The 57,671-nt window shown below is 37.2% G+C and carries 53 protein-coding genes and 3 pseudogenes (2 of these 56 cut by a window edge); 52 read left to right on the forward strand and 4 right to left on the reverse strand.

The genetic code is table 11. The features are described 5' to 3' along the window. Nucleotides 1-39, forward strand: the 3' end of a protein-coding gene (locus tag OCV53_RS03890) for a phosphoribosylformylglycinamidine synthase (RefSeq protein ID WP_055196639.1). It extends 3,717 nt beyond the left edge of the window; 39 of the gene's 3,756 nt are visible here — the last part of the coding sequence; the start codon falls outside the window, past its left edge; the stop codon is at nucleotides 37-39. 122 nt (nucleotides 40-161) lie between these two features. Here OCV53_RS03890 and OCV53_RS03895 read toward each other — a convergent pair whose 3' ends face one another. Next, entirely contained in the window at nucleotides 162-1,445 is a 1,284-nt protein-coding gene (locus OCV53_RS03895; RefSeq protein WP_022374238.1) for an HlyC/CorC family transporter, read from the reverse strand. A gap of 147 nt (nucleotides 1,446-1,592) precedes the next feature. Here OCV53_RS03895 and OCV53_RS03900 point away from each other — a divergent pair, with 147 nt between their 5' ends. From OCV53_RS03900 to OCV53_RS03965, 14 genes are all read left to right on the forward strand, one after another. After that, complete coding sequence (locus OCV53_RS03900; RefSeq protein WP_022374237.1) at nucleotides 1,593-2,072, forward strand: methylated-DNA--[protein]-cysteine S-methyltransferase; 480 nt, start codon at nucleotides 1,593-1,595, stop codon at nucleotides 2,070-2,072. A gap of 233 nt (nucleotides 2,073-2,305) precedes the next feature. Continuing rightward, nucleotides 2,306-2,866 (forward strand): manganese efflux pump MntP, encoded by a 561-nt coding sequence (locus OCV53_RS03905; RefSeq protein WP_055196640.1) that lies wholly within the window; start codon nucleotides 2,306-2,308, stop codon nucleotides 2,864-2,866. A 160-nt stretch (nucleotides 2,867-3,026) separates the two neighbouring features. Next, nucleotides 3,027-5,216 carry an anaerobic ribonucleoside-triphosphate reductase gene (nrdD, locus tag OCV53_RS03910; protein ID WP_022374235.1) on the forward strand — a complete coding sequence of 730 codons (2,190 nt, stop codon included), beginning with the start codon at nucleotides 3,027-3,029 and terminating at the stop codon, nucleotides 5,214-5,216. A gap of 23 nt (nucleotides 5,217-5,239) precedes the next feature. Further along, nucleotides 5,240-5,728: an anaerobic ribonucleoside-triphosphate reductase activating protein gene (nrdG, locus tag OCV53_RS03915; protein ID WP_022374234.1), complete on the forward strand. Its 489-nt coding sequence runs from the start codon at nucleotides 5,240-5,242 to the stop codon at nucleotides 5,726-5,728. Nucleotides 5,729-5,879: 151 nt separating this feature from the next. Next, entirely contained in the window at nucleotides 5,880-6,257 is a 378-nt protein-coding gene (locus tag OCV53_RS03920; RefSeq protein WP_022374233.1) for a GntR family transcriptional regulator, read from the forward strand. A gap of 14 nt (nucleotides 6,258-6,271) precedes the next feature. Further along, nucleotides 6,272-8,734: an ATP-dependent Clp protease ATP-binding subunit gene (locus tag OCV53_RS03925; RefSeq protein WP_022374232.1), complete on the forward strand. Its 2,463-nt coding sequence runs from the start codon at nucleotides 6,272-6,274 to the stop codon at nucleotides 8,732-8,734. A gap of 60 nt (nucleotides 8,735-8,794) precedes the next feature. Next, on the forward strand, nucleotides 8,795-9,208 hold the full coding sequence (locus OCV53_RS03930) for a hypothetical protein (protein WP_022374231.1): 414 nt from the start codon (nucleotides 8,795-8,797) through the stop codon (nucleotides 9,206-9,208). A 17-nt stretch (nucleotides 9,209-9,225) separates the two neighbouring features. Further along, nucleotides 9,226-10,581, forward strand: a complete 1,356-nt coding sequence (gene radA / locus OCV53_RS03935; protein ID WP_022374230.1) for a DNA repair protein RadA — start codon at nucleotides 9,226-9,228, stop codon at nucleotides 10,579-10,581. Between the two features lie 55 nt (nucleotides 10,582-10,636). Next, nucleotides 10,637-12,307 carry a glutamine--tRNA ligase/YqeY domain fusion protein gene (locus OCV53_RS03940; protein WP_055196641.1) on the forward strand — a complete coding sequence of 557 codons (1,671 nt, stop codon included), beginning with the start codon at nucleotides 10,637-10,639 and terminating at the stop codon, nucleotides 12,305-12,307. Nucleotides 12,308-12,373: 66 nt separating this feature from the next. Further along, nucleotides 12,374-12,781 carry a PTS sugar transporter subunit IIA gene (locus tag OCV53_RS03945; RefSeq protein ID WP_055196642.1) on the forward strand — a complete coding sequence of 136 codons (408 nt, stop codon included), beginning with the start codon at nucleotides 12,374-12,376 and terminating at the stop codon, nucleotides 12,779-12,781. After that, a complete protein-coding gene (locus OCV53_RS03950; protein WP_022374227.1) occupies nucleotides 12,778-13,263 on the forward strand; it encodes a PTS sugar transporter subunit IIB in 486 nt (161 codons plus the stop codon). Before OCV53_RS03945 ends, OCV53_RS03950 begins: the two co-directional genes overlap by 4 nt. Nucleotides 13,264-13,433: 170 nt before the next feature. After that, a complete protein-coding gene (locus tag OCV53_RS03955; protein ID WP_022374226.1) occupies nucleotides 13,434-13,706 on the forward strand; it encodes a co-chaperone GroES in 273 nt (90 codons plus the stop codon). A gap of 54 nt (nucleotides 13,707-13,760) precedes the next feature. Beyond that, nucleotides 13,761-15,386 (forward strand): chaperonin GroEL, encoded by a 1,626-nt coding sequence (gene groL, locus OCV53_RS03960; RefSeq protein ID WP_055196643.1) that lies wholly within the window; start codon nucleotides 13,761-13,763, stop codon nucleotides 15,384-15,386. Nucleotides 15,387-15,722: 336 nt separating this feature from the next. Next, the gene (locus OCV53_RS03965) at nucleotides 15,723-16,877 is read left to right on the forward strand and encodes an iron-containing alcohol dehydrogenase (protein WP_055196644.1); all 1,155 of its coding nucleotides are present in this window, start codon (nucleotides 15,723-15,725) and stop codon (nucleotides 16,875-16,877) included. Between the two features lie 68 nt (nucleotides 16,878-16,945). Here OCV53_RS03965 and OCV53_RS03970 read toward each other — a convergent pair whose 3' ends face one another. After that, nucleotides 16,946-17,632 (reverse strand): hypothetical protein, encoded by a 687-nt coding sequence (locus OCV53_RS03970; protein WP_055196645.1) that lies wholly within the window; start codon nucleotides 17,630-17,632, stop codon nucleotides 16,946-16,948. 120 nt (nucleotides 17,633-17,752) lie between these two features. Here OCV53_RS03970 and OCV53_RS03975 point away from each other — a divergent pair, with 120 nt between their 5' ends. The 33 genes and pseudogenes from OCV53_RS03975 to OCV53_RS12585 all read left to right on the forward strand — a co-directional run. Then, a complete protein-coding gene (locus OCV53_RS03975) occupies nucleotides 17,753-18,574 on the forward strand; it encodes a sulfide/dihydroorotate dehydrogenase-like FAD/NAD-binding protein (RefSeq protein ID WP_055196646.1) in 822 nt (273 codons plus the stop codon). Between the two features lie 3 nt (nucleotides 18,575-18,577). Further along, on the forward strand, nucleotides 18,578-19,969 hold the full coding sequence (gltA, locus tag OCV53_RS03980; protein ID WP_055196647.1) for an NADPH-dependent glutamate synthase: 1,392 nt from the start codon (nucleotides 18,578-18,580) through the stop codon (nucleotides 19,967-19,969). Between the two features lie 14 nt (nucleotides 19,970-19,983). Continuing rightward, a complete protein-coding gene (locus OCV53_RS03985; RefSeq protein WP_055196648.1) occupies nucleotides 19,984-20,352 on the forward strand; it encodes a PTS glucitol/sorbitol transporter subunit IIA in 369 nt (122 codons plus the stop codon). Between the two features lie 270 nt (nucleotides 20,353-20,622). Next, complete coding sequence (gene guaB, locus OCV53_RS03990; protein WP_022374867.1) at nucleotides 20,623-22,074, forward strand: IMP dehydrogenase; 1,452 nt, start codon at nucleotides 20,623-20,625, stop codon at nucleotides 22,072-22,074. A 214-nt stretch (nucleotides 22,075-22,288) separates the two neighbouring features. After that, nucleotides 22,289-25,966, forward strand: a complete 3,678-nt coding sequence (locus tag OCV53_RS03995) for an efflux RND transporter permease subunit (protein ID WP_055196649.1) — start codon at nucleotides 22,289-22,291, stop codon at nucleotides 25,964-25,966. A 160-nt stretch (nucleotides 25,967-26,126) separates the two neighbouring features. Continuing rightward, nucleotides 26,127-26,855, forward strand: a complete 729-nt coding sequence (locus OCV53_RS04000) for a phosphatase PAP2 family protein (RefSeq protein WP_055196650.1) — start codon at nucleotides 26,127-26,129, stop codon at nucleotides 26,853-26,855. Nucleotides 26,856-26,860: 5 nt separating this feature from the next. Continuing rightward, nucleotides 26,861-27,886, forward strand: a complete 1,026-nt coding sequence (locus OCV53_RS04005; protein WP_009204385.1) for a lysylphosphatidylglycerol synthase transmembrane domain-containing protein — start codon at nucleotides 26,861-26,863, stop codon at nucleotides 27,884-27,886. A 12-nt stretch (nucleotides 27,887-27,898) separates the two neighbouring features. Beyond that, a complete protein-coding gene (locus tag OCV53_RS04010; RefSeq protein ID WP_008391894.1) occupies nucleotides 27,899-28,510 on the forward strand; it encodes a CDP-alcohol phosphatidyltransferase family protein in 612 nt (203 codons plus the stop codon). A gap of 19 nt (nucleotides 28,511-28,529) precedes the next feature. Continuing rightward, complete coding sequence (locus OCV53_RS04015) at nucleotides 28,530-29,396, forward strand: phosphatidylserine decarboxylase (RefSeq protein ID WP_055196651.1); 867 nt, start codon at nucleotides 28,530-28,532, stop codon at nucleotides 29,394-29,396. Nucleotides 29,397-29,526: 130 nt separating this feature from the next. Further along, complete coding sequence (locus OCV53_RS04020) at nucleotides 29,527-30,933, forward strand: alanine/glycine:cation symporter family protein (protein WP_055196652.1); 1,407 nt, start codon at nucleotides 29,527-29,529, stop codon at nucleotides 30,931-30,933. 170 nt (nucleotides 30,934-31,103) lie between these two features. Further along, the gene (locus OCV53_RS04025) at nucleotides 31,104-31,814 is read left to right on the forward strand and encodes a C39 family peptidase (RefSeq protein ID WP_022375507.1); all 711 of its coding nucleotides are present in this window, start codon (nucleotides 31,104-31,106) and stop codon (nucleotides 31,812-31,814) included. 175 nt (nucleotides 31,815-31,989) lie between these two features. Then, nucleotides 31,990-32,835, forward strand: a complete 846-nt coding sequence (gene licT, locus OCV53_RS04030; protein ID WP_055196654.1) for a BglG family transcription antiterminator LicT — start codon at nucleotides 31,990-31,992, stop codon at nucleotides 32,833-32,835. A 141-nt stretch (nucleotides 32,836-32,976) separates the two neighbouring features. Further along, nucleotides 32,977-34,860 carry a beta-glucoside-specific PTS transporter subunit IIABC gene (locus tag OCV53_RS04035; protein WP_055196655.1) on the forward strand — a complete coding sequence of 628 codons (1,884 nt, stop codon included), beginning with the start codon at nucleotides 32,977-32,979 and terminating at the stop codon, nucleotides 34,858-34,860. 21 nt (nucleotides 34,861-34,881) lie between these two features. After that, complete coding sequence (locus OCV53_RS04040; RefSeq protein ID WP_055196656.1) at nucleotides 34,882-36,339, forward strand: glycoside hydrolase family 1 protein; 1,458 nt, start codon at nucleotides 34,882-34,884, stop codon at nucleotides 36,337-36,339. A gap of 370 nt (nucleotides 36,340-36,709) precedes the next feature. After that, nucleotides 36,710-39,334 (forward strand): pyruvate, phosphate dikinase, encoded by a 2,625-nt coding sequence (gene ppdK / locus OCV53_RS04045; protein WP_022375504.1) that lies wholly within the window; start codon nucleotides 36,710-36,712, stop codon nucleotides 39,332-39,334. Nucleotides 39,335-39,784: 450 nt separating this feature from the next. Further along, nucleotides 39,785-40,468, forward strand: coding sequence for a YjjG family noncanonical pyrimidine nucleotidase (locus OCV53_RS04050; protein WP_055196657.1), 684 nt, complete (start codon nucleotides 39,785-39,787; stop codon nucleotides 40,466-40,468). A gap of 36 nt (nucleotides 40,469-40,504) precedes the next feature. Continuing rightward, nucleotides 40,505-40,852, forward strand: coding sequence for a hypothetical protein (locus OCV53_RS04055; RefSeq protein ID WP_022375502.1), 348 nt, complete (start codon nucleotides 40,505-40,507; stop codon nucleotides 40,850-40,852). A 12-nt stretch (nucleotides 40,853-40,864) separates the two neighbouring features. Then, entirely contained in the window at nucleotides 40,865-42,262 is a 1,398-nt protein-coding gene (locus OCV53_RS04060; protein ID WP_055196658.1) for a phospholipase D-like domain-containing protein, read from the forward strand. Nucleotides 42,263-42,324: 62 nt separating this feature from the next. Then, the gene (locus OCV53_RS04065; RefSeq protein WP_022375500.1) at nucleotides 42,325-43,101 is read left to right on the forward strand and encodes a Cof-type HAD-IIB family hydrolase; all 777 of its coding nucleotides are present in this window, start codon (nucleotides 42,325-42,327) and stop codon (nucleotides 43,099-43,101) included. A gap of 121 nt (nucleotides 43,102-43,222) precedes the next feature. Next, nucleotides 43,223-43,925: pseudogene (locus OCV53_RS04070) on the forward strand (glycine betaine ABC transporter substrate-binding protein); the annotation flags it as partial. An 18-nt stretch (nucleotides 43,926-43,943) separates the two neighbouring features. Continuing rightward, the gene (locus OCV53_RS04075; RefSeq protein WP_055196660.1) at nucleotides 43,944-44,351 is read left to right on the forward strand and encodes an ATP-binding cassette domain-containing protein; all 408 of its coding nucleotides are present in this window, start codon (nucleotides 43,944-43,946) and stop codon (nucleotides 44,349-44,351) included. Nucleotides 44,352-44,574: 223 nt separating this feature from the next. Continuing rightward, nucleotides 44,575-45,117 (forward strand): glycosyl-4,4'-diaponeurosporenoate acyltransferase CrtO family protein, encoded by a 543-nt coding sequence (locus OCV53_RS04080; protein ID WP_242852109.1) that lies wholly within the window; start codon nucleotides 44,575-44,577, stop codon nucleotides 45,115-45,117. Nucleotides 45,118-45,145: 28 nt separating this feature from the next. Further along, on the forward strand, nucleotides 45,146-46,024 hold the full coding sequence (locus OCV53_RS04085) for a LysR family transcriptional regulator (protein WP_055196661.1): 879 nt from the start codon (nucleotides 45,146-45,148) through the stop codon (nucleotides 46,022-46,024). A gap of 130 nt (nucleotides 46,025-46,154) precedes the next feature. Next, nucleotides 46,155-46,625 (forward strand): flavodoxin, encoded by a 471-nt coding sequence (locus OCV53_RS04090; RefSeq protein WP_055196662.1) that lies wholly within the window; start codon nucleotides 46,155-46,157, stop codon nucleotides 46,623-46,625. Nucleotides 46,626-46,639: 14 nt separating this feature from the next. Beyond that, nucleotides 46,640-47,407 (forward strand): carboxymuconolactone decarboxylase family protein, encoded by a 768-nt coding sequence (locus tag OCV53_RS04095; protein WP_055196663.1) that lies wholly within the window; start codon nucleotides 46,640-46,642, stop codon nucleotides 47,405-47,407. 220 nt (nucleotides 47,408-47,627) lie between these two features. Next, a complete protein-coding gene (locus OCV53_RS04100) occupies nucleotides 47,628-48,581 on the forward strand; it encodes an L-lactate dehydrogenase (RefSeq protein WP_172674544.1) in 954 nt (317 codons plus the stop codon). A 124-nt stretch (nucleotides 48,582-48,705) separates the two neighbouring features. Next, the gene (locus OCV53_RS04105) at nucleotides 48,706-49,959 is read left to right on the forward strand and encodes an RNA-binding domain-containing protein (RefSeq protein ID WP_055196665.1); all 1,254 of its coding nucleotides are present in this window, start codon (nucleotides 48,706-48,708) and stop codon (nucleotides 49,957-49,959) included. Nucleotides 49,960-50,018: 59 nt separating this feature from the next. Then, entirely contained in the window at nucleotides 50,019-50,528 is a 510-nt protein-coding gene (locus OCV53_RS04110; protein WP_022374375.1) for a pyruvate kinase alpha/beta domain-containing protein, read from the forward strand. 29 nt (nucleotides 50,529-50,557) lie between these two features. Next, nucleotides 50,558-50,827 carry a hypothetical protein gene (locus OCV53_RS04115; protein WP_022374374.1) on the forward strand — a complete coding sequence of 90 codons (270 nt, stop codon included), beginning with the start codon at nucleotides 50,558-50,560 and terminating at the stop codon, nucleotides 50,825-50,827. A gap of 27 nt (nucleotides 50,828-50,854) precedes the next feature. Next, entirely contained in the window at nucleotides 50,855-52,195 is a 1,341-nt protein-coding gene (locus OCV53_RS04120; protein WP_022374373.1) for an MATE family efflux transporter, read from the forward strand. Further along, nucleotides 52,155-52,724, forward strand: a complete 570-nt coding sequence (locus tag OCV53_RS12520; protein WP_022374372.1) for a fibronectin type III domain-containing protein — start codon at nucleotides 52,155-52,157, stop codon at nucleotides 52,722-52,724. The genes OCV53_RS04120 and OCV53_RS12520 overlap by 41 nt, the downstream gene beginning before the upstream one ends. A gap of 31 nt (nucleotides 52,725-52,755) precedes the next feature. Next, nucleotides 52,756-53,376 (forward strand): 5' nucleotidase, NT5C type, encoded by a 621-nt coding sequence (locus OCV53_RS04130; RefSeq protein ID WP_022374371.1) that lies wholly within the window; start codon nucleotides 52,756-52,758, stop codon nucleotides 53,374-53,376. 24 nt (nucleotides 53,377-53,400) lie between these two features. Continuing rightward, nucleotides 53,401-53,457: pseudogene (locus OCV53_RS12585) on the forward strand (DUF6219 family protein); the annotation flags it as partial. A gap of 143 nt (nucleotides 53,458-53,600) precedes the next feature. On the opposite strand, the gene OCV53_RS04135 reads toward OCV53_RS12585, so the two are convergent. Together OCV53_RS04135 and OCV53_RS04140 are read right to left on the reverse strand one after the other, a co-directional pair. Beyond that, entirely contained in the window at nucleotides 53,601-53,768 is a 168-nt protein-coding gene (locus OCV53_RS04135; RefSeq protein WP_081019945.1) for a helix-turn-helix domain-containing protein, read from the reverse strand. Nucleotides 53,769-53,841: 73 nt separating this feature from the next. After that, nucleotides 53,842-54,600 carry a hypothetical protein gene (locus OCV53_RS04140; RefSeq protein WP_055196666.1) on the reverse strand — a complete coding sequence of 253 codons (759 nt, stop codon included), beginning with the start codon at nucleotides 54,598-54,600 and terminating at the stop codon, nucleotides 53,842-53,844. A gap of 570 nt (nucleotides 54,601-55,170) precedes the next feature. Here OCV53_RS04140 and OCV53_RS04145 point away from each other — a divergent pair. The 4 genes and pseudogenes from OCV53_RS04145 to OCV53_RS04160 form a co-directional block, all read left to right on the forward strand. Continuing rightward, nucleotides 55,171-55,464 (forward strand): annotated as a pseudogene (locus OCV53_RS04145) (transposase); the annotation flags it as partial. A 314-nt stretch (nucleotides 55,465-55,778) separates the two neighbouring features. Next, nucleotides 55,779-56,228 (forward strand): PBECR4 domain-containing protein, encoded by a 450-nt coding sequence (locus tag OCV53_RS04150; protein WP_055196668.1) that lies wholly within the window; start codon nucleotides 55,779-55,781, stop codon nucleotides 56,226-56,228. A gap of 120 nt (nucleotides 56,229-56,348) precedes the next feature. After that, on the forward strand, nucleotides 56,349-56,708 hold the full coding sequence (locus OCV53_RS04155) for an ArsR/SmtB family transcription factor (protein ID WP_015512809.1): 360 nt from the start codon (nucleotides 56,349-56,351) through the stop codon (nucleotides 56,706-56,708). Nucleotides 56,709-56,767: 59 nt separating this feature from the next. Next, nucleotides 56,768-57,671, forward strand: the beginning of a protein-coding gene (locus OCV53_RS04160) for a heavy metal translocating P-type ATPase (RefSeq protein WP_055196669.1). The gene runs 1,451 nt beyond the window's last position; 904 of the gene's 2,355 nt are visible here — the first part of the coding sequence; it begins with the start codon at nucleotides 56,768-56,770; its stop codon lies off the right edge, out of view.

Below are 57,671 nucleotides of genomic sequence, written 5' to 3' on the forward strand. Positions count from 1 at the left end.
CAAAAGATCTTCGAATCTGGAGTAGAATATTTCAAATAGAATATAAGATACGAAGAAATCCTGCATTCCAATGGAGTGCAGGATTTCTTATTTCATAGGAAATTTCGATGAAATCCCCTAAAAACAGCCAGCAAATATATATTTGCTGGCTGTTTATAAATCTAGTTTTGTGAGATATGATTAGAATTTTCTTTTGGAATGATATGGATGGTTTCCATACGGTTCTTATCAACGGATACAACTTTGAAAGTAAAGTGTTCATCTTCTGCAATTTCGCCCTCAGAAGGCAAATGATCAAGTAATTCGATAATATATCCACCGAGTGAATCATAATCCTCAGAATCAAGGTTTACGTGAAGCAGATCATCAAGATCATCAAGCTTCAATGAAGCAGATACCATATAGGATCCATCGGGTAATTCTTTAAATGTATCTTCTTCAGATTCATCGTATTCATCACGTAGTTCTCCGAATATTTCTTCTACAATATCTTCAAGTGTGATCAGTCCGGCAGTTACGCCATATTCATCTAAAACAATAGAGAAACTTACGGATTTCTCTCTCATCTGTGCAAGCAGACTTGAAACTTTCTGTGTTTCATAAGTAAAGAATGGTTTTCTTAATACATCCCTTAAATGGAAAATCTCGCCTCTGTGCTGGCTACGGTAGAAGTATACATCTTTGAAATAAACAATACCAACAACATGATCTTTACTTCCTTCATAAACAGGAAGTCTTGAGTAACCAGCTTCACGGAAGATTTCAAGGACTTCTTCATAAGAAGCATCGACGGATACAAAAGTTACATCAATACGAGGGATCATAATATCCTTAGCAAGGGATTCCTTAAAATCAAAAACATTATTTAACATATCTTTTTCAGCTTCTTCAATAACACCATCTTCATGACTGACATCAACGATCGTACGAAGTTCGCGTTCCGTCATAATACGTTTGGACTGTTTGGAATCAATATGGAAGATCATAAGAATTCCTGTGGAAAGCTTGTTGATAAGATAAACAATTGGTGTCAATAGCTTTGTGACAAGATAAATACTGGATGCATAGCTTAAAGCAATTTTTGTATTATTGATCGTTGCATAAGTCTTTGGAGTAATTTCACCAAAGATCAGAACAAGAATCGTGATCACGGCTGTTGCAATTCCGGCTCCCATACTTCCAAAGATACGAATTGCGATCGTAGTTGTTAAGGAAGTCAGGGAAATATTTACTAAGTTATTTCCAACCAGAATACTAGAAAGCATCTGACTAGGATTCTCGATTAGTTTTAAGACTAATGCAGCCTTTTTATTTCCATCCTCTGCCATAGCACGCATGCTGTGGGGATTTACCGTTGTTAATGCAGTTTCCGCCGATGAAAAATAAGCGGAAAGCGAAAGTAAAACTATAATTTCGACAATCTGTAATATTGTACTGGGGTCCAATTATTATTCCTCCTAAAAATTAATATAATAATCATCTGCTTTTTAATACAGTTCTTTTCATTGTACGCAACAAATGGCTTCATGTCAAGTTAGTGGTTGCCAACCATGGAAAAATATGGTATACCTATTTTTAGGAGGAATGGTCGTATGAAGTACTACTATGATTATCGTTTTCCAATCGGGAATCTGACGATTGAGGAAGACGGACATGGAATTTGTGGGATTTATTTTGGAATAAAGAAGTTAGAAGGCGAGAAGAAGAATACAGAGTTGATCAGAGAAGCAGCCCTTCAGCTGTCACAATATTTTGATGGACGCAGAAAGAAATTTGATCTGAAACTTTCTTATTATGGAACGGAATTTCAGATAAAGGTATGGAAGGCATTGCAAGAGATTCCATATGGAACAACCTGTACATACAAAGATATTGCAGAACGTGTAGGAATTCCAAAGGGATGCCGTGCTGTAGGTATGGCAAATAATAAAAATCCAATCGTGATCGTAGTTCCATGTCACAGAGTGATTGGAATGAATGGTTCTCTGACAGGATATGCAGGCGGACTTGATGTGAAAGAATATTTATTGGAACTTGAGAAACGTAATCAAAAAGTAAAGGAAAGATATTGACAAAGATTCTCAATTGAGATATGATACATAGGCATATTTTGCCGGAGGCACATCCGGTATTGATCTTATATATTTCCGTGAGGGAGTAGTTAGCAGAGAATCTGTGACAGTATCAACACAATGATGGACAACATCTGGTGCTGTCTTAATTAACGAGACTCATAGACGATAAGCCTTAATTTATGGCAGGTTTTTCGTCTGTGAGTCTTTTTTTCGATATGGAGGACAATTTTATGGATTTGCTTACAATATTAACACTGGCTGTTGGATTGTCGATGGATGCATTTGCTGTTTCAATCTGCAAAGGCCTGGCAATGCGAGAAAAAGTTTTGGGAAAAGGGGTCATTATTGGCTTATGGTTTGGAGGCTTTCAGGCATTGATGCCAATCATTGGATTTTTTCTTGGAACACAATTTAAAGATCAGATCACATCAATTGATCACTGGATTGCATTTATCCTTCTTGGACTGATTGGAATTAATATGGTGAAAGAATCATTGTCAGATGAAGAAGAGAATGCAGATGCATCCATTGAAATAAAAGAAATGTTTATGCTTGCAGTGGCAACAAGTATAGATGCACTTGCAGTAGGAATTACATTTGCGTTTTTAAATGTGCATATTGTATCCGCAGCATCTATGATCGGAGTCTGTACATTTTTGATTTCATTTGCAGGAGTAAAGATTGGAAATATTTTTGGAACAAAATATAAATCAAAGGCAGAGCTTGCAGGTGGCATAATACTGATACTTTTGGGATTTAAGATTCTTCTTGAACACCTTCATATTCTCTAAAATAAAAAAATACCCCTTTCTTTTTTTGTGAAAAGAGTGTAATATAATATAGGCAGTGGCACAACATATTGTGTCGGATGGTAAGAATATAACAAGATTTTGTGCCCAGAAAATGGAAACGCACAAAATCTTGTAATTTTATATAAAAGAGGGAGAAACTATGAATGGTGATGTAAAAACAAAGATTATCAAGCGGAATGGAGAAGAGGTAACCTTTGATATCGATAAGATCATCAATGCGATCACAAAGGCGAATGAAGAAGTGTCAAAGCTTCATCAGATGAACGAATATCAGATCATGGCAATTGCAGAAAAAGTTGCGGATCAGGTGAAAAGTTCTTCACACGCAGTGAATGTAGAAGACATTCAGAACATGGTTGAGACAGGAATCATGGAGATGAGAGGATACGAAGTTGCCCAGAAGTATGTAAGATATCGTTTTAAGAGAGAATTAAGAAGAAAATCTAATACAACTGATGATGGAATTCTTGCTCTTCTTGATAATATTAATGAGGAAGTGAATCAGGAAAATTCAAATAAGAATCCAGTGATCAATTCCACACAGAGAGATTACATGGCTGGAGAAGTCAGCAAGGATTTAAGTAAGAGAGTCCTTTTACCAAATGATATCATCCGTGCTCATGAAGAAGGAATCATTCATTTTCATGATTCTGATTATTTTGCACAGAGAGAACATAATTGTGATCTGATCAATTTAGAAGATATGCTTCAGAATGGAACTGTGATCAGCGAGACGCTGATTGAGAAACCGCATTCATTTTTTACAGCATGTAATGTAACAACACAGATCGTGGCACAGGTAGCAAGTAACCAATATGGGGGACAGTCATTTACACTGGCACATTTAGCACCATTTGTAGATATCAGCAGAAAGAAACTTCGTAATAATGTTGTCAAAGAACGTAAAGCAATTGGAGAATCTATGGATGATGAGATCATCGATAAGATTACGGAGATGCGTCTTTATGATGAGATCAAACAGGGAATTCAGACGATCCAGTATCAGTTAGTAACATTGATGACATGTAATGGTCAGGCACCATTTGTCACAGTCTTTATGTATCTTGATGAAGTGCCGGAAGGACAGACAAGAGATGATTTAGCACTCGTGATCGAAGAAGTTTTAAAACAGAGAATTCAAGGTGTTAAAAACGAGAAGGGAGTTTGGATCACACCAGCATTTCCAAAACTTATTTATGTACTTGATGATGATAATATCACGGAAGATTCCAAGTACTGGTATCTGACGAAATTAGCTGCACAATGTACAGCGAAACGTATGGTTCCAGATTATATATCTGCGAAAGTGATGAGAGAACTTAAGAACGGAGATGTATATCCTTGTATGGGATGCAGATCTTTCTTAACAGTTGAGGATTCTCAGAGAAATGCAGATGGAAGTCACAAGTTTTACGGAAGATTTAATCAGGGGGTTGTAACGATCAACTTAGTTGATGTGGCATGTAGTTCTGACGGAGACATGGACAAATTCTGGGAGATCTTAGAAGAAAGACTTGAACTTTGTCATAAAGCCTTAAGATGCCGTCACGAGAGATTAAAGGGAGCAGTATCTGATGTTGCACCGATCCTTTGGCAGCATGGGGCACTGGCAAGACTTAAAAAAGGTGAGAAGATCGATAAGTTATTATATGATGGATACTCCACAATTTCTCTTGGATATGCAGGACTTTATGAGATGTGTGTTCGTATGACAGGAAAATCTCATACATCCGATGAAGGAAAAGAATTTGCGCTAAAAGTTATGCAGAAGTTAAATGATAAATGTAACGAATGGAAGGAAGCAGAAAATATCAGCTATTCTGTATACGGAACACCAATGGAATCTACAACTTATAAGTTTGCGAAATGTTTACAGAAACGTTTTGGTATTATTCCAGGTGTCACAGATAAGAACTATATCACAAACAGTTATCATGTCCATGTAACAGAAGAAATCGATGCATTCAGCAAACTTGCATTCGAATCAGAATTCCAGAAATTATCTCCAGGTGGAGCAATTAGTTACATTGAAGTACCGAACATGCAGGATAATATCCCAGCTGTTTTATCTGTTATGAAATTCATTTATAATAACATTATGTATGCAGAGTTGAATACAAAGAGTGATTATTGCGAATGTTGTGGATATGACGGGGAAATTCAGATCAAGGAAGATGAATCTGGAAAGCTGATCTGGGAATGTCCAAACTGTGGAAACACAGATCAAGATCATATGTTTGTTGCAAGACGTACCTGCGGATATATCGGAACACAGTTCTGGAATCAGGGACGTACACAAGAGATTAAGGATCGAGTACTTCATTTATAAGAATTATTTACAGAGGAAATCATATGTACTACGGAGAGATTAAAAAATGTGATATAGCGAATGGACCAGGAGTCAGGGTAAGTTTATTTGTATCAGGCTGCAGAAACCATTGTCTGGGATGTTTTAATAAGGAAACATGGGATTTTTGTTATGGAAAGCCATTTACACCGGAAACAAAAGAGCATATCATAGAATTATTAAAACCAGATTATATCGAAGGATTTTCGCTTCTTGGAGGAGAACCATTTGAACCAGAGAACCAGAAAGAATTGGTTTTATTATTAAAAGAAATTAAAGAAATATATCCTGATAAGAATATCTGGTGTTATACAGGATATACTTATGAAAAGGATCTTATGCAGGGTGGAAAAGTACACACATCATTTACGGAAGAAATGTTATCTTATATTGATATACTGGTAGATGGACGATTTATTGAAGCCCAGAAAGATATCACATTAAAATTCCGAGGAAGTGCAAACCAGAGAATTCTAAATTTAAATGAAAGATAAGGCCATAAGAGATGCAGTGAAAAGATACTGCATCTTTTTCTTTTTATCATGATGCAATCTCTTGACAGACTGTGCTTTATATTATAGTCTATGTATAACAAAATATCATAGATAGATTGTAAAATTCGAAAGAAGAAAGAAGGGTTGCACAATGATACTGGAGATTGATTTCAATAGTGACGAGGCAATCTATGTACAGTTAAGAAATCAGATCATTATGGGAATCGCATGTGAAGAATTTACTGATGGAGAATCACTTCCATCTGTACGACAGCTTGCACAGGTACTTGGAGTGAATATGCACACGGTAAATAAAGCCTATGCGATTTTAAGAGAAGAAGGATACTTAAAATTAGACCGAAGAAAAGGTGCAGTCATAAGCGTTGAAACTCTGGAAAAGCAGCAGGAGCTGGCTAGTATTCAGGACAATCTAAGAATGCTGGTTGCTGAAGCAGTCTGTAAGGGAGTTACAGAAGATGAGATGAACCAGCTGGTTCATGACATGTACCAGAAATTAGACAGAAAGTAATAACAGGAGGAGTTATGAACCGATTACCATTTACAAAATATGCCTCCAAAGCATTGAATGAAGGAAGGGAGATTGCAGGATATCTTGGATTTAAGGATGTCAGCAGTATCTTTATCCTTCTTGGACTTTACGGAACAGATGGATCTCTTGCGAGCGAAGTTCTTAAGATGCATGGAGTGACAAGAGAATTAATAGAAGAGGCGGTCAAGGAGAAATCAAAGATGCCAAAAGACCGCAGAAGAACAGTGAAAGATACACCAAAGACAGAATATCTTTTAGAGATTGCAGGGGAACTTGCAATGAAATATGGATGCGATGCAATAGGCTCAGAACATATTCTTATGGCAATGATCAAAGACGGAGATAATGAGGCTTTTCGTCTGTTAGAAGATCACAAGATTTCTTGCGAGGGTATTTATACAGATATTTTAGTTACAGCAGGAATAGATTTTCGTTCTGCAAAGAATGAATACAATGATGCAATTTCTTATGGCGGAGAGGAAGAAAATCAAGAAGCAGGTATGCTGGAGCAATACAGTACAGATCTTACAGAGAAAGCAGCCGCAGGGAAGCTGGATCCGATGATTGGACGTGAAGGTGAGATGGAACGTCTGATGCAGGTCCTATGCAGAAGGACAAAGAACAATCCATGTCTGATCGGTGATCCGGGAGTTGGTAAAACAGCAATTGTAGAAGGTCTTGCACAAAGAATTGCAGACGGCAATATGCCAAGAATCCTTAAGAATAAGAGAATTTTATCCTTAGATCTTACAAAAGTGATCGCAGGAACCAAATTCCGTGGTGAATTTGAAGAACGTATGAAACGTATCGTTACAGAAGCAACACAGGATGATTCTGTCATTTTATTTATTGATGAGATTCATACGATCATTGGAGCTGGCGGTTCTGAAGGAGCTATGGATGCATCCAATATCTTAAAACCGGCATTGGCAAGAGGAGATTTCCAGCTGATCGGTGCGACAACAAGTGAAGAGTATACAAAGTATTTTGAGAAGGATGCAGCTTTAGTTCGAAGATTCCAGCCAGTCAGAGTGAAAGAGCCAACCGTAGAAGAGACAGTTACGATTTTAAAAGGAATCAAATACCGATTTGAGGATTATCATAGAATTTTGGTGCCGGAAGATGTAGTAGAAGCAATTGCAGGTTTATCTGATCGATATATCAGTGATCGTTTTCTGCCGGATAAAGCGATAGATCTTCTAGACGAAGCATGTGCAAGAAAACGAATGGAACAGGTCGGAAGTCATGCAAGTTTTAAAGAAGAACGCAAAGCGATTGCAGAAGTGATCGAGAAGATTGAGAAAGAACTTTCTAATGGCGATATTTTGGAAGCTAAGAATTTAAAAGCGCAGAAGAATAAGCTTGAGAAATCGTTAGAACGTAAGATGAAACGAACACAAAGGAAGGAAAATGAGATTCCACAATTAACAGTTGAAGATGCAGCAGAGGTTGTATCTTTATGGACACAGATCCCAGTAACGCAGCTCACGAAAGGTGATATGGAACGCTTGCGAAATCTTGAAAAAGAACTCCACAAATATGTGATCGGGCAGGATGAAGCAGTCAAAGCCGTTGCGAAAGCTGTGAAAAGAAGCAGAGTTGGACTTAAGAGTCCAAATCGTCCGATCGGATCATTCTTATTCCTGGGACCAACAGGTGTTGGTAAGACAGAGCTTTCAAAGACACTGGCAAGAGCTCTGTTTGGAAGGGAAGAAGATCTGATCCGTGTAGATATGTCTGAATATATGGAGAAGCACAGTGTATCAAAGATCATTGGATCACCTCCAGGATATGTAGGATTCGGAGAAGGTGGACAGTTAAGTGAGCAGATCAGAAGACATCCGTATTCTGTGATCTTATTTGATGAGATCGAGAAAGCACATCCAGACGTATTTAATATTCTGCTTCAGGTACTGGATGATGGACATATTACAGATTCCAATGGACGAAAAGTTGATTTTAAGAATACGGTGATCATCATGACTTCCAATGCAGGTGCAAATCGCATCATCGCACCAAAATATCTTGGATTCTCTGTTGATAACACAGATAAGGCAAAGAATCATGAACGTATGAAAAAAGGTGTGATGGAAGAAGTAAAACAGATCTTCCGTCCGGAATTTTTAAACAGAATTGACGAGACGATCGTTTTTGCAGTTCTTACCAAAGAAGAAGTGAAAAAGATCGCGAAGTTATTTATCGATGAGTTAAAAGTACGTCTCCTAAATGAACATCAGATTACATTAAAGATCACATCGAGTGCGATGGATCTGTTAGCAGATAAAGGATATGATGAGAATTACGGAGCAAGACCACTAAGAAGAGTGATCCAGAATGAGATCGAGGATGTACTGGCAGACAAGATCTTAGAAGGAACACTTTCAAACGGACAGACGATGACAATCGGCAAAAAAGATAAAAAACTTACTTTTTCAGTAAAGGAAACTAGTAAATAGAACCAAAATATATTATAATAAACGTACAACGACCGAAACATATATTAGGAGGAAAAAACAATGGCAGTGGTAACTGAATTATTCCGCAGCGAAGACAATGGAACACTAAGCTTTGGTGACTATACATTAGCACAGAAAGCTAAGAAAGGGGATATCCAGTTTGAAGGGGATATCTACAAGATCAAAACATTTAAGACAATGACGAAACTGGACAAGAACGGACAGCTGATCTTTGAATCTGTTCCAGGTTCTGCAGTACATAACTTTGTTGCAACAACAGATGGTGTTGCATTTGATATTGAATCTTCATCTGACGTTCAGGTTACACTAGAAGTGGAAGCTGGACAGGAATATAAAGTTTTTATTGATAATACAAATGTAGGAATGATGAAAGCAAACCTTGGAGGTAAATTAACTTTAAGTGTTGAATTAAGTGAAGGAACAGCTGCATCTGTTCGCGTAAAGAAACAATAGTAATGTAAGGAGTACCAATGGCGAAACAAAAAACAGTTTATTTTTGCAGCCAGTGTGGTCATGAGTCTTCCAAGTGGATGGGACAATGTCCTGCCTGCAAACAGTGGAATACTTTTACAGAAGAGAAAGTTACAGAAACGAAGAAGGGAGGGGCGAAGTCTTTAAAGACTTCTGCCTCTCCTATGAATATATCGGAGGTAACTATTGAGAATGAAGAAAGGATTCCGACAGGAATCGGAGAACTTGACCGAGTACTTGGCGGTGGGATCGTGAAAGGATCTTTATCATTGGTTGGCGGGGATCCTGGAATTGGTAAATCAACGCTGTTATTACAGGTATGCAGAAATCTTGCGAATAATAAACGCAAGGTTTTATATATTTCTGGGGAAGAATCAATGCATCAGATCAAGATGCGTGCTGAGAGAATTGGAACATTTGAAGAAGAAATGCTTCTTTTTTGTGAAACAGATCTTGATGCGATCACCAGTGCGATTCTAAAGACAAAGCCTGAATTTGCAGTGATCGACTCTATTCAGACGATGTACAGCGAAGATCTTTCTTCGGCAGCAGGAAGTGTTTCACAGGTAAGAGAAGTGACGGCTGCAATGATGAGAGTGGCAAAAGAGAATAATATTGCTGTTTTCATTGTTGGACATGTGACCAAAGAAGGGGTTGTTGCAGGACCTAGAACATTGGAACATATGGTGGATACGGTCCTTTATTTTGAAGGAGAGAGAGAAGCAGCCTATAGAATCTTGCGAGGCGTAAAGAACCGTTTTGGATCTACAAATGAGATAGGTGTATTTGAGATGTGCAACAATGGGTTAGTTGAAGTTGAGAATCCATCAAAGACAATGTTAAATGGAAGACCGCTTGATGCGTCAGGATCAGTTGTTGTCTGCTCTATGGAAGGAACCAGACCGATCCTTATTGAAATCCAGGCACTTGTATCACCAACAAGTTTCCAGATGCCGCGAAGAACAGCAGTGGGAATTGACTATAACAGGGTGAACCTTTTGATGGCTGTACTTGAGAAGAGAGTTGGATTACAGCTTGGAGGTTGTGATGCTTATGTAAACCTTGCAGGAGGAATGAAGCTTGGGGAACCGGCGATCGATCTTGGAATTATCATGGCGATCGCATCAAGTTACAAGAACAGAGCAATTTTAGAAGATACGATCATTTTTGGAGAAGTCGGTCTGGTAGGAGAAGTTCGTGCAGTATCCGGTGGTGAGGCAAGGATCAAGGAAGCACAGAAACTTGGATTTAAGAGATGCATTCTGCCCCAGGCGAATGTAGATCAGATTAAGATTGAAACTGATATGAGACTCGTAGGAGTTTCAAATGTTATGGAAGCATTAGATCTTATATAATATATTGATTGCAAGTATATACAAGATACATTATAATCAATATAGAAAAAACTATATGGAGGAAAACATGGAAGAAACGATTTCTAAGAATTTTATAGAACAGATTATTGAGAAAGATATCGAGGAGGGACGCTGCAAGAAAGTTGTCACAAGATTCCCACCAGAACCTAACGGATATCTTCATATCGGACACGCAAAATCTATTTTATTAAATTATGGACTGGCTCAGGAATATGGCGGAGATTTTCATTTCCGTTTTGATGATACAAACCCTACAAAAGAGAAGGAAGAATATGTAAATTCCATCAAGGAAGATGTAGAATGGTTAGGTGCAGACTATCATGAGCATATTTACTATGCATCAAATTATTTTGACAAGATGTATGAATGTGCAGAATTCTTGATCAAGAAAGGAAAAGCATATGTCTGTGATCTTAGTGCAGAACAGATCAGAGAATATCGCGGAACATTGACAGAACCTGGAAAGAACAGTCCATATCGTGACCGTACACCAGAAGAAAACTTAAAGTTATTCCGTGAAATGAAAGAAGGAAAATATCCAGACGGAAGCAAAGTACTTCGTGCGAAGATTGATATGACATCTGGAAACATCAATATGAGAGATCCAATTCTTTACCGTATTGCAAGAATGGAACATCATAATACAGGTAACAAATGGTGTATCTATCCAATGTATGATTTTGCTCATCCATTAGAGGATGCATTTGAAGGAGTTACACATTCTATCTGTACACTGGAATTTGAAGACCACAGACCATTATATGACTGGGTAGTCAATGAATGTGAATTTGAAAATCCACCAAAACAGATTGAATTTGCAAAATTATACCTGACAAATGTCGTTACAGGAAAACGTTATATTAAGAAATTAGTAGAAGATGGAATCGTAGACGGATGGGATGATCCTCGTCTGGTATCCTTATCTGCACTTCGAAGAAGAGGATATACACCAGAATCTATCAAAAAATTTATGGAACTTGTGGGAGTTGCAAAGAGTCACAGCTCTGTGGATTCTGCAATGCTTGAATATTGTATTCGTGATGACCTTAAATTAAAACGTCCACGTATGGCAGCTATTTTGGATCCGATCAAACTTGTGATCACAAATTATCCGGAAGGTGAAGGAGAGCTTGTAGATGTTCCGAATAATCAGGAAAACGAAGAGATGGGAACAAGACAGGTACCATTTTCAAGAGAATTATATATTGAACGTGAAGACTTCAAAATTGAGAAGCCTAAAAAGTATCGTCGTTTATATGTAGGAAATGAAGTTCGTTTAATGAATGCATATTTTGTGACATGTACAGGATATGATGTAGATGAGGATGGTAACGTTACATGTGTATATGCAACATATGATCCAGAATCCAGAGGAGGAAACAGCCCTGATGGAAGAAAAGTTCGTGGAACAATCCACTGGGTATCAGCTAAAACTGCGAAAAAGGCAGAAATTCGTCTATATGAAAACATTGTAGATGAAGAAAAAGGCGTATATAATGAAGATGGAAGTATTAATGTAAATCCTAATTCATTAACTGTGATCAAAGAAGCATATGTTGAGCCAGAATTAGAGAAGTACGATAAAGGAGACAGCTTCCAGTTTATGAGAACAGGATATTTCTGTTTAGATTCTAAAGATTCTACTAAAGAACATATGGTATTTAATAGAATCGTAAGCTTAAAGAGTTCTTATAAACCAAACTAATATACGAAGCCTGTTATGAAAGATTTCAAGACAGGAGCAGTGGATGAGAAAAAGAGAGGAAATTAAATGAAGGTAATCGTGGTATCTCATGGAAGTTACGCCAGAGGACTAGTGGATACAGTACAGATGATCGCAGGGAAACAGGAAGACCTGGAAGCATTTGGACTGGAGTCGGAAGAATCTGTGGATACTTTAAAAGAGAAGATCAGACAAAGTATTGAACAGGCATCACAGGAAGAAGAGATTCTGATCCTCACAGATATTTTTTATGGAAGTCCGTTTAATACAGTTATTTCATTAATGCCAGAGTATGATCTTTACCACGTTACTGGAATTAATCTTCCATTGATGATGGAAGTCATTATGGGAAGAATTTCGGGAAAGCATGCGGAAGAAATCTGTAAAGAACTTCTTAAGGCAGCACCGGATACAGTACGGGATGTACGTGAATTATATAAGGAGGTAGAAAAATGAAGAAAATAGTACTGGCAAGAGTCGATGACAGACTCATACATACAGAGATTTTAACATTATGGGTGCCAGAAGTACGTGCAAACAGAATCCTTATTGTTGATGATATCGTTGCGAAAGATAAATTTCGAAGCAAGGTGATCAAAGAGATGGCACCAGATGGTCTTATCATTCACGTTTATGGAATTGACCGTGCAGTTGAAAAGTTAAAAGAACCACCATCATTTGATGGGGAACGAGTGATCGTGATCGCTGAATCACCAATAGTGTTTGAAGAACTGATGAAATGCGGAATCAGGATCACACAGCTTAATATTGGAGGTATGGGAATTCGAGGGGAACGAAAAACTGTGGCAAGAAGGATCGCATGCGATGACAGAGAAATGGAATCTATCCAACAGATGATTCGAAAAGGCGTCCACGTATATTTCCAGACGATTCCGAAAAAAAGCTGGGAAGAAGCGAAAAAATATATACAAGAATAAATACAAATACAAAAGAATGCAATCTCATTTAAAAAAAATTATAAAAAAGGGGTTGCATTTTTTTTACGCAGTGTTATACTTAAGAACATAGAGTTAGCACTCGATATGAGTGAGTGCTAACAATCGAAAATAAAAACAATTTTCTAATATATTTAGGAGGTAATATTATTATGAAGTTAACACCATTAGGAGATAGAGTTGTATTAAAACAGTTGGAAGCAGAAACAAAGACAAAATCAGGAATCGTCCTTACAACAGCAACACAGGAAAAACCTCAGGAAGCAGAAGTTATCGCAGTAGGACCTGGAACAGAAGATGTAAAGATGGAAGTTTCTGTAGGACAGAAAGTTATCTATTCTAAATATGCTGGAACAGAAGTGAAATTAGAAGATGAAGAATATATTATTGTAAAACAGAATGATATTTTAGCAGTTGTAGAATAATCAGATTGCAGAATCATTTTATTGCAGAATCATTTAGTCGGAGGTAATAAGATCATGGCAAAAGAAATTAAATACGGAATTGAAGCAAGAAAAGCTCTGGAAGCTGGAGTTAATCAGTTAGCAGATACAGTAAGAGTAACAATCGGACCAAAAGGACGTAACGTAGTATTAGATAAATCATTTGGTACACCACTGATCACAAATGATGGTGTAACAATTGCAAAAGAGATTGAATTAGAAGACCCATTTGAAAACATGGGAGCACAGGTTGTCAAAGAAGTAGCAACTAAGACAAATGATGTTGCTGGAGATGGTACAACAACAGCTACAGTACTTGCACAGGCAATGATCAACGAAGGAATGAAGAACTTAGCAGCAGGAGCTAACCCAATCATCCTTCGTAAAGGAATGAAAAAAGCTACAGAAGCAGCCGTTGAAGCAATCGCTGAGATGAGCAGCAAAGTTACAGGAAGAGATCAGATCGCGAAAGTAGCAGCAATTTCTGCAGCAGACGAAGAAGTTGGAGAATTAGTAGCAGATGCTATGGAAAAGGTATCTAACGACGGAGTTATCACAATTGAAGAATCTAAGACAATGAAGACAGAATTAGATTTAGTAGAAGGTATGCAGTTTGATCGTGGATACTTATCCGCATACTTCTCAACAGATATGGAGAAAATGGTTGCAGAATTAGATGATCCATATATCCTGATCACAGACAAGAAGATTTCTAACATTCAGGAAATCCTTCCATTATTAGAGCAGATTGTACAGAATGGTAAGAAATTACTGATCATCGCAGAAGATGTTGAAGGTGAAGCATTAACAACACTGATCGTAAACAAATTACGTGGAACATTCTCTGTATGTGCAGTCAAAGCACCTGGATATGGAGACAGAAGAAAAGCAATGCTTGAAGATATCGCTATCTTAACAGGTGGTACAGTGATCTCTGAAGAAGTCGGAATGGAATTAAAAGATGCAACAATCGATCAGTTAGGTCGTGCAAAATCTGTAAGAGTTGAAAAAGAAAATACAGTCATCGTAGATGGTGAAGGAGAAAAAGATGCGATCCAGGCACGTATCGCACAGATCAAAGGACAGATCGAAGAAACAACATCTGAATTTGATAAAGAAAAATTACAGGAAAGATTAGCTAAATTATCTGGTGGAGTTGCCGTTGTTCGTGTTGGAGCAGCAACAGAAACAGAAATGAAAGAAAGCAAATTAAGACTGGAAGATGCCTTAGCAGCAACAAAAGCCGCAGTAGAAGAAGGAATCATCTTCGGTGGAGGATCTGCTTACATTCACGCATCTAAGAAAGCAGCAGAGAAAGTAGCAGACTTAGAAGGAGACGAAAAGACAGGAGCAAACATCATCCTGAAAGCCTTAGAAGCACCATTATTCCAGATTGCAGTCAATGCAGGTCTTGAAGGAGCTGTTATCGTAAATAAAGTAAAAGAAGCAGAAATTGGAAAAGGATTCGATGCATTACATGGAGAATATGTAGACATGGTAGAAGCAGGAATCATTGACCCAGCTAAAGTAACAAGAAGTGCATTACAGAATGCAACATCTGTAGCATCTACACTGTTAACAACAGAATCTGTTGTTGCTAATATTAAAGAAGATGCACCAGCAATGCCAGCAGGAGCTCCAGCTGGAATGGGAATGATGTAGTTGAGTGGACGTCTACAGGGAGCAAAGCGACTCAAAGACTAAAATATATCCCCGGAAATTCGAAAAAATTTCTGGGGCTTTTTTATGCTTAAAACCGATACTCCTTCCAAACCACCCAATACTCTACATTCGCACAATCATCCACAATCGGAATGATCTTCCTCTGATCCAAAATTTCTTCAGGATAATCCAAGAGGAACACAGACAGATAAATGTTCAGTAAAGAAAGGAGTGGGATATAAACCAGTTCCATGATACTCATTAGGAAAACCATGGAGGAATAAGGAAATATCTGCTATAATAAATATATACTAAAAATACGATAGGAGGCAGATTATGAACAATTTTACTTATTCTGTTCCAACAAAGATTCATTTTGGAAAAGGACAGATTTCACATCTTTATGAGCTTTCAGAAAGTGGAAACAAAGTGTTGTTATGCTATGGCGGTGGAAGTATCAAAAAAGCAGGAATTTATGATGAAGCCGTGAAGATTTTAAAAGAAGAAGACATCGAAATCTTTGAATTATCAGGAATTGCACCAAATCCAAAGATTGAATCTGTCAGAGAAGGTGTAAAACTCTGTAAAGAAAATGACATCGATATGGTACTTGCCATTGGAGGTGGATCTGTCATTGACTGTGCGAAAGTTGTAGCAGCAGGAGCCTGTTATGATGGAGATCCATGGGATCTTGTTATCACGCCAAGATGGATCAAAAAAGCATTGCCGATCTATAGTGTATTGACATTATCAGCGACAGGATCAGAGATGGACCCATTTGCGGTAATCTCAGATATGTCTAAGAATGAAAAATGGGGAACATCAAGCGAACATATGAAACCAAAGATGTCAATTCTTGATCCAGAATATACCTACTCTGTATCAAAGAAACAGACAGCAGCAGGAACAGCAGATATGATCAGTCATATTTGTGAAAACTACTTTACCAATGTAAAGAATGCAGATGTTCAGGCAAGATTTGCGGAAGGACTGTTAAAGAATTGCTTTAAATACGGTCCAATCGCATTAGAAGAACCAGATAACTATGATGCAAGAGCGAATCTGATGTGGACAGCCAGTATGGCGATCAATGGAATTCTTTCTGACGGAGCGGAAGTTTCCTGGTGTGTTCATCCGATGGAACATGAATTAAGTGCTTTCTACGATATCACACATGGAGAAGGATTAGCAATCTTAACACCACACTGGATGGATTTTGCATTAAATGACGATACCGCATCTAAATTTGCGGACTATGCAAGAAATGTCTGGGATGTAGTAAATGATGATGATATGGCAGCAGCCAAAGAAGGAATCGCATGCACCAGAGAATTCTTCAAGGAGATGGGACTTCCACAGACTTTATCAGATGTTGGAATCGACAAAGAACATTTTGATATCATGGCACAGAAAGCAGCCGATGGATGTGTTGGATCTTTTGTATCATTGAGTAAAGAAGATATCGTAAGTATTTTTGAAGCAGCTTTATAAGAACAAAAATAAGCAGGATCAAATAGGTTTAAGATCCTGCTTATTTTTGTTGTGCAGAGATATAGAAATTATTTTACTTTAATCTTTTTAACAGACGACCATGAACCATAGAATGTTTTAGTTCCGACTTTTTTATAGCCACGGACTTTTACATAATAAGTTTTTTTGCTTGAAAGCTTATTGACTTTCACAGAAGTTACATTACTTGATGCTTTCATTGTTTTTTTACGTTTGCTAAATTTAGCATTCTGAGCAGTCATGATTTCATAATCGCTGATTCCGGAAATCTTTTTCCATTTAGCAGTCAGAGCCTTTTTCTCAGCTTTTGGAGTATAAATGGAAACTTTTGCTATCTTTGGTGCAACAATTTTGAAAGTTTTCTTTGTTGTTGCTTTATAACCATTTTTAAAAGTAATTGTGACTGTAGCAGTTCCAATATTAGTATTGTTTTTATAAGAAACTATATAATAAGAAGCAGAAAGTTTTTTGCCATCTCTTGTAGTTACAGTCACAGAAGGTTTTTGTGCCTTTGCATTGTAAGTTACAGTCGTATTGTTTAATGTTACTTTTGAAAGTCTGTATAAAATATGAACACCAATTACATTACAACCCTTATTTGTGCATTTCCAGGCAGTTTCACCATCCTGTGTAAAAGTCGCAAGAGTTGTATTTCCGTATTTTGGCTTATGTCCAAGTGCTGGAATTAATTCTGTATGACTTTTGATCGGATGGTTACATAAAGAAGAGATTGCCATAATAAAATAAGAAGATAAAACAAAAAATGTTTATTATTCAATATTTACAAAAAATACTTTCTTATTATACAATTACAATGTATAATAAAAAGAAGATATTTTAAGAAAGAGGTGTACGTGGTGTATAAGATTGTCAAGAAACAGACACTCAACCAGGCTGTTGAGTTAATGGAGATTCATGCTCCTTATGTGGCAAGAAAGTGTGAACCAGGACAATTCATCATTATCAGAGTCGATGAAGATGGAGAGAGAGTTCCTTTAACAATTGCAGATTTTGATCGTGAGAAAGAGACTGTAACGATCATTTATCAGGTAGTTGGATATACAACAGAATTATTAAGTAAGAAAAAAGAAGGAGAATATGTACAGGATTTCGTAGGGCCATTAGGTCAGCCAGCTCCTTTACACAAATGTGACCGTGTCATCGGAGTAGCCGGTGGTGTAGGTGCAGCTCCTTTATATCCACAACTTCGTAAGTTAGCGAAGATGGGAGTACCAGTTGATGTTATCATCGGTGGTAAGAGTGCAGAATTTGTAATTCTTAAGGAATTATTTGAAGAATTTTGTGATAATGTATATATTGCAACAGATGACGGAAGTCTTGGAACAAAAGGTTTTGTTACAACTGTATTAGAAGAACAGATTAAAGCCGGAGTGAAATATGACGAAGTTATCGCAATTGGACCACTGATCATGATGAAGAACGTGGTTAAGATCACAAAAGAATATGACATCCCAACTATGGTATCTTTAAATCCAATTATGATCGATGGAACTGGTATGTGCGGTGGATGCCGTGTCAACATTGGTGGAGAAACAAAATTTGCATGTGTTGACGGACCAGACTTTGACGGATTTAAAGTAGACTTTGACGAATGTATGCAGCGTCAGGGTATGTTCAAAGAAGAAGAACATCAGTGTAGAATTGGAAGGGGGATGTAAACGATGGCAAATATGAGTCTTAAGAAGGTACCTATGCCAGAACAGGACCCAAATGTCCGTAATAAGAACTTTGAAGAAGTTGCTCTTGGATATACAAAAGAGATGGCAATGGAAGAAGCAACTCGTTGCTTAAACTGTAAGAATAAACCTTGTGTTGGAGGATGTCCGGTTAACGTACCAATTCCAGCTTTTATTGAGAAAGTAGCAGCTGGAGATTTTGAAGGTGCATACGAAGTGATCACAACAGAGAATGCATTACCAGCAATCTGCGGACGAGTATGTCCACAGGAGAACCAGTGCGAAGGTAAATGTGTCCGCGGTATCAAGGGAGAACCTGTTGGTATCGGACGTATGGAACGTTTTGTCGCTGACTGGCATATGGCACATGCCAAAGAAACAGAAGTTAATATTGATAAGAATGGAATGAAAGTTGCAGTTGTCGGATGTGGACCTGCAGGTATCACATGTGCGGGAGAACTGATCAAAAAAGGTTATGATGTAACAGTGTTTGAAGCATTACATAAACCAGGTGGAGTATTAAGCTATGGTATTCCAGAATTCCGTCTGCCAAAAGATCTGGTAGCCAAAGAGATCGAAAGCGTTCAGAAGTTAGGTGTAGATATCGAAACTAACGTTATCGTTGGACGTTCTATCACAATCGATGAATTAATGGAAGATGGATACAAAGCAGTCTTCGTAGGAAGTGGTGCAGGACTTCCAAGATTTTTAAATATTCCTGGAGAAAACCACTTAGGAGTATACTCTGCAAATGAATTCTTAACTCGTGTGAACTTAATGAAAGGATATAAATTCCCAGAATGCCCAACTCCAGTCAAAGTTGGTAAGAAAGTAGCAGTTGTAGGTGCTGGTAACGTAGCAATGGATGCTGCCAGAACAGCAAAACGATTAGGTGCAGAAGAAGTTTACATCGTATATCGTCGTAGCGAAGAAGAAGCACCAGCACGTTTAGAAGAATTACATCATGCAAAAGAAGAAGGAATTATTTTTAAATTCTTAAATAACCCAGCTGCGATCAAAGCAGATGAGAATGGATGGGTTAAGAGTATGGAAGTTATCAAACAGGAATTAGGTGAACCTGATGCATCAGGAAGACGTTCTCCACGTCCGATCGAAGGATCTAACTATGATCTTGATGTTGATACAGTTATTATTGCGATCGGTCAGAGCCCTAACCCACTGATCCGTCACACAACACCAGGACTTGACACTCAGAAATGGGGAGGAATCATTGTTAATGAAGAAACAATGGAGACAAGTAAAGATGGTGTATACGCAGGTGGAGATACAGTAACTGGAGCAGCAACAGTTATCCTTGCCATGGGAGCAGGAAAGAAAGCAGCTGCAGCAATCGATCAGAAATTACAGGGAAAATAAAAGGAGGATTCCAGATGGGAAAAGCAGTATTTCAGACTGAGATTATCGAACTCGGAGAACAGGTAGATGCTTTTTTTGAGGAAGGTATGTTCGTGCTTTTTGGAGAAAATGTACCGGATACATTAAAAGATTTCTGTCATTTCATCGATCAGAAGAAAGTGGATGGAACAATCAAAAAAGGAGATAAACTGGTTGTGGATCAGAAAGAATATCTCATCACTGCCGTTGGAGATATTGCCCAGTCTAATTTGGAGACATTGGGACATCTGACAGTTGTCTTCAGTGGTGCAAAAGAAGCAGGTCTTCCTGGAAGTATTTGTGTTGAGGCAAAACCAATGCCTAAGCTTACGATTGGAAGTAAACTTTCTATCGTAGAAGAATAGAATTTACAAGAGATATCAAGAGATTGGTATCAGGATTATATAAAAGGAGTTATTGCGAAAGCAGTAATTCCTTTTATTGTACAAAAAAGAAATTAGTATCAGATAGTTATATTTTTGAATGTTCAGATAATTATAACCATGTACAGAAAATAATCCATACATTTTTGAAAAAATGTAAAATAATCTGTTGACATAAAAGAAACTATTTGTTACCATATCTAACAATACAAATCAGATATTAAAATACAAGAAAGCGAGGAAAACAAGAAAATGGGTAAGTTAATTGGTGAAGGGATTACATTTGATGATGTTTTATTAGTTCCAGCATATTCGGAAGTAATTGCGAATGATGTGGATACACGCACACGATTGACAAACAAAATTCAGTTAAACATTCCACTGATGAGTGCCAGCATGGATACAGTTACAGAACATCGCATGGCAATCGCAATGGCAAGACAGGGTGGAATCGGAATTATACATAAGAATATGTCAATTGAAGAGCAGGCAGAAGAAGTGGATAAGGTAAAACGTTCTGAAAACGGAGTTATCACAGATCCATTTTCATTATCACCAGAACATACCATTCAGGATGCTGACGATTTAATGGCGAAGTATCGTATTTCAGGGGTACCAATTACAGAAGGTACAAAGCTCGTTGGTATTATTACAAATCGTGATTTAAAATTCGAAACAGATTATTCAAAGAAGATCAAAGAATCTATGACTTCTGAAGGGCTGGTAACAGCAAAAGAAGGAATCACATTAGAAGAAGCAAAACAGATTCTTGGAAGAGCAAGAAAAGAAAAATTACCAATCGTTGATGATGACTTTAATTTAAAAGGACTGATCACAATTAAGGATATTGAGAAACAGATCAAATATCCAAATGCAGCGAAAGATGATCAGGGAAGATTATTATGTGGAGCTGGTGTTGGTATCACAGCAGACGTTTTAGATCGTGTTCAGGCATTAGTCGATGCTCATGTTGACGTTATCGTTGTTGACTCTGCACATGGACATTCTGCAAATGTATTAAGAGTGGTAAGAATGGTCAAAGATAAGTTCCCAGATCTTCAGGTAATCGCAGGTAACGTTGCAACAGGAGCTGGAGCTAAGGCGTTGATCGAAGCTGGAGCTGACTGTGTGAAGATCGGTATCGGACCTGGATCTATCTGCACAACTCGTATCGTAGCTGGTATTGGTGTACCACAGATCACAGCGATCATGAGTGCGTATGAAGAAGCTAAGAAAGCAGGAATCCCAATCATCGCTGATGGTGGTATCAAATATTCAGGAGAACTTACAAAAGCGATCGCAGCCGGAGCAGATGTATGTATGTTAGGAAGCATGCTTGCAGGATGCGATGAAAGTCCTGGAGATTTCGAATTATATCAGGGAAGAAAATATAAAGTATATCGTGGAATGGGATCATTAGCAGCGATGGAGAATGGTAGTAAAGACCGTTATTTCCAGACAAATGCTAAGAAATTAGTTCCAGAAGGTGTTGAAGGTCGTGTAGCATATAAAGGAACTGTTGAAGATACCATCTTCCAGATGATGGGAGGTCTTCGTTCTGGAATGGGATATTGTGGAGCAAAAGATATTAAGACATTACAGGAGACAGGGGAATTCGTTAAGATTTCTGCTGCATCCTTAAAAGAAAGTCATCCACATGACATTCATATCACAAAAGAAGCACCAAACTATAGTGTAGAATAAGAATTAAGAAGATAGAGGAACCAGAGTACAAAAGCAGATGTATTCTGGTTCTTTTTTGCTTTAAAAAATGGGAGCAGATTTGTTAATTGACAATTATCAATAAAAAATGATTGACTTATAAATGAAACAGGAATATCATTAAATTACTTTGGTTTTCAAAATAGTGATCAAAAGAAAAATAAAAATAAGAAGAGAAATATGAGAAAGGTAAAAAATGATTTCAAAATTCAGCGTAAAAAAACCGTATACCGTCATTGTGGCGGTCATATTAGTCATCATTTTAGGAATCGTATCATTTACAAAGATGACAACAGACCTGCTGCCAAGCATGGAACTACCATATGCGGTTGTTATGACAACGTATCAGGGAGCGTCTCCAGAGACTGTAGAGACAACTGTAACAAAGCCAGTTGAACAGTCGATGGCAACGATTTCAAATATCAAAGAAGTAAACTCAATTTCTAGTGAGAATATGTCTATGGTTATTCTGGAATTTGAAGGTGACACAGATATGAATGCAGTTTCTCTTGATATGAGAGAGAAACTTGATATGATCAAAGGTTACTGGCCAGATGAAGTGGGTAATCCAACGATCATGAAATTAAATCCAGATATGATGCCAGTTATGGTAACAGCCATGGATTCTGATAAGTTAAGCAGTGCTGAGTTATCAGAGTTGATCAATGATAAGATCGCACCGTCTTTAGAAGCTGTTGATGGAGTCGCATCCGTAAGTAGCACCGGACTTGTGACAGAACAGATCAATGCGATCATCAGTGAGAAAAAGATCAACAAATTAAATAAGAAGATACAGAAAGCTTTAAATGGTCAGTTTGATGAAGCACAGAATAAGATTGATCAGGCTAAAGCCCAGATGGAAACTGGAAAGAATACGTTAGATGCACAAAGGACTAAGGCAAATACTCAGCTTGCTAAAGCCCAGACGGCTCTAAGTGATGGACAGTTAAGCCTTGCACAGAAAGAAGTACAGGTGACAAGCTCAATCACAAACTTGAAAGTGCAGAAACAATCTTTGCAAGCATCTTTAAAGACATTAAAAACCCAGATTGCTAAGTTGGAAGAACAGGAAAAACAGGTTCCAGATGCTGCAACAAAGATGCAGCTTGCAGCCCAGATCGAAGAATTGAAAAAGCAAGAAACAACAGCAGAAACTTCGATTAAGGCATTGGATAAGAATTTAAAAACACTAAATAGTGCATTAAAACAGATCAAAAAAGGAAAGAAAACGATCAATTCCCAATTGACACAGTTTAATGTACAGTCAGCGACAGCAACACAGAAAATGAATGATGGGGAGATTAAACTTGCACAAGGTGAAGCACAGCTAAATTCCAGTCAGAGCCAGCTTGATTCCAGCAAAGAACAGGCAAAAGAAGCAGCAAATATCAAGAATAAGTTGACAGTTGAAAATGTGAAAGCATTGTTAACAGCACAGAACTTTGAGATGCCAGCGGGATACATCAGTGAAGGTAATACCCAGTATTTAGTCCGTGTTGGAGATAAAGTTACAAACAAAAAAGATCTTGCCAATATGGAATTATTAGATCTTGGAATTAAAGGAATCCCACCGATCAAGCTTTGTGATGTAGCAGACGTGGCGATCGTAGATAATTCTGCAGATACATATTGCCGTGTAAATGGCAACAATGGTGTGGTATTAACGGTTCAGAAGCAGAATAACTATTCGACAGCAGATGTTGCTGACAAAGTTGCAGCGAAGATGAAGACATTAACAAAAGAAAATAAAGGATTCCACTATGTAAATATCATGGATCAGGGTGTATACATTGATATGGTGACAGGCTCTGTGATTCAGAATCTATTAATGGGAGCAATCCTTGCAGTCTTTATTTTGCTATTATTCTTAAAAGATATCAGACCAACGATCGTTATTGCATGCTCTATTCCGTTAAGTGTTATTTTTGCGGTGGTACTCATGTATTTTACAGGAATTACGCTAAATGTTATCTCATTGTCGGGACTTGCACTTGGAGTCGGAATGCTTGTGGATAACTCGATCGTAGTCATTGAGAATATCTACCGATTAAGAAAAGAAGGGGTTCCAGTTAAAGAAGCAGCGATCACAGGAGCAAAAGGGGTTGCAGGAGCAATTACATCCTCTACTTTAACAACAATTTCTGTATTCCTGCCAATCGTATTTACAACTGGAATTACAAAACAGCTTTTTACAGATATGGGATTGACCATTGGTTATTCTTTAGTAGCCAGTCTGATCGTGGCGGTAACATTTGTACCAATGATGTCAGCTGGTGTACTTAATAAAGTTACAGAAAAAGATAGCAAATTTATTGATAAATTACAGCAATTATATCGCAAAGTCATGACAAAACTGTTAAACCGAAAGATTATTGTAGTCATTGTAACATTAGCACTCTTTGTAGGAAGCATTATTGGAGCAATGAATATCGGAAGCTCCTTAATGCCAAGCATGGACAGTACACAGATGACAATGACGATCAAGATGCCACAGGGATCTTCTATGGAAGAAACTGCATCCATGACAGATACGGTAATGAAGAAAGTACAAGAAATCAAAGATGTTGACAGTGTAGCAGGAATGATATCTTCAGGATCTTCAGGAATGTCTGCAATGACATCAGGAGGATCTTCCAATGAAGATCAGTCTAGTATGTATATCTTATTAAAAGAAAAGAAAAAACATACAAATAAAGAGATTAAGAAAGAAATCTTAAAGAAAACAAAGAAATTTGATTGTGAGATTGAAGTTCAGGAATCTAGTATGGATATGAGTGCACTTGGTGGAAGCGGAATTTCCATACAGATCAAAGGAAGTGATTTAAATAAATTAAGATCGATCGGAAAAGATATTGCCAAGATCGCTGAGGATACGAAAGGAACACAGAATGTATCTAATGGAAGTGAAGAGACAACACCAGATATTCATGTTGTCGTAGATAAGAAAAAGGCAGTCAAGAATGGACTTACAGTTGCAACGATCTATCAGCAGTTGAGTGAGAAATTAAAAGATGCTAGTGAAGCAACAACGATCACGATCAATGAAAAGGAATACAGTGTCAATGTTGGAAACAGCGCAAAGAATACATTGACAAGAAATGATCTTAAAAAAGTGAAATTGACAGGAACGGTAAGTGGAAAAGAAAAAGAAGTTACGCTGGATAAGGTTGCGAAATTCAGAAATAGTGACAGCTTGTCTTCCATCAATCGAAATCAACAGGAAAGAACACTTACTGTAACATCAGAAATTAAAGATGGATATAATGTAGGAAAAGTCAGCAGTGCCGTACAAAAGCAGATCAAAAAATACAATGCACCGAAAGGATACAGTATCACAATGAAAGGTGAGATGGAATCCATTCAGGAAACAACAGGACAGATTGGATTAATGCTGTTACTGGCTGTAGCATTTATGTACCTGATCATGGTAGCACAGTTCCAGTCACTGAAATCACCATTTATCATTTTATTTACGATTCCAATGGCATTTACAGGAGGATTTTTAGGACTGTTGCTTACAGGAAAAGATTTAAGTGCAATTGCGATGATCGGATTTGTTATGCTTGCCGGTATCATTGTAAATAATGGTATCGTGCTGGTAGATACGATCAATCAGTTAAGAGAATCGGGATACGAATTTGAAGAAGCAATCCTGACAGCAGGTACGATGCGTGTACGTCCGATCTTGATGACAGCCCTTACAACGATCCTTGGATTATCTACAATGGCGATTGGTTTAGGTCAAGGTGCCGAGATGATGCAGCCGATGGCGATCGTTACGATCGGTGGTTTGATTTATGGAACTTTACTAACATTATTAGTGGTTCCATGTATTTATGGACTCTTCAATAGAAGAAAAAAGAAAGCAGAGTAAATCTTACAAAACTATTAAATATGACCGCTTTCCTTTACTTTTAAAAAGAGAAAAGATATAATAGTACAAGAATCATGTCAGAATTGACATGATTCTTTGATATATGGAAGAACCATAAGAGAGAAAAGAAAGAGGATAGATCATTGGAAGGAGCAGACATATGAATCAGAAAAAAGATTATGTTCTGAGATGGATTCCGAAGTATTCTATCATTCCGCTGATCACAGCGTTAGTACTGAATACTTTGGTTTACAGTGGAACAATGGTGCTTTGTAAAGGATTATATCATCATGATTTTACAACAGCATTTGACCGGATGGTACCGGTGATCCCAGAATTTACAAGTATTTATTTGATATGTTATGTGTTTTGGGTTGTGAACTACATTATGACTGCGAGAATCAGTAGAGAACATATGTATAGATTTTTGACAGCAGATTATCTGTCAAGGATCGTATGTGGGATTTTATTTGTCTTTTTGCCAACAACACTGGTAAGACCAGAGATCACAGGAACAGGATTTTGGGATCAGGCATTACGATTTGTGTATTCGATCGATCAATCGGCAAACTTATTTCCATCGATTCACTGTCTGGTAAGCTGGTTTTGTTATATTGGGATCAGGCATCAGAAGAAGATTCCAGTGTGGTATCAGAGATTTTCACTTGTTTTTGCAATTTTAGTCTGTATTTCCACGCAGGTAACCAAGCAGCATTATATCATAGATGTGTTTGGCGGGATCATTTTAAGTGAAGTCTGTTATCTGATCGGAAGAAAGACCAATTTGTATCAAGGACTCTGGAAAGTGTTTGAGAAAATCAACCAACAAGTTGGTTTAGAGAGAAGATCTGTGAAATACAAAGGGAAATTATCGGAGATCAAAGGTTAGGAAAGATGAAGAATAAGAAAAAAGTCATCGGTAATACAGTCTTTTTCTTTGCATTATTTGGATTGACTGCATATGCCGTATTGAAAGGAAAGGAACTTTCTGAGCTGGCGGAAGTTCTAAAATCAGTAAAACCTGCATATTATATTGCGGGATTGGTTATGATCGTTGTGTTTGTGTGCTGCGAGTCGTATATTATTTATCGCATGCTACGGCTGCTTCATTACAATGATGTGCCGAAGAGAAATTGCGTCAAATATTCGTTTGTAGGTTTCTTTTTCAGTTGTATTACACCGTCTGCAACTGGCGGACAGCCAATGCAGCTTTACTACATGAACCGCGATAAAGTTGACATATCCGTGGGAACCGTCATTTTGATGATCGTTACCATTTTATATAAATTTGTCCTGGTATTTTTAGGAGCACTGATCTTTTTATTCCGTCATTTTCTTGTGGCAGAATATATAGGGAAGGCAGCATTCTTCTTTTACCTTGGAATGGCATTGAATGTGTTTTGTGTTGCGTTCATGCTGATTCTTGTATTTGAGCCAACGTTAGCATCCAAAATCGTGCTGTGGCTGTTTCAGAAATTAGAAAAGTTCCATATTTTAAAGAAAAAAGAAGAACGTCTTGAAAAACTTCAGAATTCTATGATCGAGTATCATAAAGCAGCAGCAATCATTCAAGGACATCGGATCTTTATTTTTCGGATGTTCGTTGTCACATTGATTCAGAGACTGATCCATTTTTCAATTACGTATCTTGTATACAGAGCAATGGGACTTTCTGCATTAGGATTTATTGATGTAGTTGCTCTACAGAGTGTTATTTCAATTTCTGTGGATATGCTTCCGTTGCCAGGCGGAATGGGAATCAGTGAAGGCTTATTTTTAAATATCTTTAAGAAGATTTTTGTTGGCGGATTATTATATCCGGCAATGCTGTTAAGCCGAGGAATCAGTTATTATGCACTGGTATTGATCAGTGCAGTGATGACAGGAGTCGCACATGTTACGATAAAGCGTAAAGAATAGAGGGAAAAAGGTATGATAGGATTTTATAATGCATCTGTAATACTGACATATTTAGGAGTTGTCAGTGCAGTATTTGGAATGTCACAGGCATTCAATGGAAACTTTAAGATCGCAATTTTATGTTTGATGATCTCAGGATTAACAGATATGTATGATGGAACGATCGCAAAGATGATCAAGAGAAGCGAAGACGCCAAGAAGTTTGGAATCGAGATTGATTCTTTATGTGATCTTGTCTGTTTTGGAGTGTATCCGGTTGTGATCGGTTACTGTCTTGGAATGGACCAATGGTATGCAAGGATCATTTATATGTGTTATGTTTTAGGCGGAGTTATTCGTCTGGCATATTTTAATGTTACAGAAGAACAGCGTCAGGCACACAGCAGTTCCAGAAGAAAACATTATCAGGGACTGCCAATTACATCGGTTGCACTGATCATTCCGATCGTATATCAGCTTCGAAGATTCTTTCCAGAAGAATTTCCATACATATATGTTGCAATGTTAGCAGTGATTGCCTTCTTATTTGTATTTGATTTTAAAGTCTTTAAACCAGATAAGAAATGTATGCTTGCATTTGTAGTTATTGGAGCATTGATCGCAGTAAAGATGTTTTTACTGTAAGATGATAGGAGAATTGTAGATGAGATATGCCGATAGAGATGGGAATATTTATGAAGAAGAGAATGGGCAGGATCGTCTGTTAAACTGGATGTATACAACTATGGCAGGACGATCTAGTTTAAAGATATTGACCAGACCTTGGGTATCCAAATTAGGGGGAGCTTTCTTAAGTTCTCCCATTTCTAAATGTCTGATCAAGGGATTTATTAAGAATAATCACATTGATATGAGTGAATATGAGGAAAAGAATTATAAGTCATACAATGAATTCTTCTCAAGAAAGATCAAAGAAGGAAAACGTCCATTTCCGGAAGACAAAAATATCTTAGGAAGTCCATGTGACTGTAAAGTGAGTGTTTATCCGATTGAAGAAAATACATCATTTGTTGTAAAGAATACAAGATACACTTTGGATTCATTGATCAGAAATCGAAAGATCGCAAGACATTTTCAAGATGGATATGCAGTGATCTTGCGTTTAACGGTTGATGATTACCACAGATACTGTTATTTCGATGATGGGATCAAGAGCGAGAATCACAGGATAGAAGGAGTTTATCATACGGTCAATCCAATTGCTAATGATCATGTAAAGATCTATAAATATAATACCAGAGAATACACAATGATGAAGACAAAGCATTTTGGAGATGCACTCCAGATGGAAGTCGGTGCATTGATGGTAGGAAAGATTGTCAATCACGATGGTGCAGGATCTATGAAACGTGGGATTGAAAAAGGATATTTCAAGTTTGGTGGATCAACGATCATTTTATTATTCGAGAAGGATAGAGTGGAGATTAGAGAAGAATTATTAGAACGCACAAAGAATCAGTGTGAGACAAAGATCAAACAAGGTGAGATGATCGGAAGAGCATTGGTATGACCTTAGAATAAAATATTGACAGAATCGTCATATATGCGTATACTGAATTCATAAGTTGAAGGAGCAACGAATTTTCGTTGCTCCTTTTTGCATTTAAAATAAAAAAACAGATCAGAGAGGAGCGATAAATATGTTAAGTAAGATCATATCTGATGTAGATGCTTTCGTATGGGGACCAGTGATGCTAGTTCTTCTTGTAGGAACAGGAATCCTTTTGACGATTCGCTGTAACTTTTTGACTTGGAGAAATCTTCCTTGGGCAATTAAAAAGACATTGAGCAAGGAATCCAGAACAAAAAGCAGAGGGGAAGGAGATGTATCTCCATTTTCGGCATTAACAACAGCACTGGCGGCAACGATCGGAACTGGAAATATCGTAGGAGTAGCAACAGCGATGGTTTCTGGCGGTGCTGGAGCATTGGTCTGGATGTGGATTTCAGCTTGTTTTGGATTATCTTCTAAGTTTTCAGAATGTATGTTAGCGATCAAATACAGAGAAGTCAATGAGCGAGGCGAAATGTCTGGTGGTCCAATGTACACAATGAAGAAAGCGATCAAAAATAAAAAACTAGGAGCAGTACTTGGATGGCTGTTTGCTTTATTTGCCGTGATCGCATCCTTTGGAATTGGAAATATGACGCAGGGAAACTCAATCTCTACAGCAGTTCATGAGACATTTGGTATCTCACAAGGGGTTGTGGGAGCTGCGGTCACAGTATTAGCTTTAATGATCATTATCGGAGGAATCAAATCGATATCCAAAGTATCATCTATCGTAGTCCCTGTAATGGCAATTTTCTATATCATCGCAGGAATTATCGTGATCTTAGGAAACATCAGCAATCTTCCAGCAGGACTTTCCATGATCTTCCATATGGCATTCAGTGTCAAAGCAGTTGGCGGTGCTCTTTGTGGAAATATCGTAGCATCTATGATGAATGCAGCACGTTATGGAGTTGCTAGAGGATGTTTTTCAAATGAGGCAGGAATGGGATCTGCAGCGATCACAGCGGCAGCAGCGACAACAGATCATCCAGTCCGTCAGGCATATATTAATATGACAGGAACTTTCTGGGATACGATCGTTGTCTGTACGATCACAGGTCTTGCGATCGCAAGTTCTGGAATGCTTGGACAGATCGATCCGGCTACAGGTGAGATGTACATAGGATCAGCATTAACAATTGCAGCATTTTCAACAGCTCTTGGAAAGGTTGGAGCATATTTAGTAACGATCGGAATTGTATTATTTGCATTTTCAACGATCCTTGGATGGGAGTATCATGGAGAAAAAGCATTTGAGTATTTGATGGGAACTCATAAATTTAATATGATCTATCGAATTATATTTTCACTGGTAGCATATGTGGGAGCAACGCAGACACTAGAACTTGTATGGAATTTCTCAGATATTGCTAATGCGTTGATGGCAATTCCAAACTTGATCTGTATGCTGCTATTAAGCGGTGAGATCGCTAAGGATGTGAAAGAATTTCAGAAGATCATCGAGGAGGAGAAAGCAGGAAAAAAGAGATAGGACTAATTAGAAAAGAGAAAGTTTTTCGTATAGTTTTTTAAAGACAAATAAAAATATAAAGAATATTTAATGAAAAATTAACATTTGAAACACTTGATTAACAAATATCCCTCTGTTATAATTAATAACCGATGTATTATGTCAAAAGCAGAAGTTATCTGGAGGGTACTATGAGATTGAACAAGATGACTGGCAGAGTGATCGCAACGATGGGAATCGCAGCAATGATGATGACACAGACAGCAGGGGTTATGGCTGCAGAGCAGACAGAGAACAAGCAATTAAAAGTTGTTTATTATAATCAGGCAGATTATCCGGGGAAGAAGATCGGCGGAAGTACGATTCAGGCAGCAGGATGCGGACCAACCGCAGTTGCTGTATGCTACAGTTCTTTAACTGGAAAGAAAGCTGATGTTCCAAAGATGTGCAAACAGGCATATAAACATGGATGGTATTACACAGGACAGGGATGTTCTCACAGCGTAGTTCCAGGATTATCCAAATTATACGGAATGCAGTGTAAAGGTCTCGGAATGGATAAAGATGCTGTAGAGAAAGCATTAAGAGCAGGACATCCAGTCGTGGCACTGATGGGGCCTGGAGATTTCACAAAGAATGGACATTTTGTTGTATTAACAAGAATGGTCGGCAAAGATAAAGTAAAGATTGCCGATGTAGGAAGCAGAGCCAGAACAGCTGAGACGTGGTCGCTTAAGAAAGTAATCCGACAAGGCAAAGAAGGTGCTAATGCAGGGGGACCATTCTGGGAGATCAGTGTGAAAGAAGAGAAGCAGGAAGAACCAGATTATAAACAAAAGATGTTAGATGGTCACAAAAACATAGATGCTGTGACAAATGCGATCGATAAGATTGCGGATTAGAATTAAAAATAAAAAAGAACATTTCATAAATGAGATATTTTGTGGAATGTTCTTTTTTGTTGTTATGGAAATTGCATAATGATCAACAATCGAACGGAAAGATGCAATAGGAATAATGGTCCTGTGTAGTGTATACAAAAAATGATGAAAAACTTAGATAAAATTAGAGGAGAGGATGAACGTGAAAATAATCAGAGTTCTGAATACAAATGCTGTTGTCAGTGTAGATTCACAAGGAAGGGAATTGATCATGACAGGTCCAGGAATTGGATTTAAAAAAAGAAAAGGTGAAAATATTGATCAGTCTCTGGTAGATAAGACATATCATCTAGAGAATAAAGAAGAAAGCAAGAGACTACAGGAAGTAGTAAAAGAGATTTCGGAAGAATACCTTGGAATTGCGGATCGTGTAGTAAAAGAGGCAAAAAAAGAAAAATTAGAAATAAGAGATTCCTTATATGTGACACTGACGGATCATATCAATTCAGCAGTCGCTCGTTATCGAGAAGGAATCGCATTAAAGAATATGATGAAAATCGATATTCGTAAGTTTTATCCAAAGGAATATCAGGTTGGTATGCATGCGATTGAATGGATTAAAGAACAGACAGGAGAGGATTTGGGAGATGATGAAGCTGCATTTATTGCAATGCATATCGTGTCTGCAGAATTAAATGCACAGAATATAATCGATGTGAATCAGATTACAGAGTTGATCAATACAGTCTTACAGATTGTAAGGATTCATTTTAAGATAGATTTAAATGAAGAATCTATTTCGTATGAGAGATTTTTAACACATTTAAAGTTCTTTGCGGCAAGAGTCTTTGACCATATGGAATATGAAGATACGATGCAAGAAATTTATAAAGTGATGGTAGAACAGAATAAAAATGCTTTTTCAGGAGTAAAAAAAATTGCAGAATATATTAAAAAGCAATATAACTATAAATTAACAATTGATGAACAATTATATTTATTAATTCATATCAAACGAATTTTAGATGAACAAACAAAATAATCATAGGTTTGTTATTATTAAGTTAAGCAAGACCTGACAATAGATGAAATAACCCCGGGAATTATTTTATCTATTGTCAGGTCTTTGTTATATAAAGAAAAATGAAAATTTTTAAATCCAGAAAAAAAGGAGGAAAACAAAATGGATTATGAAAATACAGCAAAAAAGATCCTTCAAAGAGTTGGAGGAAAAGATAATGTCATCAATCTGGTACATTGTATGACAAGACTTCGTTTCACATTAAAAGATGAATCCATCGTTGATGATGAAGCAGTAAAGAAAACAAAAGGTGTTATGGGAATCATGAAAAAGGGCGGACAATATCAGATCATTATTGGAAATGATGTTGGAAACGTATTTAACGAATTAAATAAACTTGGGAATTTTTCTAATGAAGTAAAAGAAGTACCAGCAAAATCGAATGAAAAGAAAAATATCTTTACAATGCTGATGGATACGATTTCAGGTATCATGGCACCTGTTATTCCAGCAATCATTGGTGCAGCTATGATCAAAGTATTGCTTACATTACTTCCTATGATCGGTGTGTTAAGCACAAATGGGCAAACATATCAGTTATTAAGTGTTATAGGAGATGGTGCGTTTTTCTTCATGCCAGTACTGATTGCAATTTCAGCATCCAAAAAGTTTGGAACAAATATGTATTATGCAGCAAGTATTGCACTGATCATGTTACATCCAAACTTGATCACACTGATGAATACAGCACATGATGCAGGACAGACTGTGAAATTTTTGAAATATATTCCGGTAACTTATGCATCCTATTCTTATTCGGTTATCCCAATCATTTTGGCAGTATATTCTCTAAGATATGTAGAACGTTTTGTAGATAAAATCACGCCAGTTGTCACAAAGAACTTCTTAAAACCAATGTTAGTTGTTTTAATTGAAGCACCGATCGCATTGATCATTCTTGGACCTTTAGGAGCTATTTGCGGTAATGGATTATCAACAGTAGTTTATGCAATTCATGATAAATTAGGATTTATTGCCATTGGTCTTGTGGCTGGCGTTTATCCATTCGTTGTTATGGCAGGTATGCATCATGCATTTACACCGATTAAATTAGGGATGATCGCAACAACAGGATATGAGAACTTTATCTGTATCGGAGAATTATGTTCTAATATGGCACAGGGTGCAGCCTCCCTTGCAGTTGCGCTTCGAAGCAAAAACAAAGACTTTAAACAGATCGCAGGATCTTCTGCGTTTTCAGCATTATTTGCTGGTATCACAGAACCTGCACTTTATGGTGTAACACTTCGTTTAAAACGACCAATGTTAGGAGCATGTATTGGTGGTGCTGTTGGTGGATTAGTCGGTGGATTTTTCCAAATGAAATGTTTTGGAATTGCAACACCAGCAATCGTAACGATTGTTCAGTATGTAGAAAAAGGAAAACCACAGACATTATTATTTGCAGCACTCACAATTTTGGTTACAGTAGTTGTTACATTTGTTGCAACACTGATTATTGGCTTTGAAGATATTGTAGATGAAGATGATGATTTAGATTTTGTAGAAGAATCTAATGCACAGTTATTAGATAATGAGATCAGCATTACAAGTCCAGTTGAAGGGAAAGTGATTCCTTTAACAGAAGTGAAAGATTCAACATTTGCGCAAGAAATCTTAGGAAAAGGAGCAGCGGTCATTCCTGAAAAAGGAGTTGTCTATGCACCATTTGACGGAAAAGTAGATGCTGTTTTTGAAACAGGACATGCATTAGGATTAGTAAGTGAAGATGGAGTAGAACTTTTGGTACATGTAGGAATCGATACAGTAAATTTAAAAGGAAAATATTTTACTCCAAAGAAAAAATCTGGAGATACAATGAAAAAAGGGGATATCTTACTAGAATTTGATATTGACAAGATTAAAGCAAATGGATACGATGTAACAACACCGATCATTATTTCCAATACAGAACAATTTGCAAAAGTTAAAGCATGTGAAGATAAAGTAGTAACAAAGGAAAGTAAATTATTAAGTGTACAGTAGCAGAAAGGAAGCGTAACATTTATGGAAGAAATGAAAGTTACAAAATTTCCAGAAGGATTTTTGTGGGGAAGTGCTTCAGCTGCCTATCAGATTGAAGGCGGCTGGAGAGAAGATGGAAAAGGGATCACAAACTGGGATCAATTTGTAAGGATTCCAGGAAAAACATATAAAGCGACAACTGGAGATGTTGCAGTTGACCATTATCATCGCTACAAAGAAGATATCGCGTTGATGGCGGAAATGGGATTAAAAACTTATCGTTTTTCTGTTTCATGGGCAAGAATCTATCCGGAAGGAAGAGGAGAGGTCAATCCCAAAGGAATTGAGTTTTATGAAAATATTATTGATGAATGTTTAAAATATGGGATTGAACCAATGGTGACAATCTACCATTGGGATCTTCCTCAGGCATTAGTGGATCTCTATGGAGGATGGGAATCTGAGGAGATCATTGAGGATTATGTAAATTATGCTAAGACTTTATTTAAGGCATATGGAAGTAAGGTAAAATACTGGATTACATTTAATGAACAAAATATTTTTACATCACTTGGATGGCTGACAGCACAGCATCCTCCAGGAAAGTTTGACGATCAGAAAACATTTTATCAAGTGAACCATCACGTCTTTATGGCACATGCAAAGGCTGTTTTGGCATATCGCGAGATGGGCGGAACAGGAAAGATTGGTGCAAGCTTTGCTTATACACCATCTTATGCACTTGATTGTAAACCTGAAAATGTTATGTCAAAACATGATTATGATGAACTGAAGAATTTCTGGTGGATGGATGTTTATGCATATGGAAGATATCCCAAAGCAGCCATGAATTATTTAAGAAAAAAAGGATTTGCACCAGTTGTCACAAAAGACGATCAGAAAATTTTAAAGGCAGCAGCGGCAGAGATTGATTTTATGGGAGTTAATTATTATCAAAGTTGTGTATGCGAGTATAATCCGATGGATGGAGTAACATCATATGGTACAATGAATACAACAGGAGTGAAAGGTTCTGCGCAGGTACTTGGAGTTCCTGGAATTTATAAAAATCCAGGAACTCCATATTTGATGACAACAGACTGGGATTGGAGTATTGATCCAGTTGGGCTTCGCTATTGTTGTCGTGAGATCACAAGTCGTTATGATCTGCCAATCATCATTTCGGAAAATGGACTTGGAGCATTTGATAAGAAGACGGAAGATCATAAGATTCATGATGAATATCGAATTGATTATCTAAGAGAACATTTAAAAGAATTAGGAAAAGCCATCGAGGAAGGCTGTGAAGTGCTTGCATATTGTACATGGTCTTTTACGGATTTGTTAAGCTGGCTGAATGGATATCAAAAACGATATGGATTTGTGTATGTAGATCGCGAAGAAGAAGAGGGCGCTACATTAGATCGATATAAGAAAGATAGTTTTTATTGGTATCAAGATGTGATCAAACAGGATGGAGAGAATCTGTTTAAAGAATAAATAATTAGAAATTTTGGATAAAGAAAAAAAGAAGCAGCAAAAACCAGACTATAAAAAGAAAACATTCTTAAAAAACTGAATAACTTTGATATAAAAATGAAATCCTAGGATCTTTTCAGTGAAAAGACTCTGGGATTTTTTATATATTGTATACAAAAAATAAAACACAAAAATCGTTAAAATAAAACAAAAATAACAGTGCAAATTGTATCGAAAATCATGTAAATGTGCAGTTTTTATAATGAAAAAACGAGAAAAATGAAAAAAATTATGTAAAATACACAAAAAAGTTTTGCAAAATCTGAAATTTGTGGTACAATAAGTTCAATGACATATGAATGTGACATAATTAATTTTAGGAGGTATTGACATGGCAACAAAATGGGTCTACAAATTTAGTGAAGGAAATGCCGAAATGCGTAACCTTCTTGGAGGAAAAGGTGCAAACTTAGCAGAGATGACAGGACTTAATTTACCAATTCCTCAGGGATTCACAGTTACAACAGAAGCGTGCACAAACTATTATGACTGCGGTGGAAAGATCAGTGATGAAGTAGCATCACAGGTGATCGAAGCAATGAAAGACTTAGAAGAGATTCAGGGAAAGAAGTTCGGAGACCTTGAAGATCCTCTATTAGTATCAGTAAGATCCGGAGCAAGAGTATCCATGCCGGGTATGATGGATACAATTCTTAACTTAGGACTGAATGATGAAGCTGTCGAAGGATTTGCCAAGAAGACAGGAAATCCTCGTTTTGCATATGATTCTTATCGTCGTTTTATCCAGATGTTCTCAGACGTTGTAAAAGAAGTGGATAAAGCAAAATTCGAAGATGTCTTAGATGACATCAAAGCAGAAAAAGGTGTGAAGTTTGATACAGACTTAGATGCTGATGATCTGAAGGAAGTGATCAAGAGATACAAAGGTATCTATCGTAAAGCACTGAATGAAGAATTCCCTCAGGATCCAAAAGACCAGTTATTTGAAGCGATCAAAGCGGTATTCCGCTCTTGGGACAACCCACGTGCCATTTACTATCGCCGAATGAACGACATTCCAGGAGACTGGGGAACAGCCGTTAACGTTCAGACAATGGTATTCGGTAATATGGGAGATACATCAGGAACAGGTGTAGCATTTACAAGAAACCCATCTACAGGTGAGAAACAGATCTATGGTGAATACCTGATCAATGCACAGGGTGAAGACGTAGTAGCTGGTGTTCGTACACCACAGCCAATCACAAAACTGGCAGAAGACTTACCAGAATGCTATGAACAGTTTATGAGCATTGCTCATACATTGGAAGAACATTATCGTGATATGCAGGATATGGAATTTACGATCCAGGAAGGAAAACTGTACTTCTTACAGACAAGAAATGGTAAGAGAACAGCACCAGCCGCACTTCGTATCGCCTGCGAATTAGTAGATGAAGGAAAGATCACAAAAGAAGAAGCAGTTTCAAGAATCGATGCGAAAGCATTAGATCAGTTATTGCATCCAAACTTTGATGAAGCAGCACTGAAGGCAGCTCTTCCAATCGGAGAAGCACTTCCAGCATCTCCTGGAGCAGCAGCTGGTAAAGTATATTTTGATGCTGAGATGGCAAAACTGCATCATGAAGCAGGATTAAAGGTTATCTTAGTTCGTTTAGAGACATCACCAGAAGATATCGAAGGAATGCATGCAGCAGAAGGTATCTTAACAGCTCGTGGTGGTATGACATCTCATGCAGCCGTTGTAGCACGTGGTATGGGAACAGCGTGTGTTGCAGGATGTGGAGATATCAAATTTGCTGAAGATGGTAAATCTTTCACATTAGGTGGAAAGACAGTTAAAGAAGGAGATTACATTTCCTTAGACGGATCTACAGGTAAGATTTATCTTGGAGAGATCCGTACAGTACCTGCAAGTATCAGTGGTAACTTCGATCGTATCATGACATGGGCCGATGAGATCCGTACATTACAGGTAAGAACAAATGCAGATACACCTGCCGATGCATTGAATGCAGTCAAATTCGGAGCACAGGGTATTGGACTTTGCCGTACAGAGCATATGTTCTTTGATGCAGAGAGAATTCCAAAGATTCGTCGTATGATCCTCTCTACAACAAAAGAAGCAAGAGAAATCGCATTAAATCAGTTAATTCCTTATCAGAAGAAAGACTTTAAAGACTTATACGAGGTTATGGAAGGAAGACCGGTCACAATCCGTTTCTTAGATCCACCTCTTCATGAGTTCCTTCCAAACACAATGGAAGAGATTACAGCTCTTGCCAAAGATATGGGAGTTACAGTAGAAGAGATCAATATGAGACGTGCTGCTCTTCATGAATTCAACCCTATGATGGGACATCGTGGATGCCGTCTGGCAGTTACTTATCCAGAGATTGCCAAGATGCAGACAAGAGCTGTAATGGAAGCAGCGATCGAAGTAAAACAGGAAAAGGGATATGACATCGTTCCTGAGATCATGATTCCATTAGTAGGAGAGAAGAAAGAGTTAGCATTTGTAAAACAGGTTGTTGTACAGACAGCTGAGAAAGTAAAAGCTTACTATGAATCTGATATTCAGTACAAAGTAGGTACTATGATCGAGATTCCTCGTGCAGCATTATTAGCAGATGAGATTGCAGAAGAAGCAGAATTCTTCTCCTTCGGAACAAATGATTTAACTCAGATGACATTTGGATTCTCTCGTGATGATGCAGGTAAGTTCTTAGATTCTTACTATGATAATAAGATTTACGAATCTGACCCATTCGCTAAATTAGACCAGAAAGGTGTTGGACAGCTGATCGAGATGGCAGCGAAGAAAGGTAAAGCAACTCGTCCAGATATCCACTTAGGAATCTGTGGAGAACATGGTGGAGATCCATCATCTGTAGAATTCTGCTACAGAGCTGGACTAGACTATGTATCTTGCTCACCATTCCGTGTACCAATTGCACGTTTAGCAGCAGCTCAGGCAGTTTTAAAAGATAAATAAAATCCATTGTAATTCATATTACAGGGCGAACACTTCTATCCACTTTTAGGGCAAAAAAACTATCCAGTTGATGCTCAACAGAATAGAAAGTTTTCAGCCAGTAAGTAATATCAAACTCACGTAAAAATATCATAAATTTTACGTGAACTGTCCAAGCATAAATTAAGACTCTTGGAACTTTGGAGAAACGACCATAAGAGATGTAAAAGTCTCTTTAGGGAATACCTCTAAAGTTTCAGGAGTCTTTTTTGTGGTGGATATAGGTGTTGAACAGGGAAATCTCTGAAGGACAAGGAATTTATACAGGATAAAAACTTTGCCCCGAAACAGAATGAAAGAGATTCATCATTATGGGGGATCTTTTTTTATATCTGCCGAGTGATCATTTATAGGAGAATTGGTCAAAAAATGATATAATCTCAGTATAAACGAAAAACAGGAGATAACGTTATGATCGATACATTACTATTTGATTTAGATAACACATTACTGGACTTTGACAAAGCAGAAGCCCATGCACTTACGAAAGCATTAGATGATGCAAGAATTTCAGTGACAGATGAGATGCTTGGACGTTATAATAAGATCAATCTTACTCAATGGAAATTGTTAGAACAAGGGAAAATGACGAGGGACGAAGTAAAAATTCGCAGATTTAAGCTCTTATTTCAAGAATTTCATATCAAAGTATCACCAGAAAAAGTTGCAAGTAACTATCAGATATATCTAGGACAAGGGCATTACTTTATCGAAGGAGCCCAAGAGGTCTTAGAACAATTATCAAAGAAATACAGAATATATGTGGTAACAAATGGAACGTTATCTGTACAGATCGGAAGATTAAAAAGTTCAGGAATCAAAAAATATCTGCAAGGTATTTTTATTTCAGAAGAAATTGGCTATAATAAACCAAGTGTTGAATATTTTGAAAAATGTTTTGCACAGATTCCACATTTAAAAAAAGAAAATACAGTGATCATTGGAGACAGCTTAAGTTCTGATATTCAAGGCGGTAAAAATGCAGGAATCAAGACAATCTGGTTTCATAGACCACAGGATCAGACAGATGATCCTAAACCAAGACCAGACTATGAAATCCAAAGTTTAAAATCTTTACTGGATATGTTAGAATAAAAATACAGAAATACAACAAAAAAGGAGTTATGTAAAATGGAAAAACAGATATTAAATGAAGTTATTGAAGAAACAAAGAAATTAATTGCAGCACCATCTTGCAGCCAGGAAGCAAAAGATGCAGCTAACGCATGGCTTGATGCTGTTGGGACAGATAACGAAGAAGCAGAGACAAAGAAATATATCGCAGAGTTAGAAGAAGATATCATGCCAATCGACGGATTGATCGGATTTGCAGGATCTGAAGCGGGAGCAGCTGTATTCGGAGCAGAGAAAGCAAAAGAAGTAGAAGCACATGCAAAAGAAGTCAAAGCAGCTGGAGGAAAATATTGTGATTGTCCTGCATGCACTGCATGTGAAGTGATCTTATCCAAGCTAAAATAGGATTTTATAGCAATGAAGAAATTGAAAATTGCAGGAATTGTTCTGATTTTGTTTATTTTGTATGTGATCATTGGAATGCTTGTGCCATTTGTACATATGAAATCGGTAAGCCAAACTAACAAATCCAAGATTCACACCGAATCATTTTATTCAAGAGCAGATAAGAACGGATCAGACCGAGCAAAGATCGTAAGTGATAATCAGGAAGCACTGGATTTGCGTCTTGATATGATACGAAAAGCAAAGAAAGAGATTATTTTATCAACCTTTGATATTCGAGAAGGAAACAGCAGTGACGATATCTTTTCAGAATTACTCAAAGCTTCCAGGCGAGGTGTTAAAGTAAAGATTCTGGTTGATGGACTTTATGGAACGATTCATATGTCTGGAAAGGATATTTTTGCAGCAGTTGGCAGCGAGCCGAATGTAGAAATCCGCTTTTACAACACACCAAATCTTTTAAAACCATGGACGATCAATGGATGCCTGCATGATAAATATATTGTGGCAGATCACAAATATTTATTGATGGGCGGCAGAAATATGTTTGATTATTTTCTTGGAACACACAAAGGTAAAAGCAAGGGTGTGGACCGAGAAATTTTGATCGTAAATCAAGGATCAAAAGACCAGGGGGCGGTTGGACAGATTAGAAGATATTTTCAAAAAGTCTGGAATTTAGAAGTCTGTAAAACAAAATTTAACACATGTTCAAAGAATAAAAAAGAGAAGGCAGTCAAACGACTCTTATCACATGCAGAGAAAGTAAAGATTCCAGAGTATGATTACCAAAAGATCACAGTTCCAACAAAGAAGACGACACTCGTGACCAATCCGACAACGATCTATGGAAAAGAGCCAGTGGTATTTGAAACGCTGAAGCAGTTGATGTTACAGGCAAAGAATCAAGTTATCATTCACACGCCGTATGCTGTATTTTCCAAAGAAATGTACGAAGGAATCACGCAGGTAAAACAGCAGGTGCCAGATACGACTATGATCTTAAATTCAATCGCATCTGGAGACAATATCTGTGCATCTGCAGATTATCGGAAGAATCGTTCAAAGATCTTAGACACAGGAATTTCATTATATGAATATATGGGCAAACATTCTACTCATGGGAAATCACTGGTGATCGATGATGATATTGCGGTGGTAGGATCTTATAATTTTGACTGCAGAAGTACTTATGTTGACACAGAAACCATGTTAGTTGTACAAGGAAAAGAAATCACAAAACAACTGGAAGAGGATTTTGATGGATTAAAGAATGAATCTTTGAAAGTAAACAAAGATGGAAGTTATCAAAGTGGTAAAAATGTAACAGAAAGTACAATGGATGGCAAAAAGCAGTGTATGATCAGAATTTTATCTTATATCATACAGGCATTTCGATATTTAGCTTAAATTGTGCAGAAATAGAACAATTTAGCTGTATCATAAGAAAACATAAAAGGAAAAAGAAAGACATGAAAGATATTAAAATCATATTTTTTGACATTGATGGCACATTGATCGCTATGGATAAAGATACGATTTCAGACAAAACATTAGAGGCATTAAAACGACTACAGGCAAATGGAATCAAACTTTGTCTGGCAACTGGAAGGGGACCAATGCTTGTTCCACATTTTGATGGAGTTGAATTTGATGCATTTCTTACATACAATGGTTCGTATTGCTATGATCATGAAGGAACTCTCTATCGCAATTGCATTCCATCAAAAGATATTGAAACGATCGTAAATAATGCAGTCAAAATAGGAAGACCAGTTGCACTGGCAACGAAAGACCGTATGGCCGCCAATGGAAAAGATCAGGATCTGATCGATTATTATGCATTTGGGAATGCAGAAGTTGAGGTAGCTAAAGATTTTGAAGAAGTAAAAAAAGAAACAGTCTATCAAGTACTAATGGGTGCAAGGAAAGAAGAATATCAAGATATTCTAAAAGGTGTCCAAGCAGCAGAGATCACAGCATGGTGGAATCGAGCCGTTGATATTATACCGATCAATGCAGGAAAAGGGATTGGGATTGAGAAGGTATTAAAATATTATGGCATAGAAAAGTCCCAGTCTATGGCGTTCGGAGATGGAAATAACGATATTGAAATGTTAAAAGCCGTTGGCAATGGAATTGCGATGGGAAATGCATCTGATGATCTGAAAGCAGTAGCAGATGAAATTTGTGGAGATGTTTCAGAGGATGGGATTTACCAGTATTGTTTGGAAAATGAATTGATCTAAAAAAAACAGCAGATTTAAAACTGATCGAAGTTTGAATCTGCTGTTTTTTATTTCATAGGAAATTTTGATGTAACTATTGACATTACACTAAAATGTTACTATATCCTTAAATGTAATGATAATGATTACAACAAAAGGAGATAACTATGAATGCACAGAAAAATCTTTGTTTATCAAGTTATTTGTAGAACATATTGAGATTTCACTGATTGCGATCTTGATCGCGATCGTCCTTGGAGGAGTCGTTGGAATCTTGATCAGTGAATTTGAGAGATCTGCGAAATTAACTTTAGGAGTGATCAAATTTCTTTATACGATTCCATCCATTTCCATGCTTGGTTTTTTGATTCCATTTTCAGGAGTTGGAAATGCAACAGCAGTGATTGCGTTGTTAGCACTTGTGATGGATCTGATCCTGGGATTTGTTGAAAAGCGTATGGAAAAAAGAGGGAAAACTGCAAAAAAACAAGATACGATTCATATTGCAACAAAGCCAATGACAGAACAATATATTTTAGGTGAGATGTTAAATATATTGGTCAAACAAGATACAGATCTGAATGTAGAACTGACACAAGGGGTTGGCGGTGGAACATCTAATATCGAGTCAGCGATGGAAAGCGGAAAGTTTGATATTTACCCAGAATACACAGGAACCGGATGGAATATGGTGTTAAAAATTGCAACGGATCGGTATGTATGGATTTAACAATACATATGGTCTGGTTGTGCGAAAAGAGATTACAGATAAATATCACCTAAAAACATATTCTGATCTAAAAAATATTGCGGATCAGTTGACGTTTGGAGCGAGAAGGGTCTTTTAAAATAAAAGGGAAATGATGAGTACAGCAATCGAATTTCAAAATATTACAAAAACATATGAAAATAAAACAATCGTAGATCATTTAAATCTTTCTATACAAGAAGGCGAGTTTGTTACAATGATCGGATCTTCCGGATGCGGAAAGACAACAACATTGAAAATGGTCAATGGATTGATCACGCCAGATCAGGGAGATATTCTGGTCCATGGAGAGAATATCAAGACAAAAGAAGCCGTATCAAAATGGATGGATATCGTGGGATTAGATGAAGATATGAAAGAACGTTATCCATCTGAACTATCCGGAGGACAGCAGCAAAGAGTCGGAATAGCAAGAGCTTTAGCCGCCTCTCCAGACATTCTTTTAATGGATGAACCATTTGGAGCTGTCGATGAGATCACAAGGCAGCAACAGATTTCGTGAAACGACTGGTAGATAAAGAACGAAGGATCTGTCATCTTCCAGAAGAAAAATTAAAGGATTGTGAGTATAGTGAAGCAGCGCTATGTGAGATATGATCCTTTTCCTTGACTTGTTTTCTTTCCTGTCATACACTAAAAATAAGAAAAATTTGAATAAAAATGGAGAAAGCAAATGAAAATCAAACGAATCAAAGAAGATTTCAGTGTGTGTAAAGGATATGAAATTGGATAAACAGATAACGATGCCAAAAGTAATGAAAATGATAACAGCTATAGGTATTTTAGTTACATTAGTTACAATGATCATTTATCAAAATAACAACAGTAGCATTTCCCTTACGCTGGCGATCACATTTGGAACGATCACATATCATTTTGGGATGCGTCTGCTGATCGGATGGCTTGTTATGATCCTTATGAAAAATAAAGCCGATTACACCAAGCAATGGTATCAATTGCATTCATGGGAAAAGGCATTCTATAAAAAGATTAAAATAAAAAGATGGAAAAATAAAATGCCAACGTATCGTCCACAAGATTTCTCACCTAAAGAACATAGCTGGCATGAGATTGCCCAGACAATGTGTCAGTCAGAAGTCGGGCATGAGTTGATCATAGGATTTAGCTTTCTGCCGATCATTGCCTCAAAATGGTTTGGAGCATTTGGGGTATTTGTGATCACATCCGTTATTTCTGCTGGATTTGATCTGATCTTTGTGATGATGCAGAGATATAACAGGGACAGGATTCAAAGATTGATAAGATAAAAAGGACAGTATCAAAGGATAAACAGCAATGGATTTAAGAGTACTACATTATTTTTTAACCGTAGCGAGAGAACAAAGCTTTACCAAAGCTTCCAAACAATTACATATCACACAGCCAACACTTTCCAGACAATTAGCAGCACTAGAAGAAGAATTAGGAGCGAAATTATTAGATCGTGGAGGGCACAAGATCACATTGACCGAAGAAGGATTATTGCTAAAACGTCGTGCTCTGGAGATCATCGACCTTGAAAATAAGATCATCGAGGAATTTAAAGGAAATGAAGAGGTGATCGAAGGTACGATTACGATCGGTTGTGGTGAATTCAACGCAGTCGATCATATCGCAAAGATCTGCAAGATATTTCAGGAAAAATATCCAAGAATCCAGATCGCACTCCACACGGCAACTGCAGATGTTGTGCAGGAAATGATGAATAAAGGACTTGTCGATATTGGAGCTTTTATGGAACCTGTCAGCACAGAGGACCTTGATTATATCAGGATCAGAGAAAGTGACCACTGGGTTATCAGTATGAAACCAGATGATCCGCTTGCGAAAAAAGAATATATTACAAAAGATGATCTTTTGAAACTGCCATTGATCGTTCCAGAACGATTAGGAGTACAAAGTGAGCTCGCGAACTGGTTAGGAGCAGATTTTAACAAGATAAAGATCGTATTTACAAGCAATTTTAGCACAAATGCAGGGATCATGGCATTAAATGGCCTTGGATATCCAGTATCAATTGAAGCTGCGATTCAGTACTGGAGAGAAGATCTCCTGATCCAGAAAAGACTATATCCAGAGATCACGGCAAACACTGTGATCGCATGGAGAAGGAACATTCCTCATTCTTATGCTGTTCATAAATTCATTGAAGAGATAAATGCCTTTAAGGCATAATAAAAGATACAATATGAGTATTAGACATAATTAAGAAGAAAAGCTTATAATCAATGTGTAAGATATCAAAAACATATCTTACACATTTTTTGTATAGAGCAAACAAAATTCAAAGAAGGAGTTGATACTTTTGAGTAAGAAATTAGTCGCATATTTTAGTGCAAGCAAAGTCACAGAGAAAGTAGCCAATAAGATCGCAGAGGCAGCAGGAGCTGACATCTACGAGATCAAACCTGAAATTCCATATACAACCGCAGATTTAAACTGGATGGATAAAAAATCACGAAGCAGTGTAGAAATGAGTGATAAGACAATTCGTCCAGCCATCGCAGATAAAGATGCAAACGTAGAAGCTTATGATGAGATCATTTTAGGATTTCCAATCTGGTGGTATGTAGCACCAACGATCATCAATACATTTCTAGAAAGCTATGACTTTAACGGAAAGAAGATCGTTTTATTTGCAACATCCGGAGGAAGTGGATTTGGAAATACAGTCAGTGAGTTACAGCCATCTGTACCGGGTGCAGATATTGTAGAAGGAAAACTTCTAAACAGAGCAGACAAACAAACCATTGAAAAATTTGTAGAGACATTATAGGAGGAGAATGAAAAATGGCAAAGATCGTACAGACAGCAGGAAGAAATGTACTTGGAGAATTTGCTCCACAGTTTGCATATTTTAATGATGATGTATTATTTGGAGAAAACTGGAACAATGAAGATATCGATGTAAAAACAAGAAGTATCATTACAGTAGTAGCATTAATGTCACAGGGGATCACAGATTCTTCTTTAAAATTCCATCTTCAAAATGCAAAAGACCATGGAGTTACACAAAAAGAGATTGTAGCGATCATCACTCACGTAGGATTTTATGCAGGATGGCCAAAAGCATGGGCAGTCTTTAATCTTGCAAAAGAAGTATGGGAAGTCAATGAAGGAGATCTTCCATATGAAGATGAAGCAATGAGAGCACATGCCAAATCCATGGTATTCCCGATCGGAGAACCAAATGACGGATTTGCGCAGTATTTTGTAGGAAACAGTTATTTAGCACCGGTTTCTACAGAACAGGTTGGAATATTCAACGTAACATTCGAGCCATCATGCAGAAATAACTGGCATATCCATCATGCAAAAAATGGTGGTGGACAGATCATCATTTGTGTTGCGGGACGTGGATACTATCAGGAAGAAGGAAAAGAAGCCATCGAGATGAAACCAGGTGACTGCATCAACATCCCACCAGAAGTAAAACATTGGCATGGAGCAGCCAAAGATTCATGGTTCTCACATTTAGCAGTGGAAGTACCAGGAGAAGAAGCATCGAATGAATGGTGCGAAGCGGTATCTGATGAAGAATATGGAAAATTAAAATAAGAAATGATTTCTGGCAAAATATAAATACACACAAAAAAATCAATCGTAAATATTTGCGGTTGATTTTTTGTGCGTTTTAAGTTAATATGGAAATATGATAATAGGAATTATTATTGAAAATAAAATGTAAAAATGTTGTCATAACAACATAAAACAGGAAAAGATTTTGATAGAATCATAAATGCAAACAAAAGAAGCAATGCAAAAGGAGGACAAAATTATGAGTAAAGGAATAAATAGCAGAAAAGTAGCAGTGATCGGAACAGGATTTGTAGGTTCATCTTCTGCATTTGCATTAATGGAAAGCGGATTATTTACAGAAATGGTGCTGATCGATGCGGATAAGAATCGTGCAGAAGGAGAGGCTTTAGATATTTCCCATGGTCTTCCATTCGCAAGGCCGATGAAGATCGCAGCAGGAGATTATGATGATATCGTTGATGCAGCGATCATCGTTGTAACAGCAGGTGCGGGACAGAAACCAGGAGAGACAAGACTTGATCTTGTAAAGAAAAATGTGGCAATCTTTAAATCCATTATCCCAGAGATTGCAAAGAGGAACTGTAAAGGAATTCTTTTGATCGTAGCGAACCCAGTCGATATTCTGACACAGGTAGCAGTCAAATTATCAGGATTTCCAGAAAACAGAGTCTTTGGTTCAGGTACAACTTTAGATTCAGCCAGATTAAAATATCTGCTCGGAGAACATTTACAGGTGGATGCAAGATCTGTACATGCATGGATCATCGGAGAACACGGAGATTCAGAAATCGTAGCATGGTCAAGTGCCAATGTATCGGGAGTTCCAATTTCGGAATTTTGTGAGATGCGAGGATACACAAAACATGACGAACATATGGAAGAGATCGCACAGGGAGTGAAAAACAGTGCATATAAGATCATTGAAAAGAAAAAAGCAACCTATTATGGAGTTGCGATGGCGGTAAGAAGAATCTGCGAAGCCATCATTCGTGATGAGAAATCTGTATTACCAGTATCTTCTATCCAGCATGATACATACGGAATTGAAGGCGTTACATTAAGTATGCCAGCAATCGTAGGCAAAGATGGAATTGAGAAGCAAGTAAAAATCAAGCTGAATGAAAAAGAACAGGAAGCATTGAAGAAATCAGCAGGGGCTTTGAAAAAAGTATTAGCAGATCTGGATATATAATGTAAAACGAAAAATTAAAATATAGGTAAAAACAATCAGAAAATCAATCGTAAAAATTTACGATTGATTTTCTGCGTATATTTGTATATAATATAAGCAATAAAAATGAAAGGAAACAGCTGATATGCGTGAAACAAGGACATTAGAGTTTAAAGAATCCATTACCAATACATTTTTAAAAACAGTCAGTGCTTTTTCTAATTATGATGGTGGCAGTATTCTTTTTGGAATTGATGACGATGGAAATGTGAAAGGAATACCAGATCCAGTACAAGCTTGTTTAGATATTGAAAATAAAATTAATGATAATATTTCACCACAGCCTAATTATATCCTTGAATTACAAAATAATGATCAGACGATAAAACTTACAGTAAGACCAGGGGAACAAAAGCCTTATTTATATAAATCAAAAGCCTATAAACGAAATGATTCAGCAACGATAGAGGTAGATACACTGGAGTTTTCACGACTTGTTTTAGATGGAAAAAATATTAGATTTGAAGAATTGCCATGTAAGAAACAGAATTTATCATTCGATGTCTTGCAACATAAATTAAAAGAAAGTGTTCAAATTGAATTGTTTAATAAAGATACATTAAAAATATTGAATTTATATAATGATCAGAATGGATATAATAATGCAGCAGGCATTCTGGCAGATCAAAATGACTTTCCTGGAATTGACATTGTAAAGTTTGGTGAAAATATCAGCATTATCAAAAAGAGAGCAACATTTGACAATATATCTATATTGGAAGTGTATGATAAGTCAATTGATATATTTAGAGATTATTATCAATATGAAGTAATCGAAAGTGCTGATAGGAAGAAAGTAGAAAAGGTACCAGAAGCAGCATTCAGAGAAGCAATTGCTAATGCATTGATTCACAGAGTCTGGGATGTAGAATCACAGATTAGGGTTTTGATGTTCGATGATAAGATAGAAATAGTATCTCCAGGAGGTCTGCCAGCTGGAATTACGGAAGATGAATATTTGGATGGTAAAATTTCGGTATTAAGAAATAGAAATCTTGCAAATGTATTTTACAGATTAGGGTTTGTAGAGATATTTGGAACAGGGATTAAAAGAATTAAGCAACTTTATGAAGAAGGATTACAAAAACCAGATTTTGATGTAACAGAGAATACAATTAAGATAATTTTACCAATATTTGAAAAAAATGCGAATCTCACAGAAGACGAGAGAAGGATATATAAAGTACTAAGTAAAACGATGTTAAAATCAATCAGTGAGATTGCACCATATGTACCTTTTGGAAAATCAAAGACAACGCAGTTATTAAAAGAGATGAGGAAAAAAGGCGTTGTAGTTATTGCTGGAAGGGGAAGAGGTACGAAGTACAGGATTAAATAATTGATATGATTATAAATTCTCTTTGAACATAAAAATTAAAGAAGGAAAGGAAGATTTATATGACAACACAAGAAACAATCAAAAAAGCAGTTGATTATGCAAAAGAAAATAATATCAAAAATATTGTAGTTGCAACAACGACAGGTGGTAACCTTACATATCTGGAAGATGAAAAAGATTTACATATCGTCGGAGTTACAAACGTTTATGATCAGGGACGAAATCAGATGCTAGAAGAAACAAGAAAGCATTTTGAAGAAGCAGGAATGGACATTGTCACAGCAGGACACGCCCTAAGCGGTGCAGAAAGATGCTTTTCTACATATTTTGGAGGATATGGACCAATAGAAATTGTGGCTAACACACTTCGTATGTTCTCACAAGGTGTAAAAGTATGTGTGGAAGTAAGTACTATGGCACTCGATGCAGGTAAGATTCCATATCAGGAGAAGATCGTAGCGATTGCAGGAAGCGGAAGAGGAGCTGATACGGTGGTATTGCTGACACCATCTTATACTAGATCTATTTTGGATACGAAAGTACATAAGATTATTGAAATGCCAGAATAGGATATAGACAGGGAAAAGGATGTAGATTTATGAATCGAAAGAAGATTGCATTTATTTTATTTATTGTCATGATATTTTCAGAGCTGTTTGCAGGAATTGTATTTTTATTGCCAATCAGCGGCTTTTTTATGTATCCATTTGTATCAGGATTTGCAGTGATCATGGGAATACTTAGCGCGGTGCTTGCAAAGAATTTGATTGTAGTAAGAGTGCTTGCGATTGTGGCGGTTGTGTTTTGTCTGTTTACGATTGGTGCGGATCTGATGATGGTGTTGGAATTTATGGGTGTGATAGGTTAGAAAAACAAAATGAAAGAGGAAAATTAATTGGAAGGAAATTTAACAAAAGGACCAATTTTAAAAACACTAACGAAACTAGCAATTCCGATCATGGCATCATCGTTTCTAGGAACATTATACAATATTACAGATATGGCATGGATTGGCATTCTTGGATCAAAAGCAGTTGCTGGAGTCGGAGTTGGAGGAATGTTTACGTGGCTTTCGCAAGGCTTAGCAGCGATGTCAAGAATGGGCGGACAGGTACAAGTAGCGCAATGTATTGGACGTGGAGACAGGGAAAAAGCTCATAAGTATGCACAGGCAGCAGTTCAGCTGGCAACACTTATGGGACTTTTATTTGCAACCGTAATGCTACTGTTTTTACATCCGCTGGTAGGATTTTTTCAACTACAAGACCCAGAAGCATTGCAGGCAGCACTGTCTTACACAAAAATAGCCTGTGGTTTGATCGTATTTTCATTTTTGACACTAACATTAACAGGAATCTACACAGCACAAGGAGATTCCAAGACTCCGTTTGTGGCGAATTTCATAGGACTTGTAACAAATATGATCCTAGATCCATTGCTGATCTTAGGCTTAGGACCAGTAAACAAATTCGGAGTAAATGGAGCAGCAATCGCGACGGTGAGTGCACAGGCAATCGTTATGTCAATTTTAATCCTAGGCGTTGTGATAAGGAAAAAGGAGAATGTATTAAAAGGGATCAATCTATTTGCCAAAATTCCATTCAAATATCTAAAAGGAATCTGCAAGATCGGTATTCCAACAGCGATTCAGGGAATGGTTTATTGTGGAATATCCATGGTATTAACTCGCATGGTTTCAGGATTTGGAGCAGAAGCAGTGGCAGTCCAGAGAGTCGGAGGACAGATTGAATCTGTTTCATGGAATACAGCCGATGGATTTGGAACAGCTCTAAATGCATTTATCGGACAAAACTATGGAGCTGGAAAGATGGATCGTGTCAAAAAAGGATATAAAGCTTCATTGTGCAGCATTGGAATTTGGGGAATATTTATTACGATGATGTTTGTTTTTCAGCCAAAAGCAATTGCACATATTTTCTTCCATGAACCAAAGGCAATTATGATTGCGATCGGATATTTGGTGATCATTGGATTAAGTGAAGCGTTTATGAGTGTGGAACTGATGACAGTAGGTGCGTTGTCTGGATTAGGAAAAACGCATTTATGCAGTGTGATCAGCATTTTATTTACTGGCGCAAGGATTCCGTTGGCAATTGTTTTAAGTGGGACATTGCTTGGTTTGGATGGTATTTGGTGGGCACTTTCTGTGACATCGATTGTGAAAGGAATCATTTTTGTGTGTACATTTTATAGGATTACAAGAGAAAACAGATAAATATACAGGCGGCATTTACCATAAGACACAGATTGACTTAACATATAATTCAAATCATATGGAAGGAAGCCGTCTGACACATGATCAGACACGATATATTTTCGAAACAAATATGATAGGAGTAGAAAATGAAGTTCTTAATGTAGATGATGTGCTTGAAACAGCCAACCATTTTTGCTGTATTGATATGATTATAGATCACGCGAAAATGACATTGACAGAGAAATTTATTATCAACCCGAAAGGTACATCTATCAGTAAACTAAGTAAGGCAAAGAAATCATTTACTGTAAAATGGAAGAAACAAAATACACAAACAACAGGTTATCGTCAGATATACTCAATGAACAGCAAATTTAAAACAGGAAATAAGTATGTTATGATAACAAGTAATAAAACAACCAGCAAGTCGATCAAAAAATTGAAAGCAAAGAAAAAGTATTATATAAGAATCTGTACTTATAAAACAGTAGGTGGTACAAAATATTATTCAGGATGGTCATCCGTTAAGTCGGTAACCACCAAATAAGCATACGAATTAGTTCAAGGAAGGTTTACTTATGAAAATATATATAGATTTTGATGATGTTATCTGCGAAACAGCAAAATACTTTACAAAGATTGCAAAAGAATTATTTGATATTGATGTTCCATATCGAGAAGTTCAGTTTTTTAATCTTCAGAAATCGTTTGATTTAAGTGAAGAACAGTATGATGAATTGATGAAAGCAGGGCATATTCCGGAAAATTTACTGGATTATGAAGAGACACCAGGAGCTTCCAAAGTGATCAACAAGTGGGTTGATGAAGGACATGAGGTTTCTGTTGTCACAGGAAGACCATTTGATTCTTATGAACCATCCAGAAGATGGTTGGATGAACATCATTTAGACAGAATCCCGATTTATTTTGTCGATAAATATGGACGAGAAACGTTCAAACAGGATCATACCTATAATCTGACATTGGATGAACTTTATCAGATGCACTTTGATTTTGCGATTGAAGACTCACCAGCTGCATTTGAGCATGTCCAGCATTTTAAAAATTGCAGAGTAGCTGTTTATGACCGACCATGGAATCAGAAGGCAAAATTTCCAGATGAAAGATTTGTGAGATGCATGAATTGGAAAGAAATTGATGATATATTTGAGAAAATTGTAAACAAAGAAACTATATAATAAAAAAATCTAAGGAGGTATCATATGAAATTACATAAATATTTTGCATTTGGTTCCCTGATCTGCATGATCATGGCTATGCTTTACGACGTTTTTCTGTATCAGAAGGTACGTGGTGGAGCCATGCAAGATGTCCTGAGCGAGAGACACCTAAAAATTTCAACATTCCGGAGACGGAAACCCGGCGTTCAGCCTTTTGGGCAGCTTCCGTATTCTCAGACACTTCAAGATAAATGGCTTCCGTCATTTTCCCGGAAGTCTTTCAGCCATTTTGTTAATGTGCTGTATCCGATGCCAAGATTTTCTGCACATCCACGTACTCCGAGATCTTTGTGATCTTGATAGTACTGGACTGCATCAAGTTTAAATTGTTTGTCATGTTGCTTTGCCATATGAGATCCTCCTTCAGCATGCCTCTATTGTATCATGCCTATGTGTATTTGGAATTTCTCATTTTGGCTTGTACTATTTATATTCTAGCATAAAAGATTCATACAATGGACTCTTAACAGTTCCGCCAAAGAAGAAACCTCTGTAACCTGCAGTTGGCCTTTTATAATATTTGGGTTTCGCTGTTATATGATAGTTTATATAAATTGCTGCGGCATTTTTTAAAGAAACCTTTCCACCATTTTTTATCTTTTTGGGTTTATTATTTTTATAACAGATTTCAATACTGTCCACCTTATAATTCTTGACAGTTTTAACAGTAATCTTTACTTTTGATTTTGGAGCAGTTCCTTTATCCTCTACCATCCAATGGCCTTTTGCAAGAGCAGCATAATTTTTAGAGCCGATCTTTATACTTGTAAATACTCGAGAGTGCTTTTTGAATGTTACGGCACAAGACAGGTTATAGCTCTTTCTATTCTGTTTTACTGTAAAACGGAGTTTTGTTTTTTCGCCATCTTTTACACAATGTATGGGACCTGGTGCCGTTTCTACAAAAATAGCGTTAAGACCAGCTGCTTTTGATGCGGTATAATATTTGTTAGATGATTTTACGTTTGTGATTACAGCGGACCTGGATAAATTCTTTATATAAATGTATCCATCTCCTTCTGTGGGCAGTTCATTTCCACTAATATAAGCACGATAAAACTCCAGAGTCTGTTTCTTCGGGCACTGAGGTGCCTTTGCTGCTGCGCTTACTGCTGTAGGTACTGCCAGGATTACGAAAAGGCATGCCAATAAGCTGACTAAAATGTTTCTTGTCTTTTTCACTTTGATTTTCCTCCTAATTATTTTGCTTTTTCATTTTGTGCTGCTGTTAATTTCTCTTTTTCCTTCCACTCCTTTCCCATTATAACGTGCCTAAAAGTTCTGCTTCAGCTATATTGTCAGACTTTCCCTTTGAGCCGTTATATTTTTACATCATTATAATAATCTTATTATAAGCAGTCAATATTTTCCAAGATCATAATTCACGAAAATCTTTTTCGTGGTTACCGTTCACAGTAACACGCTTCGCGGAATGTTACAGTGAACAATAACTTTTCGTGTTAATTGCAATTCAAACTTCCACTCAAGGAGCGTGTTCGAAAAAGGCTTTCCTATAACTAATCGGCAACTTTCTCCCTTTTATTGCCTCTTTTGATTATTAATAGTATGATTAGAGTGTCAAAAGGTACGCCCAATGAACCTTGAAAATTTCATATAAACCAACAAATCATCATCTATAGATGGTATAATAATCTCAGTTTATTTGAGAGGTGATTCCATGTCTTTTGCAAAAAATGAATGTCAGCAGTTAACTTTGGAGGATAGTATGTTTTACCTTACCGCCCCAATACTCCTGTAAATGTGATCGTTGGCGGTATGGTGCTTGAAGAGCTTATGGGGCTGATGGATGAGGAATTCATGGATTCCCTTCTTTTTGATATCCGTTTCCAGTATGCCCTCCATACTACCAGTTTTAAAGAGCAGCCTGTCAGTGACCGTACATTTAGCCGTTTCCGCAGAAGGTGTCTTACTTACGAAACAGAGACTGGCATTGACCTGATCCATGATACGGAAAAAGAACTCTCTGGGAAAATGGCAGCCCTAAACTTCAAGAAGCTGTTTGGATATCTGAACAGTGTGGGTTAGTGCGCCTTAATTCCCCAGATCAGTTAACAGAGCAGAAACAAGAACAGAAACGTTTTCGATGTAAGAGCATCGTTAAAAGTTGGGCTGCAGATGGAGCAGGGTAAACTTCCATCTCATTAGATGTCTTAACTGGGCATCGAGCCTGACAGCTTGGATAAAGCTGTAGTCCACGTGGAGGACTTAATGATTTTCAAGTCGTTATGGGTATCTTAACTGGGTACCGAGGCTGACAACCAGCAGAAAACTCTTTTACAAAAGTAATTCTCACAAGAGTGTGGTTTAATGCCACACTCTCCTTTGCATGTGAGGTATAAGTGGCAACAAAGGTAGATAAGAAAAACGCAATACGACAAGGTATTACAGAGGCGGAAATCGTATATTTCCAAAATTTGGCAGGTAAAACATTTCTGTATGTTTGTGGAGATGAATATTTTGAAGTTTCTTTTCCAATAGATCACTTTCTACATTTAACAGGAGTGGAGACAAGACTTTCGGCCAAGGATTTTTATAAGAATGCAAAAAAATCTATTCTTACAAATAATCAGTTCTATTTTGACGCAAGACATGTATATGCAAATGCCAAAAGGAAACTTCCGTGTTTAAAACGCTTGCCGGAATTAACGAATGAAATGGTATGTGTTCTAAAAAATATGGAAACCATGACAAATACATATAAACTCAGCGTTACAAATTTGGAATTTACAGGAAGTGTGACAAGAAAGCCAAAACGGTATACTGGGAAAAAAAGATTAAGAAAAGAATAAAGAGCTGGTTTTAATTGTAAAATTTATGGGGAACTAACATCAGCTTATTGACATAAATTTAAAAATAAGTATAATAATAGTTGAGTAGTTGTTCAACTATTGTTATTTGGAGGTGAATATATGTCAAAAACGTCTTATATTTGTAATTGCGATGTAATTCATGAGGATATTGTGAATGATGTGAAATCCAAGATGCAGCCAAAAGATGATTATATCCAGTTGGCTTCTTTGTTTAAGCTATTTGGAGATGGAACTAGAGTACAAATCTTACACGCTCTAGAACAGAGTGAGATGTGTGTATGTGATCTTGCAGTGCTACTGGGGGTAACAAAATCTGCAATTTCGCATCAGTTAAAGGCATTACGCCTTGCGAATCTGGTAAAATTCCGTAAAGAAGCACAGATAGTTTACTACTCGCTGGCAGATGATCATGTGAAAGAGATTATTGACAAGGGATTTGAGCATCTTTGGCAGAAATAATATTTTTTAACATTATAGTTGAGTAATTGAACAACTAAACAAATTGTAAGGAGATTATCATGAAACGCATATTTCTATTAAAAGGGTTGGACTGTCCAAATTGTTCCGCAAAAATTGAAAAAGAAGTCGGAGAGTTGGATGGAGTGCAATCCTCAGTGGTAAATCTGATGAAGCAGACGCTTACAATCAATGTTACTCAGACAGCCGCAGATACGATAGCCAGTCAGATTGAAACGATTGTTCATAGTCATGAGCCAGATGTGGAAGTTCAGGAAGAAACCGTTATGAATGTTACAAAGAGTTATTCGTTAAAAGGATTGGATTGTCCGAATTGTTCCGCAAAAATTGAAAAAGAAGTCGGAGAGTTGGATGGAGTGCAATCCTCAGTGGTAAATTTGATGAAGCAGACGCTTACAATCAATGTTGCTCAGACATCCGCAGATACGATAGCCAGTCAGATTGAAACGATTGTTCATAGCCATGAGCCAGATGTGGAAGTTTCTGAAAATGTACAGGAATCTTATATACCGGAAAAAAAGCAGGAGGCCAATGAATCCTATAACAATGAGGATAAGAAGTTGACAGTTCGTTTAGCGATTGGTGCAGCAATCTATGCCATTGGTATGGCATTGACTGTTTTTGCGAAAGTGCGACTGCCTATCGAGTTAGCTTTTCTCATTGTTTCTTATGTTATTCTTGGTGGAGATGTTGTATGGCAGGCTGTGAGGAACATTTCAAAGGGGCGTGTATTTGATGAACATTTTTTGATGAGTGTTTCTACGATTGGGGCTTTTGTCATTGGTGAATATCCAGAAGCAGTTGCTGTTATGCTATTCTATCAGGTAGGTGAATTTTTTCAGTCATTGGCTGTTAAGCGTTCCAGAAAATCTATATCAGACTTAATGGATATACGTCCAGATTCTGCTACAGTAAGAAGAAATGGGGAATTGATTACCATATCTC

Origin of the sequence: Anaerostipes amylophilus, from assembly GCF_025567365.1 — a bacterium.
Classification (GTDB): domain Bacteria; phylum Bacillota; class Clostridia; order Lachnospirales; family Lachnospiraceae; genus Anaerostipes; species Anaerostipes amylophilus.

Coding starts and splice junctions, on each gene's coding strand:
- OCV53_RS03900 (WP_022374237.1), top strand. CDS start 1,593: ATGAAGTACTACTATGATTATCGTTTTCCAATCGGGAATCTGACGATT.
- OCV53_RS03905 (WP_055196640.1), top strand. CDS start 2,306: ATGGATTTGCTTACAATATTAACACTGGCTGTTGGATTGTCGATGGAT.
- nrdD (WP_022374235.1), top strand. CDS start 3,027: ATGAATGGTGATGTAAAAACAAAGATTATCAAGCGGAATGGAGAAGAG.
- nrdG (WP_022374234.1), top strand. CDS start 5,240: ATGTACTACGGAGAGATTAAAAAATGTGATATAGCGAATGGACCAGGA.
- OCV53_RS03920 (WP_022374233.1), top strand. CDS start 5,880: ATGATACTGGAGATTGATTTCAATAGTGACGAGGCAATCTATGTACAG.
- OCV53_RS03925 (WP_022374232.1), top strand. CDS start 6,272: ATGAACCGATTACCATTTACAAAATATGCCTCCAAAGCATTGAATGAA.
- OCV53_RS03930 (WP_022374231.1), top strand. CDS start 8,795: ATGGCAGTGGTAACTGAATTATTCCGCAGCGAAGACAATGGAACACTA.
- radA (WP_022374230.1), top strand. CDS start 9,226: ATGGCGAAACAAAAAACAGTTTATTTTTGCAGCCAGTGTGGTCATGAG.
- OCV53_RS03940 (WP_055196641.1), top strand. CDS start 10,637: ATGGAGGAAAACATGGAAGAAACGATTTCTAAGAATTTTATAGAACAG.
- OCV53_RS03945 (WP_055196642.1), top strand. CDS start 12,374: ATGAAGGTAATCGTGGTATCTCATGGAAGTTACGCCAGAGGACTAGTG.
- OCV53_RS03950 (WP_022374227.1), top strand. CDS start 12,778: ATGAAGAAAATAGTACTGGCAAGAGTCGATGACAGACTCATACATACA.
- OCV53_RS03955 (WP_022374226.1), top strand. CDS start 13,434: ATGAAGTTAACACCATTAGGAGATAGAGTTGTATTAAAACAGTTGGAA.
- groL (WP_055196643.1), top strand. CDS start 13,761: ATGGCAAAAGAAATTAAATACGGAATTGAAGCAAGAAAAGCTCTGGAA.
- OCV53_RS03965 (WP_055196644.1), top strand. CDS start 15,723: ATGAACAATTTTACTTATTCTGTTCCAACAAAGATTCATTTTGGAAAA.
- OCV53_RS03970 (WP_055196645.1), bottom strand. CDS start 17,632: ATGGCAATCTCTTCTTTATGTAACCATCCGATCAAAAGTCATACAGAA.
- gltA (WP_055196647.1), top strand. CDS start 18,578: ATGGCAAATATGAGTCTTAAGAAGGTACCTATGCCAGAACAGGACCCA.
- OCV53_RS03985 (WP_055196648.1), top strand. CDS start 19,984: ATGGGAAAAGCAGTATTTCAGACTGAGATTATCGAACTCGGAGAACAG.
- guaB (WP_022374867.1), top strand. CDS start 20,623: ATGGGTAAGTTAATTGGTGAAGGGATTACATTTGATGATGTTTTATTA.
- OCV53_RS03995 (WP_055196649.1), top strand. CDS start 22,289: ATGATTTCAAAATTCAGCGTAAAAAAACCGTATACCGTCATTGTGGCG.
- OCV53_RS04000 (WP_055196650.1), top strand. CDS start 26,127: ATGAATCAGAAAAAAGATTATGTTCTGAGATGGATTCCGAAGTATTCT.
- OCV53_RS04005 (WP_009204385.1), top strand. CDS start 26,861: ATGAAGAATAAGAAAAAAGTCATCGGTAATACAGTCTTTTTCTTTGCA.
- OCV53_RS04010 (WP_008391894.1), top strand. CDS start 27,899: ATGATAGGATTTTATAATGCATCTGTAATACTGACATATTTAGGAGTT.
- OCV53_RS04015 (WP_055196651.1), top strand. CDS start 28,530: ATGAGATATGCCGATAGAGATGGGAATATTTATGAAGAAGAGAATGGG.
- OCV53_RS04020 (WP_055196652.1), top strand. CDS start 29,527: ATGTTAAGTAAGATCATATCTGATGTAGATGCTTTCGTATGGGGACCA.
- OCV53_RS04025 (WP_022375507.1), top strand. CDS start 31,104: ATGAGATTGAACAAGATGACTGGCAGAGTGATCGCAACGATGGGAATC.
- licT (WP_055196654.1), top strand. CDS start 31,990: ATGAACGTGAAAATAATCAGAGTTCTGAATACAAATGCTGTTGTCAGT.
- OCV53_RS04035 (WP_055196655.1), top strand. CDS start 32,977: ATGGATTATGAAAATACAGCAAAAAAGATCCTTCAAAGAGTTGGAGGA.
- OCV53_RS04040 (WP_055196656.1), top strand. CDS start 34,882: ATGGAAGAAATGAAAGTTACAAAATTTCCAGAAGGATTTTTGTGGGGA.
- ppdK (WP_022375504.1), top strand. CDS start 36,710: ATGGCAACAAAATGGGTCTACAAATTTAGTGAAGGAAATGCCGAAATG.
- OCV53_RS04050 (WP_055196657.1), top strand. CDS start 39,785: ATGATCGATACATTACTATTTGATTTAGATAACACATTACTGGACTTT.
- OCV53_RS04055 (WP_022375502.1), top strand. CDS start 40,505: ATGGAAAAACAGATATTAAATGAAGTTATTGAAGAAACAAAGAAATTA.
- OCV53_RS04060 (WP_055196658.1), top strand. CDS start 40,865: ATGAAGAAATTGAAAATTGCAGGAATTGTTCTGATTTTGTTTATTTTG.
- OCV53_RS04065 (WP_022375500.1), top strand. CDS start 42,325: ATGAAAGATATTAAAATCATATTTTTTGACATTGATGGCACATTGATC.
- OCV53_RS04075 (WP_055196660.1), top strand. CDS start 43,944: ATGAGTACAGCAATCGAATTTCAAAATATTACAAAAACATATGAAAAT.
- OCV53_RS04085 (WP_055196661.1), top strand. CDS start 45,146: ATGGATTTAAGAGTACTACATTATTTTTTAACCGTAGCGAGAGAACAA.
- OCV53_RS04095 (WP_055196663.1), top strand. CDS start 46,640: ATGGCAAAGATCGTACAGACAGCAGGAAGAAATGTACTTGGAGAATTT.
- OCV53_RS04100 (WP_172674544.1), top strand. CDS start 47,628: ATGAGTAAAGGAATAAATAGCAGAAAAGTAGCAGTGATCGGAACAGGA.
- OCV53_RS04105 (WP_055196665.1), top strand. CDS start 48,706: ATGCGTGAAACAAGGACATTAGAGTTTAAAGAATCCATTACCAATACA.
- OCV53_RS04110 (WP_022374375.1), top strand. CDS start 50,019: ATGACAACACAAGAAACAATCAAAAAAGCAGTTGATTATGCAAAAGAA.
- OCV53_RS04115 (WP_022374374.1), top strand. CDS start 50,558: ATGAATCGAAAGAAGATTGCATTTATTTTATTTATTGTCATGATATTT.
- OCV53_RS04130 (WP_022374371.1), top strand. CDS start 52,756: ATGAAAATATATATAGATTTTGATGATGTTATCTGCGAAACAGCAAAA.
- OCV53_RS04135 (WP_081019945.1), bottom strand. CDS start 53,768: ATGGCAAAGCAACATGACAAACAATTTAAACTTGATGCAGTCCAGTAC.
- OCV53_RS04155 (WP_015512809.1), top strand. CDS start 56,349: ATGTCAAAAACGTCTTATATTTGTAATTGCGATGTAATTCATGAGGAT.